The organism is Ottowia sp., from assembly GCF_046348305.1.
GTDB lineage: Bacteria > Pseudomonadota > Gammaproteobacteria > Burkholderiales > Burkholderiaceae_C > Ottowia.
This window is the reverse complement of sequence record NZ_JAXMEM010000007.1, coordinates 223,657-268,028: the sequence shown is the minus strand read 5'-3', so window position 1 is coordinate 268,028 and position 44,372 is coordinate 223,657. Positions and strand designations below refer to the sequence as shown.

Annotated in this window: 38 protein-coding genes, 1 tRNA gene and 1 riboswitch (1 of these 40 running past the window's edge); of the genes, 22 read left to right on the top strand and 17 right to left on the bottom strand. The window is 65.0% G+C overall.

All coding sequences use genetic code 11. From position 1 onward, the window contains the following. Positions 1-674 (top strand): 23S rRNA (adenine(2030)-N(6))-methyltransferase RlmJ (gene rlmJ / locus U1F38_RS10550; RefSeq protein ID WP_409987018.1); only part of this gene is annotated, 674 nt, incomplete at its 5' end. Here rlmJ and paaX read toward each other — a convergent pair. From paaX to U1F38_RS10535, 3 genes are all read right to left on the bottom strand, one after another. Beyond that, positions 653-1,639 carry a phenylacetic acid degradation operon negative regulatory protein PaaX gene (gene paaX, locus U1F38_RS10545; RefSeq protein ID WP_409987017.1) on the bottom strand — a complete coding sequence of 329 codons (987 nt, stop codon included), beginning with the start codon at positions 1,637-1,639 and terminating at the stop codon, positions 653-655. The two genes, rlmJ and paaX, sit on opposite strands and share 22 nt — an antisense overlap. A gap of 227 nt (positions 1,640-1,866) precedes the next feature. Beyond that, positions 1,867-2,913: a 2Fe-2S iron-sulfur cluster-binding protein gene (locus U1F38_RS10540; RefSeq protein WP_409987016.1), complete on the bottom strand. Its 1,047-nt coding sequence runs from the start codon at positions 2,911-2,913 to the stop codon at positions 1,867-1,869. A gap of 175 nt (positions 2,914-3,088) precedes the next feature. Next, positions 3,089-4,117, bottom strand: coding sequence for a hypothetical protein (locus tag U1F38_RS10535; protein ID WP_409987015.1), 1,029 nt, complete (start codon positions 4,115-4,117; stop codon positions 3,089-3,091). Between the two features lie 243 nt (positions 4,118-4,360). On the opposite strand from U1F38_RS10535, the gene paaA reads away from it, so the two are divergent. The 5 genes from paaA (at position 4,361) to paaE (ending at position 8,329) form a co-directional block, all read left to right on the top strand. After that, complete coding sequence (gene paaA, locus U1F38_RS10530; RefSeq protein WP_409987014.1) at positions 4,361-5,386, top strand: 1,2-phenylacetyl-CoA epoxidase subunit PaaA; 1,026 nt, start codon at positions 4,361-4,363, stop codon at positions 5,384-5,386. After that, positions 5,383-5,682 carry a 1,2-phenylacetyl-CoA epoxidase subunit PaaB gene (gene paaB, locus U1F38_RS10525; RefSeq protein WP_409987013.1) on the top strand — a complete coding sequence of 100 codons (300 nt, stop codon included), beginning with the start codon at positions 5,383-5,385 and terminating at the stop codon, positions 5,680-5,682. Before paaA ends, paaB begins: the two co-directional genes overlap by 4 nt. Further along, entirely contained in the window at positions 5,682-6,521 is an 840-nt protein-coding gene (gene paaC / locus U1F38_RS10520; protein WP_409987012.1) for a 1,2-phenylacetyl-CoA epoxidase subunit PaaC, read from the top strand. Before paaB ends, paaC begins: the two co-directional genes overlap by 1 nt. Before the next feature lie 105 nt (positions 6,522-6,626). Further along, on the top strand, positions 6,627-7,223 hold the full coding sequence (gene paaD, locus U1F38_RS10515; protein ID WP_409987011.1) for a 1,2-phenylacetyl-CoA epoxidase subunit PaaD: 597 nt from the start codon (positions 6,627-6,629) through the stop codon (positions 7,221-7,223). Between the two features lie 2 nt (positions 7,224-7,225). Then, positions 7,226-8,329, top strand: coding sequence for a 1,2-phenylacetyl-CoA epoxidase subunit PaaE (gene paaE, locus U1F38_RS10510; RefSeq protein WP_409987010.1), 1,104 nt, complete (start codon positions 7,226-7,228; stop codon positions 8,327-8,329). Positions 8,330-8,347: 18 nt separating this feature from the next. On the opposite strand, the gene U1F38_RS10505 is transcribed toward paaE, so the two are convergent. The 6 genes from U1F38_RS10505 to galE form a co-directional block, all read right to left on the bottom strand. Continuing rightward, positions 8,348-8,854 carry a septal ring lytic transglycosylase RlpA family protein gene (locus tag U1F38_RS10505; RefSeq protein WP_409987009.1) on the bottom strand — a complete coding sequence of 169 codons (507 nt, stop codon included), beginning with the start codon at positions 8,852-8,854 and terminating at the stop codon, positions 8,348-8,350. A gap of 327 nt (positions 8,855-9,181) precedes the next feature. After that, positions 9,182-10,018: a methylenetetrahydrofolate reductase [NAD(P)H] gene (gene metF, locus U1F38_RS10500; RefSeq protein WP_409987008.1), complete on the bottom strand. Its 837-nt coding sequence runs from the start codon at positions 10,016-10,018 to the stop codon at positions 9,182-9,184. A 194-nt stretch (positions 10,019-10,212) separates the two neighbouring features. Further along, the gene (locus U1F38_RS10495; protein WP_409987007.1) at positions 10,213-11,022 is read right to left on the bottom strand and encodes a TlyA family RNA methyltransferase; all 810 of its coding nucleotides are present in this window, start codon (positions 11,020-11,022) and stop codon (positions 10,213-10,215) included. 258 nt (positions 11,023-11,280) lie between these two features. Continuing rightward, positions 11,281-11,706, bottom strand: coding sequence for a hypothetical protein (locus U1F38_RS10490; protein ID WP_409987006.1), 426 nt, complete (start codon positions 11,704-11,706; stop codon positions 11,281-11,283). 24 nt (positions 11,707-11,730) lie between these two features. Then, positions 11,731-13,167, bottom strand: a complete 1,437-nt coding sequence (gene ahcY / locus U1F38_RS10485) for an adenosylhomocysteinase (RefSeq protein WP_409987005.1) — start codon at positions 13,165-13,167, stop codon at positions 11,731-11,733. 71 nt (positions 13,168-13,238) lie between these two features. Further along, a riboswitch (S-adenosyl-L-homocysteine riboswitch) is annotated at positions 13,239-13,327 on the bottom strand. 9 nt (positions 13,328-13,336) lie between these two features. Next, complete coding sequence (gene galE, locus U1F38_RS10480; RefSeq protein ID WP_409987026.1) at positions 13,337-14,374, bottom strand: UDP-glucose 4-epimerase GalE; 1,038 nt, start codon at positions 14,372-14,374, stop codon at positions 13,337-13,339. A 312-nt stretch (positions 14,375-14,686) separates the two neighbouring features. Between galE and U1F38_RS10475 the strand changes: the two genes are divergently transcribed. From U1F38_RS10475 to U1F38_RS10400, 16 genes are all read left to right on the top strand, one after another. After that, positions 14,687-16,384: a CotH kinase family protein gene (locus tag U1F38_RS10475; RefSeq protein WP_409987004.1), complete on the top strand. Its 1,698-nt coding sequence runs from the start codon at positions 14,687-14,689 to the stop codon at positions 16,382-16,384. A 125-nt stretch (positions 16,385-16,509) separates the two neighbouring features. Then, positions 16,510-19,329 (top strand): bifunctional glycoside hydrolase 114/ polysaccharide deacetylase family protein, encoded by a 2,820-nt coding sequence (locus U1F38_RS10470; protein WP_409987003.1) that lies wholly within the window; start codon positions 16,510-16,512, stop codon positions 19,327-19,329. A gap of 10 nt (positions 19,330-19,339) precedes the next feature. Then, positions 19,340-23,656 carry a tetratricopeptide repeat protein gene (locus U1F38_RS10465; protein ID WP_409987002.1) on the top strand — a complete coding sequence of 1,439 codons (4,317 nt, stop codon included), beginning with the start codon at positions 19,340-19,342 and terminating at the stop codon, positions 23,654-23,656. Positions 23,657-23,673: 17 nt separating this feature from the next. Then, positions 23,674-24,225, top strand: a complete 552-nt coding sequence (locus U1F38_RS10460) for a penicillin-binding protein activator LpoB (RefSeq protein ID WP_409987001.1) — start codon at positions 23,674-23,676, stop codon at positions 24,223-24,225. Between the two features lie 8 nt (positions 24,226-24,233). Beyond that, entirely contained in the window at positions 24,234-25,631 is a 1,398-nt protein-coding gene (locus U1F38_RS10455; protein WP_409987000.1) for a PelD GGDEF domain-containing protein, read from the top strand. Continuing rightward, positions 25,621-26,622, top strand: a complete 1,002-nt coding sequence (locus U1F38_RS10450; RefSeq protein WP_409986999.1) for a hypothetical protein — start codon at positions 25,621-25,623, stop codon at positions 26,620-26,622. Before U1F38_RS10455 ends, U1F38_RS10450 begins: the two co-directional genes overlap by 11 nt. Then, positions 26,619-28,151 carry a GT4 family glycosyltransferase PelF gene (pelF, locus tag U1F38_RS10445; protein ID WP_409987025.1) on the top strand — a complete coding sequence of 511 codons (1,533 nt, stop codon included), beginning with the start codon at positions 26,619-26,621 and terminating at the stop codon, positions 28,149-28,151. Before U1F38_RS10450 ends, pelF begins: the two co-directional genes overlap by 4 nt. Continuing rightward, a complete protein-coding gene (pelG, locus tag U1F38_RS10440) occupies positions 28,151-29,524 on the top strand; it encodes an exopolysaccharide Pel transporter PelG (RefSeq protein WP_409986998.1) in 1,374 nt (457 codons plus the stop codon). Before pelF ends, pelG begins: the two co-directional genes overlap by 1 nt. A 108-nt stretch (positions 29,525-29,632) precedes the next feature. After that, a complete protein-coding gene (locus U1F38_RS10435) occupies positions 29,633-30,832 on the top strand; it encodes a spherulation-specific family 4 protein (protein ID WP_409986997.1) in 1,200 nt (399 codons plus the stop codon). Positions 30,833-31,019: 187 nt separating this feature from the next. Further along, positions 31,020-32,645 carry a peptide chain release factor 3 gene (locus tag U1F38_RS10430; RefSeq protein ID WP_409986996.1) on the top strand — a complete coding sequence of 542 codons (1,626 nt, stop codon included), beginning with the start codon at positions 31,020-31,022 and terminating at the stop codon, positions 32,643-32,645. Positions 32,646-32,647: 2 nt separating this feature from the next. Further along, entirely contained in the window at positions 32,648-33,667 is a 1,020-nt protein-coding gene (locus U1F38_RS10425) for an acyltransferase family protein (RefSeq protein ID WP_409986995.1), read from the top strand. After that, a complete protein-coding gene (locus tag U1F38_RS10420; protein ID WP_409986994.1) occupies positions 33,664-35,025 on the top strand; it encodes a hypothetical protein in 1,362 nt (453 codons plus the stop codon). The genes U1F38_RS10425 and U1F38_RS10420 overlap by 4 nt, the downstream gene beginning before the upstream one ends. Continuing rightward, a complete protein-coding gene (locus U1F38_RS10415; RefSeq protein WP_409986993.1) occupies positions 35,018-35,368 on the top strand; it encodes a hypothetical protein in 351 nt (116 codons plus the stop codon). The genes U1F38_RS10420 and U1F38_RS10415 overlap by 8 nt, the downstream gene beginning before the upstream one ends. 5 nt (positions 35,369-35,373) lie before the next feature. Then, positions 35,374-36,333: a glycosyltransferase family 2 protein gene (locus U1F38_RS10410; protein ID WP_409987024.1), complete on the top strand. Its 960-nt coding sequence runs from the start codon at positions 35,374-35,376 to the stop codon at positions 36,331-36,333. Next, entirely contained in the window at positions 36,296-37,387 is a 1,092-nt protein-coding gene (locus tag U1F38_RS10405; RefSeq protein ID WP_409986992.1) for an acyltransferase family protein, read from the top strand. The genes U1F38_RS10410 and U1F38_RS10405 overlap by 38 nt, the downstream gene beginning before the upstream one ends. A gap of 23 nt (positions 37,388-37,410) precedes the next feature. Beyond that, positions 37,411-38,229, top strand: coding sequence for an HAD-IIB family hydrolase (locus U1F38_RS10400; RefSeq protein ID WP_409987023.1), 819 nt, complete (start codon positions 37,411-37,413; stop codon positions 38,227-38,229). Here U1F38_RS10400 and U1F38_RS10395 read toward each other — a convergent pair. The 8 genes from U1F38_RS10395 to U1F38_RS10360 all read right to left on the bottom strand — a co-directional run. After that, positions 38,212-38,820, bottom strand: coding sequence for a hypothetical protein (locus U1F38_RS10395; RefSeq protein WP_409986991.1), 609 nt, complete (start codon positions 38,818-38,820; stop codon positions 38,212-38,214). The two genes, U1F38_RS10400 and U1F38_RS10395, sit on opposite strands and share 18 nt — an antisense overlap. Then, positions 38,817-39,467 (bottom strand): SCO family protein, encoded by a 651-nt coding sequence (locus U1F38_RS10390; RefSeq protein ID WP_409986990.1) that lies wholly within the window; start codon positions 39,465-39,467, stop codon positions 38,817-38,819. Before U1F38_RS10390 ends, U1F38_RS10395 begins: the two co-directional genes overlap by 4 nt. Positions 39,468-39,486: 19 nt before the next feature. Continuing rightward, positions 39,487-40,104, bottom strand: a complete 618-nt coding sequence (locus U1F38_RS10385) for a c-type cytochrome (RefSeq protein ID WP_409986989.1) — start codon at positions 40,102-40,104, stop codon at positions 39,487-39,489. A 48-nt stretch (positions 40,105-40,152) separates the two neighbouring features. Beyond that, a complete protein-coding gene (locus U1F38_RS10380; RefSeq protein ID WP_409986988.1) occupies positions 40,153-40,740 on the bottom strand; it encodes a cbb3-type cytochrome c oxidase subunit II in 588 nt (195 codons plus the stop codon). Beyond that, positions 40,730-42,397 (bottom strand): cbb3-type cytochrome c oxidase subunit I, encoded by a 1,668-nt coding sequence (locus tag U1F38_RS10375; RefSeq protein ID WP_409986987.1) that lies wholly within the window; start codon positions 42,395-42,397, stop codon positions 40,730-40,732. The genes U1F38_RS10380 and U1F38_RS10375 overlap by 11 nt, the downstream gene beginning before the upstream one ends. A gap of 261 nt (positions 42,398-42,658) precedes the next feature. Then, positions 42,659-42,735: transfer RNA gene (locus U1F38_RS10370), tRNA-Met, on the bottom strand. Positions 42,736-42,760: 25 nt separating this feature from the next. After that, positions 42,761-43,147 carry a 50S ribosomal protein L17 gene (gene rplQ / locus U1F38_RS10365; protein WP_409986986.1) on the bottom strand — a complete coding sequence of 129 codons (387 nt, stop codon included), beginning with the start codon at positions 43,145-43,147 and terminating at the stop codon, positions 42,761-42,763. A 280-nt stretch (positions 43,148-43,427) separates the two neighbouring features. Next, a protein-coding gene (locus tag U1F38_RS10360; protein ID WP_409986985.1) for a DNA-directed RNA polymerase subunit alpha crosses the window boundary here: on the bottom strand, positions 43,428-44,372 show its 3' portion. 48 nt of this gene lie beyond the right edge of the window; only the last 945 of its 993 coding nucleotides appear in the window; the start codon falls outside the window, past its right edge — the gene reads right to left on this strand; it ends in the stop codon at positions 43,428-43,430.

Sequence of the window (44,372 nt, the reverse complement as noted above, 5' to 3'; positions counted from 1 at the left end):
CCGTCCTGCTGGACTACCTGCGCCTGATCGCCAGCTTCAACCGCGGCGTGGCCCCGGGCGCTGCCTGGAAGGTCTACCCCGGCTCGCCTTTCATCATGCATGCGCTGATGACCGAGCCCGAACGCGCCGCCGTGCACGACCGGCTGCGTCTGTTCGAGCTGCATCCCAGCGACTGGCTGGCGCTGCAGGCGCACGTGGCGCAGCTCGAGGCGGGGCGACAGGTCAGCATGGCGCGCGAGGACGGCTTTGCCGGCCTGAAGGCTTTGCTGCCCCCACCGGCGGGCGCCGGCGGCTCGCGCCGGGCGCTGGTACTGATCGACCCCAGCTACGAAATCAAGAGTGACTACGCCAAAGTGGCCGCCGCCGTGCAGGATGGCCTCAAGCGCTTCGTGACCGGGGCCTACCTGGTCTGGTACCCCATCATTGCCCGGCCCGAGGCACATGCGCTGCCGCGCCGCCTGAAGACGCTGGCGCAGCAGGCCGGGCGGGACTGGATGCACGCCACGCTGAACATCGGCGTGCCGCCGGACGGCGCGCCCGGCCTGAGCGCCAGCGGCATGTTCGTCATCAACCCGCCGCACACGCTGGCGGCCACGCTGCGCGGCGCCCTGCCGGCCGTCGTGCGGCTGCTCGGCCGCGGCCGCGGGCAGGGCTACACGGTGGACGCGGGCTGAGCGGCGACGCTCGGTCCGCCAAAGCGCTGCCCGCTGGCGGCATGAGGCGCCGGCAGCGCCTGCCCGTCGGCAAGCTGCAAGAGCGCGTCCAGATGCCGTTCGGATGGCTCCAGCAGGCGCCGGTACAGATCGCGCGTGAGCTCGCGCGCCGCGCGGCCGGGCCAGAGCGCCGGCAACAGCACATCGGGCAGCTCCGGGTCGCGCAGCAGCAGGCGCCGCCAGTCGTGGATCAGCAGGGTGCGCAGCAGGAAGGCGTCCTCGGGCGCGATGGGCTCGGCCGCGCCGTCGGCCTGCAGTGCCCGCGCGATGGGGCCGTAGCCGGCGTCGAATTGGGCATAGGCCTGGGCCAGCTCATCCAGGTTCCAGGCCCGGCGCACCAGATCGGCGTCGCTGCGGCCCAGGCCGTGGCGCGCATCGACGGCCAGCAGGGGCAGCAGTTGCGCCGGCGCTTCGGCCAGACCCTCGGTGGCCAGGGCCTGCAGCGCCTCGTCCAGATCGGCGCCGGGGTGGACGAAGCAGTCCGCGCCCAACTGGCCAAAGCCTTGCCAGGCCAGCGCCCGGCGCAGCGGCTCGCGCGCCTTGGCGTCCAGCTCGCGCACCAGCAGCAGCAGGCGCCAGCGGCCGTCCCAGGCGCGCGGCCGGGCGGCGTAGATGGTGCGCGATGCTTCCTCGAAACGGCGCTGGCCCGCTTCGGTCAGCAGGTAGTCGGCGCGCCGGCCGTGCGGCTCGATGCGCAGCCAGGCCTGCTTGGCCAGGCGCGATACCGCCGTGCGCACCAGGCGCTCGTCGATGCCCAGCGGCTGCAGCAAACGGATCAGGCTGCCCACCCACAGCCGCCCGCCGCGCGGCGCCACCGCGTCACCAAACACCGAGATGATGAGCGCGCCGGCATGCACGCGGCTTTGCTGGCGGTGCGCGTCGATGCGCGCGCGTGCCAGGGTGCTGGCCGAGGGGCTGCGCTTCATGGGTCGAGGTTTGGTTGTGAAGGTTGCAAGCTGAAAACAGCCGGACGCAGAGGACGCAAAAAAATCGCAAAGGACGCAAAAAAGACAAATTCAAATTGCTTTTAAAACGATAGCATATCGCGCCTTCCGCATGAGGACCAGCAACGCAATTCATTCGGATTTTGATTTCTTTTGCGTCCTTTGCGTGATCTTTGCGTCCTCTGCGTCCGGCTGTTTCACGCATCCACTCAAGGCAGCAGGTGCTCGCGGTCGGCCACGGTGGGTTGCTGCTGCGCAAAGAATCCTTCGGTGTAGATCATGTCGGCGCCGGCGCCCAGGGCCTTGGCCGTCTGCACGCAGGCGGCGGTGAACTCGGGGCTGCCGGCGGCGAACACCGTGTGCTTGCCCAGGTTGGGCAGCAAGGTGGGCAGCACGGCATCGACGCGGCTGTGCAAGAAGCCGTCAGCCTGCTCGCGCGTGAGCGTGATCTTGTAATCGAAGTTGCGGTGCTTGGTGCGCCACCAGGCCAGCAGGCCCTGGGCGTAGGCGTCTTCGCGCGTGCGCGCCGACAGCAGCAGCATGACCGGCTTGCGAAAGCCGCGGCGCAGGGCGGCCTCGGTCAGCGCCAGGATGGGCGCCAGGCCCGTGCCGGCGGCCAGGCACAGCACGGGCGTGTCCACCGCCGGGTCGCCGATGAAGGTGCCGTAGGGGCCGCTGATCTTGATGCTCTCGCCCACTTGCAGCTGGTCGTGAACCCACGCGCTGGTGACGCCGCCGTCGGCGCGTGCCACCTGCAGCACCAGCTCGCCATCGGGGCGCGGCGCGTTGCTGATGGAATACGCCCGTGCCGGCACGCCGGCGCGCGGGTCGCCCACCGTCACGTACTGGCCGGGCCAGTAGCGGATGGGCTGACCCACCGGGCGCAGGTGCAGCTCGATGGCGCGCGCGGCCACCGGGCGTTTGTCGGTGACGACGAACAGCGCGTTCTCGCGCGGCGGGAACAGCTTGGGCCGCGCGTCGGCCGTGCCCCACTCGATCACCAGCTCCTCGGTGGTGGGCTTGGCCATGCACATCAGGCCAAAGCCGTCGCGGCGCTCCTCTTGCGACAGCGCCATGTCCAGCACCATGCCCTGGTCGTATTCGCCTGAAAGCACCTTGACCTTGCATTCGCCGCAGGCGCCGGCGCGGCAGTTGTTGGGCAGGGCGTAGCCGGATTTCTCCAGCGCCATCAGCACGGTGTCGCCCGAAGCGACCTCGACGGTTTTGCCCGAGGGTTGGATGGTGACACGAGACATTCAAACTCCTGAGATGACGGGTCGTCACGGTCAATGACTCGGACGGATGGGTGGCCAATGGCCGCGGAGCAGGCCACGCCAGCGCACGCGCGGACGGGGTCTCCCCGTCCGCTGCGTGGCCCCCTCGCAGGGGGGAGGCGAAGCGGAACGCAGTCCGCGAAGCCTGGGGGTGGGCCTAAAACACCGGGATGATGTCGTCCATGTCGGCGTCGGACACCTCCTGGCCCGTGATGCCGACCTCGGGGATCGCCGGGAAGGGAATGTTGTAGCGGTCGAGCACGCCCTTCAGGTTGATGATGGCGTTGCGCCAGTTTTCCTTTTTCATCTCGTAGGTCGGGATGCCGAAGCCCGCGCCGCGCGCCACCTCTTCGGCCTCGCGCTGGTTGTCGATGAAGTCCTGGGGCAGGTCCCAGAACTCCATCGGCGGCTCGAACAGCACGGCCGACAGGAACAGGTAGCCGGCGCGGATCTGCTTGGTGACGATGGCCTTGTGCTCATCCTTGAGGCCGGGGTAGTCGCGCTCCATCACGGCCATGCAGATCGCCATGTGGCGGCCCTCGTCGCGGCCGATGTTCTTGAACGCTTCCTTGAACACCGGCTCGCGCGCGCTCTCGTACATCTGCTTGAAGATGGTGGCCGCCGCGATCTCGCCCATCAGGAAGGAGCTGAACAGCACCGCCAGGTCGTACTTGGGCACGGCCTGCTTGTAGCCCGTCCAGTAGCGCCCGCCGTTGAAGTACAGCCACTTCGCGTTCTTTTGCAGGCGCCGGCCCAGCTCGGTCTTGGGCTCATAGGTCAGCGGGTCGGGGTGGCCCAGCATGCGCGTGATGGCCTGGCCGCACATGATCTCGTGGTTCTGCTCGTCGCGCGTGACCGAGAAGAAGCACTTGCGCACCGGGTCTTCCTCGTGCACCTCGTAGGTCTTGATCAGCGCCTCGGCAAACACCGGCGGCGCCGAGGCGTCGAACACCGACAGCAGCGTCCACCAGTAGGCGATGGATTCGCGCTCTTCCCACGAATAGCTGTCCACGTCCAGCGTGTCCCAGGGCAGTTTCTCGGGCTCCCAGGCTTCGCGCAGCGAGGCTTCCCACACCTCTTGCAATTTCTTGGTCTTGCTGTTCCAGGACAGCGGGTAGATGTTGGGCTGCGGCGTTGCCGGCGGCAGCTCCATCTTGTCGGCAAAGCGTTCCTTGTGGCTGGACATGAAAGAGTCTCCTGGGTGCGGTTGGGGTTCAGGCCATTGCATGACGTTGCAATGCTGAAATGTGACTGTATTCGTCATATTACAAATTTTCAACGTAAAACATATTTTTTGTGGTGTAATTGCCCGTACGCACCTGCCGTGTTGGTCGCCAGCCCGTCGGCGGCATTTCTCGACCGACTGGTCGGTCAATTCATCTACACTTGACGAGCAACGCGACCGCACGCGCCTTATGGAGACCGCGCCATGTACACCCAGTCTTTTTCCGTCCCCGACGACAGCGATGCCAAGGGCGCAGCCAAGGCCCCGGCCCGCGCGCTGAGCGCAGACGAGGCCGAGCACCAGGCGCGCTTTGACGCCCGCATCGACCAGGACGCCCGCATCGAGCCGCGCGACTGGATGCCCGCCGCCTACCGCAAGACCCTGGTGCGCCAGATCAGCCAGCACGCGCACAGCGAGATCGTGGGCATGCTGCCCGAGGGCAACTGGATCAGCCGCGCCCCCAGCCTGAAGCGCAAGGCCATCCTGCTGGCCAAGGTGCAGGACGAAGGCGGCCACGGCCTGTACCTGTACAGCGCCGCCGAAACGCTGGGCACCAGCCGCGCCGAGATGCTGGACGGCCTGCACACGGGCCGCGCCAAGTACAGCAGCATCTTCAACTACCCCACGCTCAGCTGGGCCGACGTGGGCGTGATCGGCTGGCTGGTGGATGGCGCGGCCATCATGAACCAGATCCCGCTGTGCCGCTGCAGCTACGGGCCGTATGCGCGGGCCATGGTGCGCGTGTGCAAGGAAGAATCGTTTCACCAGCGCCAGGGCTACGAGTCGCTGCTGGTGCAAATGCAGGGCACGGCCGCGCAGCGCGAGATGGTGCAGGACGCCGTCAACCGCTACTGGTGGAAGTGCCTGGCCATGTTCGGCCCGCCCGACGCCGACAGCCCCAACAGCCAGCAGGGCATGCGCTGGGGCATCAAGCGCTTTTCCAACGACGATTTGCGGCAAAAATTTGTCGATGCCACCGTGCCGCAGGCCAAGGTGCTGGGCGTCACCCTGCCCGACCCCGACTTGAAATGGAACGAGGCGCGCGGCCACTACGACTACGGCGCCATCGACTGGGACGAGTTCTGGCAGGTGGTGAACGGCCACGGCCCGATGAACAAGGAGCGCTTGGCCTCCCGCGTGAAGGCGCACGAGGACGGCGCCTGGGTGCGCGACGCCGCCGCCGCGCACGCCACCAAGCAAGCACAACGCCAACTGAAGGAAGCCGCATGAGCACCCAACCCGCATTGAAGGACTGGCCGCTTTGGGAAGTCTTCGTTCGATCCAAGCAGGGCCTGGAGCACAAGCACTGCGGCAGCCTGCACGCCAGCGACAGCGAACACGCGCTGCAGATGGCGCGCGACGTGTACACCCGCCGCCAGGAAGGCGTGAGCATCTGGGTCGTGCCCTCGCACCTGATCGCCGCCAGCGACCCCGAGGACAAGGCGTTGATGTTCGACCCCGCCAGCGACAAGATTTACCGCCATCCAACGTTCTACGACATCCCCGACGAAGTGGGGCACATGTGATGGACGCGCGCGTCAAACCCGTGGCGGCATCAACCGACTACCTGCTGCACCTGGCCGACAACGCCCTGGTGCTGGGCCAGCGCAACGCCGAATGGTGCGGCCACGCCCCCATCCTGGAAGAAGACCTGGCCATGGCCAACCAGGCGCTCGATCTGATCGGCCAGGCGCGCCTGCTCTATCAATTGGCCGCCACGCGCCTGAACGCCGAAGGACGCACCCAGCGCCCCAGCGCGTGGCCCGCCGGCCCCGTGACCGAAGACACCCTGGCCTACTTCCGCGACGACCGCGACTTTCGCAACTACACCCTGCAGGAGCTGCCGCACAACCCGGGCCTGGTGCCCGCCGCCGGCGGCACGCGCGACTGGGGCGTGTCCATCGTGCGCAATTTTTTCTACGCCGTGCTGATGGAAATGGTGTGGGAGCGGCTGGCCGCTTCGCCCGATGCCGATCTGGCCGCCATCGCCGCCAAGAGCCTGAAGGAGGTGCGCTACCACGTGCGCCACGCGCGCGACTGGCTGCTGCGCCTGGGCGACGGCACCGACGAGTCGCACCGGCGCGTGCAGGCGGCGGTGGATTACCTGCTGCCCTTCACGGCCGAGTTCTGGGCCGCCAGCGCGCTGGATGCGCAGGCCGCGCAGGCCGGCGTCGATGTGCCCGCGCTGCGCGCCGACTGGGACCGCGCCGTCGATGCCGCGCTGCAGGAGGCCACGCTCGCGCGCCCACCCGCGGTCGACGGCTGGGTGCCGCAGGGCAAGCAGGGCGTGCATTCCGAGCACCTGAGCTATCTGCTGGGTGAGATGCAAAGCCTGGCGCGCGCGCACCCGGGGGCCACGTGGTGAGCCGGCCCGGTATTCACTCCCTCGCCCCTCTGGGGAGAGGGCGCGGGGCCCCCGCGAAGCTCTGCTTCGTGGGGTGCAGGTGGGGGTGAGGGGCGCAGCGCCACCATGCAAACCGCCCTGCCCTCACCCCAACCCTCTCCCGCGGCGCGGGAGAGGGAGCCAGACTTCGCGGCCCTGTGGCACGCGCTCGACGCCTTGACCGACCCCGAGATCCCCGTCGTCACCCTGCGCGAGATGGGCATCCTGCGCGCGCTGCGCCCAGGCGCCGATGGCGAGGTGGAAGTGGTCATCACCCCCACCTACAGCGGCTGTCCGGCGATGGAGCAGATCCACGCCGACATCCTCGCCGTGCTGGCGCGCGAAGGTGTGAAGGGCCGCGTGGTGACGCAACTGGCCCCCGCCTGGACGACGGACTGGATGAGCGATGAAGCGCGCGAGAAGCTGCGCGCCTACGGCATCGCGCCGCCGCACGCGCCGCGCGCCGATGGCCTGGCGGTCATTCATTTTGCTCCCAAAACAAGAGTTGCCGGCGCTTGTGTACCGGGTGTCAGCGGCCAAATTGACGCCAAACCCGCCGTGCCCTGCCCGCAATGCGGCTCGACCCACACCACCGAAATCTCGCACTTCGGCTCCACCGCATGCAAGGCGCTGTACCGCTGCCTGGACTGCATGGAGCCCTTCGATCATTTCAAAAACATCTGACCATGGCTGCACCGCGCTTTCACGACCTCACCGTTGCCCGCGTCACGCCCGAAGCGGCGGGCGCCGTGGCCCTCACCCTGGCCGTGCCGCCCGAGCTGGCGGACGCCTTCGCCTTCGAGCCCGGCCAGTTCCTCACCCTGCGCACCGAGCTGAATGGCGAGGACGTGCGGCGCAACTATTCGATCTGCTCGACGCGCAGCCACTACCAAAGCGCGCGCGAGCTGCAGGTGGGCATCCGCCCGATGGAGGGCGGCCTGTTCTCCAACTGGGCCGCCAGCCAGCTGAAAGCCGGCGACCGCCTGGCCGTGATGCCGCCCGACGGGCGCTTCACCATCAAAAAGCCGCGCGCGCTGCACCGCGTGGGCTTTGCCGCCGGCTCGGGCATCACGCCCATCCTCAGCCTGGTGGCCAGCACGCTCGAAGACAGCGAGCATGCCAAGTTCACCCTGGTCTACGGCAACCGCCGCATGGGCAGCGTGATGTTCAACGAGGCCTTGCAGGACCTGAAGGACAAGTACAAGGACCGCCTGACGCTGATCCACGTGCTGTCGCGCCAGGCGCAGGAGGTGCCGCTGCTGGAGGGCCGCATCGACGCCGCCAAGGTACGGCAACTGGTCGATACCCTGCTGCCGGCGGCCAGCATGGACGAGGTCTTCATCTGCGGGCCCGAGGCCATGATCGAGGCCACCCAGGCCGCGCTGGTCGAAGCGGGCGTGCCCTTTGATCGCATCCGCACCGAGCGCTTCACCTCGCCGCGCCTGGAGGGCATGAGCCCGGCCGCGCGCCAGGCCGCCATCCAGCACGCCGACCCCGAGGCGCCCGTGGGCCAGGTGCAGCTGACCCTGGTGATGGACGGCAAGAGCCACCAGCTGGCCATGCGCCGCGACCAGAAGGTGCTGGACGTGGCCCTGGCCGTGGGGCTGGACGCGCCCTTCTCGTGCCGCGAGGGCGTGTGCTGCACCTGCCGCGCCAAGGTGCTGGAGGGCCAAGTCAGCATGGACAAGAACTTCAGCCTGGAGCCCGATGAAATGGCCCAGGGCTTCGTGCTGAGCTGCCAGGCGCGGCCCACCACGGACCGGCTGACGGTGAGCTACGACGAGCGCTGAACGCGGCGCGCGTGCCGCTCAGGTGCCGGCGTCGGCCGTCAACTCGCCAGCCCCGACCCGCGGGGTGCCGGCGCCGGGCGCGGCGGTCTGCACGCGATCGACATCACCCGGGCCGAGGGGGCGCAGCACCACGGCGTCGGTGCCGTGCACGCCCACCGCCTGCGCGGCCGCCTTGCTCAGGTCGATCACCCGCCCATGCGCGTAGGGACCGCGGTCGTTGATGCGCACCACCACCTGGCGCCCGTTGCGCGGGTTGTGCACCAGCACCCGGGTGCCAAAGGGCAGGCTCTTGTGGGCGGCGGTGAGCTCGTGCATGTCGTAGCGCTCGCCGCTGGCGGTGCGCCGGCCATGAAAGCCCGGGCCATACCAGGACGCGATGCCGCGCTGCTCGCGCCCGGGCTTGAGGCCCAGGCCGCTGCCTTCCAGGCTCAAGGACTCGTCCGATGCAGCGCGACCCGGCAGGTCGGCCGCCGGGACGCGCCCGCCCAGCCGCGTCTTGAAGCCGGTGTAATTGGGGCAGCGCATGTCGTGCACGGCCTTGGCCGAGCTGCAGGGCTGCGCAAGCGATGGGGTGGAAGCGTTTGGCGACACCGTCTGGGCCGCGAGCGGCCCGCATGCCAACAGCAGAGCGCCGACCCACGACACGCGGCGCAAAATGCTTGAAGGCTGACGGCTTGCACTTCCCGAAACCGGCACGCCGCTGGGGCGGGCGCCGGGAGAGGTGTCCCGTAACATGCGGCGGATTCTATCGGCCGAACCCCGCCCCGGCCAGTCATTTATGTATCAAAACCCGGTTTTTAGATCAAAACATCCAATTACTTCAATGTTTTCAGATACAAATGTTTTAAATGATCAGCGCGCGATGCCCAGGCTTTGGCACAAGCCCAGCGTGGGGGTGGCCTGGTTGAGCGTGTAGAAGTGCAGCGCCGGCGCGCCGCCGTCGATCAGGCGCTGGCACAACCGGGTCATCACCTCGTGACCGAAGGACTTGATGGCCGCCGCGTCGTCGCCCAGGCTTTGCAGGCGCAGGCGAATCCAGCGCGGCACCTCGGCGCCGCAGTTGTCGGCAAAGCGCAGCAGGCCCGAGCTGTTGGTGATCGGCATGATGCCGGGCACGACGGGCACCTGAAGGCCCAGCGCGCGCACCTCGTCCACAAAGTGAAAGTAGGCGTCGGCGTTGAAGAACATCTGCGTGATCGCCACGTCGGCGCCGGCGCGCACCTTGGCCGCCAGCGCCTGCAAGTCGGCCTGGGGCGACCTGGCCTGCGGGTGCATCTCGGGGTAGCAGGCGACGCTGATGTGAAAGTGGGCGCCCGTCTCGGCGCGAATGAATTCGATCAGGTCGCTGGCGTACTGGAACTGCCCGCCCGCGCCATAGCCGCCGCTGGGCAGATCGCCGCGCAGGGCCACCAGGCGCGTCACGCCCATGGCCCTGAGCTCGGCCAGCTGCGCGCGCACCCCGTCGCGCGTGGCGCCGATGCACGAGAAATGGCAGGCCGCTTCCAGGCCCTCGGCCAGCATCTCGCGCACCACCGCAAACGTGCCGGTCTGCGTGGAGCCGCCCGCGCCGTAGGTGACCGAGCAGAACTCGGGCCGCAGCGCCGCCAGCTGCCCGCGCACGCCGCGCAGCTTGCTCACGCCCTCGGGCGTCTTGGGCGGGAAGAATTCGAAACTGATGGGCAGGGTCATGGTTTGAAGACAGGGAAAACAGCCGAACGCAGAGGACGCAAAGAATTCGCAGAGGGCGCAAAAAATACCTTTGAAATACTTTCAAAAAGATAGCTAATCACGCTTATTACGCAAGCGGTTTTAGCGATTTTCATTGAAATTTTTTGATTCTTCTGCGTCCTCTGCGAATCCTTTGCGCCCTCTGCGTTCGGCTGTTAAGGTTTTTGGGGTTGTTGGGATCGATCGCTCGGACAGCACGCATGCATGAAGAATTCGCGGTTGCCGTCGCCGCCGGCAATCGGGCTGGGCAGCCAATGCCGCACCGTCAAATGCAGCTCGGCGCAGGCCGCGCGCAGGCGCTGCTCGACTTGCGTGTACAGCGCCGCGTCGCGCACGATGCCTCCCTTGCCGATGTCGGCCGGTTGCAGCTCGAACTGCGGCTTGACCAGCAGCAGCAAATGTCCGTTTGGTGCCAGCAGCGGCGCCAGCCCGGGCAGCACCAGGGTGAGCGAGATGAAGGACAGGTCGCCGACGATCAAGTCAAAATTTGAATCAAATCGGCCTTCAGCGCCCGCTGGGCAAGCGCGGTCAGCTATCAATTGAGAAGCGTCGAGGTGCCGCGCGTTGACGCCCTCCAACACCCGCACGCGCACGTCCGCACGCAGGCGCGGGTGCAGCTGCCCGTGGCCGACATCGACACCCAGCACGCCGGCCGCGCCGTGCTGCAGCAGGCAGTCGGTGAAGCCGCCAGTGGACTGGCCGACGTCCAGGCAGTGCCAGCCGGTCACGTCAAGACCCGTCGCCGCCAGCGCACCTTCGAGCTTGAGGCCGCCGCGCGAGACGTAGCGCGCCTCGGCGGCGTCGAGCAGCTCCACCTGCGCATCGGGCGGCAACGCATCGCTTTTGACCAGCGCGCGCCACGCGCCGCCGGGCACGCGCCAGCGCGCGCCCGCCGCCAGCAGGCGCTGGGCCTGGCTGCGGCTGGCAGCCAGGCCGCGGTCGAGCAGCCATTGGTCGGCACGCATGGGCTCAGGCTTCACCGCTTCAACCTAGAAACGGCAGTTGGATGCGCTTGCCGGTGCCGCTATCGGCGTGCCAGGCAAGACTCGACAACGCAGCGGGCTACTGCCCGCAAGGCGGAGCAACGCCGCATGGCGCGTCGAGAGCGGTGCTTGCAAGTGCATAGCGCGCTCACCCAACAGGTGAACGGGATCGGAGCCCGTGAAGTCAAGCATGGCGCGGCTTCCAAGAAGATGACAAGCGGTCAACTGCCGTTTCCAGGTTCAATCGTCGGCGTCATGGCGCAGCCCCAGCCAACGCTCGGCGAGCGCGATGCTGGCCGTGGCCAGCCCATGCAGCAGAACGGCCGTCAGCATGGCCGCCGCAGAGCCCGGCCCGCGCTTGTCCCAGTGCGCAAGAAAGTTCAGCAGCGCCAAGATCAAACCGCTCATGCAGGTGCAGGCGAAAAAAGCACCCACGGCGCTCCCATCCCAGCGCACGCTCCAGGCACCCATCCCATCGTCCTCCTGCGCACGCCACGCCAGCAGCGGCAGATAAATCAGGGGCATGAGCACCACGCCCATCACGGCGGCCAGCACCACGTCGATGCGATGCGCGAGGATGGCGCGCTCCAGAATGATCAGCCAGAGCACCACCCACGCCCACGCGTGCACGATGCGCACCAAGCCGATGGCGAGCAAGCGCCCCATGTTCAGCTCCCTGAAGGACGGCGCTCAATAACGGTAGCTGTCTGGCTTGTACGGCCCTTGCACCGGCACGCCGATGTAGGCGGCCTGCGCCTTGGTCAGCTGCGTGAGCTGCACGCCCAGCTTGGACAGTTGCAGGCGCGCGACCTTCTCGTCCAGGTGCTTGGGCAGCACGTAGACCTTGCCGGCCTGATAGTCCTTGGGCTTGGTGAACAGCTCGATCTGCGCCAGCGTCTGGTTGGCAAAACTGCTGCTCATCACGTAGCTGGGGTGGCCGGTGGCGCAGCCCAGGTTGACCAGACGCCCCTTGGCCAGCAGGATGATGCGCTTGGCCGGCTTCTTGCCCTCGCGCGGGAAGATCACGTGGTCCACCTGCGGCTTGATCTCTTCCCAGGTGCAGTTTTTCTCCAGCGACGCGACGTCGATCTCGTTGTCGAAGTGGCCGATGTTGCAGACGATGGCCTGGTCCTTCATGGCCGCCATGTGCTCGTAGCGGATCACGTCGCGGTTGCCGGTGGTCGTCACGAAGATGTCGGCCTTGTCGGCGGCGTATTCCATGGTCACGACCTTGAAGCCCTCCATGGCGGCCTGCAGCGCGTTGATGGGGTCGATCTCGGTCACCCACACCTGGGCGCTCAGCGCGCGCAGCGCCTGGGCCGAGCCCTTGCCCACGTCGCCATAGCCAGCCACGCAGGCCACCTTGCCGGCGATCATCACGTCGGTGGCACGCTTGATGCCGTCCACCAGCGACTCGCGGCAGCCGTACAGGTTGTCGAACTTGGATTTCGTCACCGAGTCGTTGACGTTGATGGCGCGCATCTGCAGCGTGCCCTTGGCCGACATCTCCTGCAGGCGGTGCACGCCAGTCGTCGTCTCTTCGGTCACGCCCAGAATGTTTTTCAGGCGGCGGCTGTACCAGGTGGGGTCTTGCTTCAGCTTGGCCTTGATGGCGGCGTGCAGGATTTTTTCTTCTTCGCTGCCGGCCTTGCCCAGCGCCTTGATGTCCTTCTCGGCGCGCGCGCCCAGGTGCATCAGCAGCGTGGCGTCACCACCATCGTCCAGGATCATGTTGGGGCCTTCGTGCTTGCCCGTGAACTCGAAGATCCGATGCGTGTAGTCCCAGTAGTCGGTGAGCGACTCGCCCTTGATGGCAAACACCGGCGTGCCGCTGGCGGCAATGGCGGCAGCGGCGTGGTCTTGCGTAGAGAAGATATTGCACGAGGCCCAGCGCACCTCGGCGCCCAGCGCCTGCAGCGTCTCGATCAGCACGGCGGTCTGGATCGTCATGTGCAGGCTGCCGGCGATGCGCGCGCCCTTCAGGGGTTGGGCCCGAGCGTATTCGGCGCGGATCGCCATCAGGCCGGGCATCTCGGTCTCGGCAATCGCAATCTCCTTGCGGCCCCAGGCGGCCAGGGACAAATCGGCAATGGCCGCATCCGCGGTGGGTTTGAGAACTGCGCTCATGGTCTTCTCCAATCGAAGGTCTCTTAAACAAAACCACGCTTTGGAGGGAAAGTCACTCACCGCACTGCCAGCGTGGGTGAGCGTCGTTGCCTTGATATGTCCGAGCCTCGCACCCCGCGCACCTTGCTTTCAGGTGGGGGCGCTGCAACGCTCCTCGGAAGCGGCGATTTTAAGGCAATGGCGCGGCGGCGCGCGTCAGGCGAGTTTGGTGCATCGGCCCGTTCTGCCAGCGCCATGCGTCGGCGCACATGTCCTCTATGCTGCGCCGGGCACGCCAGCCCAGCAGCCGTTCCGCCAAGCTCGGGTCGGCCCAGCAGGCCGCCACGTCGCCCTGACGACGCGGTGCAACGCGATAAGGTACCGCCCGGCCGCTGACGTGCTCAAATCCGTGCACCATCTCCAGCACCGACACCGGCCGGCCGGTTCCCAGATTCACCGTCAGCAAGCCAGGGTGCTCACGCAAGTAATGCAACGCGGCGATGTGGCCATCAGCCAGATCGCAAACGTGGATGTAATCGCGCAAGCCCGTGCCGTCGGGCGTCGGGTAGTCGTCGCCGAAGATGCTCAACTGCTCGCGCAGACCCGCCGCCACTTGCGCAACGTAGGGCATCAGGTTGTTCGGAATGCCTTGTGGATCCTCGCCGATCAGGCCGCTCTCGTGCGCACCGACCGGATTGAAATAGCGCAGCCGGGCAATGCGCCAGACGCCGGGTTCGCTGGCGTTCAGGTCGGCCAGCACCTGCTCCATCATAAGCTTGGTCCAGCCGTATGGGTTGGTGGCCGAGAGCGCGAAGTCCTCCCGGATCGGAAGCGCTGCTGGCTCGCCATACACGGTGGCAGAAGAAGAAAACACCAACGTGCGCACGTTTGCGGCCTGCATGGCCCGCAGCAGCGTGACCGTGCCGGCGACGTTGTTGTCGTAGTAGGCCAGCGGCTCGCGCACCGACGCGCCAACCGCCTTGAGCGCGGCGAAGTGGATCACGGCATTGATGCGCCGGCGCGCGAACAGCTCTTTCAGCAAAGCTGCGTCTCGCACGTCGCCCGTCACGCACTCGGGCACATGCCCGGTGATGCGCCCTATGCGCTCCAGCACCGCGCGTCGGCTGTTGCTGAAATTGTCAAGCACCAGATACGGCTCACCCACCTGCGCCAGAGCCACCCCCATATGCGAGCCGATATAGCCCGCGCCACCCGTCACCAGAATCACTGCCGTCCCCTTCGCCGCGGTACCGCCCGGTCGAGCGCCGCTACCACCATCCACCGAGCGCCGGAAATTGTGGTCGGCGCGCGCATACGCCGCCTTGCCGCGTTGCCGCATCAAGTCGATCTACATGTAAACAGTATTGCAGATCGCTTCCATTCATGATACTCTCTGAAAAAAATGTTATCAGAGAGGAAGCCTTCCGTGTTTATGCGCATCAGACAAATCCGTTGGCGTCCCGCTTCCACTCTTGGTCTGTGTCTGGCGCTAGCGGGATGCGGCGGCGGGGGGTATGAGCCGGCCCCCGGGAGTTCGCCAGTGACGCCGCCGCCGGTCGGCCCCCAAGTGCCTTTCACGGCCGGGCCCGATGATCTGCAACATCCCGCCGATCTCTACCCTTACGCCACCCCGTCGCTGCTCACCCTGGATCTGAGCTACCAACCGACCCCGGCCAAGGCGCCCGGATGGTTTCTGGTCAACACCTCAACCTGCGCCATGCTCGACAGTCCGCCGCCCAGCTACCCGGGCGGCATGGTCACGCTCGACACCGTCAACCTGGACGAGAACAAGCAAGACCAATGCACGCCCGAGATCAACGTGCTCACCTCCACCAGCGACGGCCAGATCAAGAGCGCCGCCGCCAAGATGCGCCTGCGCGGCAGCAGCACGCGCTTTGCCAAGCTCAAGTCCTACCGGGTCAAGTTCAGTGACAAGGCCGTGACCTGGTGGGGCGAAGACACCCTGAACCTCAACAAGCACCCCTACGACCTGACCCGCGTGCGCAACAAGCTGGCCTTCGACCTTATGCGCTCGGTGCCCTACCACGAGAGCCTGCGCACCCAGTTCACCGAGATTCGCTACGACGCTGGCGCCGGCGCCGGCCTGCAATCCATGGGCTTGTTCACTCACGTGGAGAGCCTAGGGAAAAAAGACTTCCTGCAGCGACGGGGCTGGATCGCCGGCTCCAACGTCTACAAGGTGGCGGAATTCAACTTCAACGAGGACCCGCGGTTGCAGGTGCTTGCCAATGGCAATGCCGGACCCGACTTTGAACAGGCACTGGAAATCGAGTCGGACTCCGGCAATCACCAAGCCATCATCGACGCCGTGAACGCCTTGAACAACGAGGACACGCCGTTCCAGTCCACCTTCAACCGCTACTTCGACCGCAACAACTATCTTGCCTGGCTGGCCACCACCACTCTGCTGGGCAATTGGGACACCACCGACCAGAACTTCTGCTTGTACCAACCTTTGGGCACCGTGAAGTTTTACTTCCTGCCTTGGGATTACGACGGCGCGCTGGGATATCCACAACAACCCGGAGCAGCAATCTATCCCCCGTGGGACCGCGGCATCAGCACTTGGTGGGACAGCGCCCTGCACCGGCGCTTTCTGTCCGCGCCCGGCAACTTGGCCCTGCTCAAGGCGGCAGTGGACGAGATCCGCACCAAATATCTGACCGACGCTGCGGTCAAACAGTTGCTCGACAGCTACCGTCCGATCGTCGAGCCCATCGTCGGCCGCGAGCCCGATCTCAGCAACCTCGACGCCAAAGGGACCGGCACCCGGATGGATCAATGGGCGACCGAATATCAGCGCTTGCAGACGGTGATCGGTGACAACTATGGCTTCTTTCTGCAAAGCCTTGAGCGCCCAATGCCGTTCTGGCTGTCGAGTAGCGACGTGGCGGGCCACCTGCATCTGAGCTGGGGCTGGCCGGCGCCGTTTCACCCTCAAGGCAAGCCAATCGGCTATCGGGTGGAACTTGCGCGAGCTCAGGTGGGAACCCTGGCGTTCGATCCGGCGACGGTGGTGGCCACGCCAACTCCGGCGGTCGGCGCCACATCACTTGATATGGGCGCGCTGCCGGCCGGCTCCTATCTGGTGCGCGTGACCGCCAGCGACCCGGACGGCCATTCGACAGTGTCGTTTGACGACACCACCTTTGATGGCCAGCGCCTGTTCGGCACCCTCTGCCTGACCATGCCGGGAGCAACCCCATGCACACCCTAGGAGCTTGGGTAGCCAAGCCATCGCCTTCAACTGCAATGTTTCATACATCGGATACAATTAATTTCGTTTTCTTGGATTAGATAACTATTAGATAACAATTAGAGAACACTCAGGGATGGTATCGGATGGTGTCGGGGCTTCTCTTACAACTGTGCAAGCGTCTGATCTGCGCACTGGGCGGTTTGCTGCTGGTCTGCGTGGCGCAGGCCGCCACGCCTGCAGTGGCGCTTTATTACGGCAGCGGGATTCCGCTGAGCGAATTCCGCGCGTTTGACCTGGTGGTCGTCGACCCCGATCATGGCGCCGGCAAGCCCGACGTCTTGCAGCCCGGCACGCGGATCTATGCCTACGCGTCGGTGGGTGAAGTGTTGCCCTCGCGCGCCTACGAGCGCGACATTCCGCCCGAATGGAAATTTGCGCACAACCCCGACTGGAAGTCCGACGTCATCGACCTCAGCACCCCCGGTTGGGCCGATTTTTTCGCCAGCCGCGTCGTGCAGCCGCTGTGGCAACAGGGCTATCGCGGCTTTTTTCTCGACACGCTGGACTCCTACCGTCTGGCCAAGGGCTTTGATGAGCAAGCCCAACAGCAAGGTTTGGTGCGAGTGATCGAAACGCTGCACCAGCGCTTTCCGGGCATCAAGCTCATTGTCAATCGTGGCTTCGAGATCGTCCCGCAGGTGCGCGACAAGGTCGAGATGGTGGCGGCCGAATCGCTGTATCGACAATGGAACGCCCAGGCACGACGCTACGAGGAAGTCCCGGCCGAACACCGTCAGTGGCTGCTGCAGCAGCTGCACACCGTGCAGCAGCGGGACGGCTTGCCAGTGCTCGTGATCGACTATGTCGCGCCGCAGGACCGCGCGCTGACCCGCGCTACCGCCGACAAAATCCGGCAGGACGGCTTCATCCCCTGGGTGACCGATGCCAATCTGTCAACTCTCGGTATTGGCAGCATCGAAGCCGTGCCGCGTCGCGTGCTGGTGCTCTACAACGCGGACGAATCGCCTGCGCTTGACGAGAGTTCGGCACACCGATTCTTGCAGATGCCGCTCAACCACATGGGCTACGTGACGGACTACGCAGACGTGCGCAAGGCGTTGCCTGAATCGGTGCTGCGCGATCGCTACGCGGGCATCGTAAGCTGGTTCTCGGGCTACGTCCCGGCGCAGCGGCGCCCCGCCTTGAGCCAATGGTTGCAAGCACGCGTTCGGGATGGCATGCCATTGCTCGTGGTGGGGGACTGGGGTATGGAGCCAGACCGTCACCTCGCCCGCAGCCTGGGGTTGGCCGCAGATGCGCCGAGCCCCAAGGGCGCACTGCGCCAGACTCAGCAGGCGTCGATCATGGGTTTCGAAACACCACCGCCGCTGCCGGGACGGCAAGCCAGCGCTGTGCAGCTTGCACCCGACATGGCGCGTCAGGCCCAGCCCCTGATCGAGTTGCGCGACACCGGGGGCCGCGTCTTTGTGGGCGGCGCTATCACGCCCTGGGGCGGCTTCATTCTCGACCCCAATGTCGTCTACGAAGTCCCCGGAACCGAGAACACGCGTTGGATCGTCGATCCGTTCTCGCTGTTGCAGCAGGCGCTGCGCCTGCCGGCCATCCCGGTGCCTGACACCACCACCGAAAACGGCCGTCGTCTTCTGGAGGTGCACGTGGACGGCGACGGCTTTCCCTCTCTGGCCGAGTTTCCCGGCAGCCCCTTGGCGGCGCAGGTGCTGCTCAAGGACGTGTTCGAGAAGTACCGCATTCCACAGGCCATGTCCGTCATCGAGGCGGAAGTGGCGCCCGATGGTCTGTACCCCGCCGAAAGCGCGCGCATGGAGGACGTGGCGCGCAAGATGTTTCGCTTACCCTACATCGAAGTCGCCAGTCACACTTATTCGCACCCCTTCGCGTGGGACACCAGCAACCTGCGCAAGCAGTTCAAGGACTATCCGGATGCCGCCCTGAGTCTGGCTGTGCCCGGCTACACCATGAACTTCGACCGCGAGATCGTGGGTTCCAGCCGCTACATCAACGAACGCTTGGCGCCAAAAGACAAACCCGTCAAGATCCTGCAATGGTCGGGTGACGCCGCGCCCCCGGCGCCAGCGCTGGAAGTGGCCTACCGCGCCGGTCTGCTGAACATCAACGGCGGGGACACCTTCATCACCCGCGCTCACCCATCGCTCACCGCCGTCGGGGCCTTCGGTGTCCGCAAAGGGGGGTACTTGCAGGTCTACGCCCCGATCACCAATGAAAACATCTACACCAATCTGTGGACTGGGCCGTTCTATGGCTTTGAGCGTGTCATCGAGACCTTCGAGATGACTGGCGCACCCCGGCGCATCAAGCCCGTGAGCATCTATTACCACGTCTATTCAGCGTCCAAGCCCGCATCGCTCAGGGCCCTGCACAAAGTCTACGACTGGGCGCTCGCACAACCGCTGCACCCCGTCTACACCTCCGAGTTCATCCGCAAGGTCGAGGATTTCTTCGACTACGCCATCGCGCGCGACGGCACTGGTTGGCGTCTGCGCAGCAGCAATGGCGCGCTGCGCACTGTGCGCCTGCCCGCCACCCTGGGGCAACCACAGTTGGCCGGCAGCTTGGCCGTCGCTGGCGCGCGCACCGGCAGTGAAGGCCTGTACGTTCACCTCAGCGGGCCGGTGGCCTATTTGCAAACCAGCGACCAGCCCATGACGGGGCCGTTTCTGTACGAGGCCAACGCGCGCCTCCAGGACTGGCAGGTGGGCAGCGACGGTCGGCAGGTGCAGTTCAAGCTCGTCGGACACGTCCCCCTGGAGTTTGCATTGGCCAACACGGGGCGCTGTCAGGTGCGCGCCGATCAACACCCCCTTATCGCCCTGCGCCCCACCGCGCAGACCCCCGCTTCAGTGCAACAGTTCAAGCTGCCCGATGTCGCCGCTCAGATCCAGATCCTCTGCCCAGAGCGTTGAGTCTGGCGCCGTGCGCCCGGTTCTCGCGCCGCCGTGGCTCATCGGTGTGCTATCGGCCGCAGTCTGCGGGGCCTTGTGGTTGTTGTACCCGCGCCAAGACATCGAGCGTCGGCTGGCCAGTGCCGGCGAAACCGAGCTGTCGAACAACTACCTGCTCAACCTGCTGCGCAGCGACCCCGACAACCCCCACCTGCGCCTGCTGCTGGCAAAGCATCAGATTGCGCGCGACGATACCGTCGGTGCTCACGCCACCTTGCAACCGGCGCTGGACTCAACCGATCCGGCGCTGCGCAAGGAGGCGCTGTGGACTCAGGGTGAACTGCTGTATCGTGAATACCAAGACACGCCGGAGACCAACGCAGCCCGGCGCGTGGCACTCGTGGGTGCCCTGCGCCAGAACATCCACTTGCTGGCACAGCAATCGTGGCCGATCGAGCGGCAAAGCCGTCTCGCCGTGATGGCCAACGAGTTCAACGCTCCCGAAATCGTCCTGAAGATCACCCGCGACGAGACCCCAACCGATCCGCGCGCAGCCGCCCGATACTACGAGGACGCCGCCAAGCAGGCGCTGGGCCAAGGCGACTACGAAGGCTGCGCGCAACTTTACTTGGAAGCGCGCAAACACGCGCCCGACGCCAGCGAAGCCAAGCGCTACTACTTCGCGGCGGTGGCGGCATTGCGCTCGGGCGACAAGCCCAAGGCCGCGTTGGAGCTGGCCGAACGCGAACTGGGCTCGTTGGCAAACGACCCGCAGGCACTGACCTTGCTCGTCGAACTGGCACGGGCCGCGGGTCAGCCTGACGTGGCCGAACGTTACGTTCGCCGCCTCTTGCACGTCAGTCTGGAGCCCTACTGGCGCGCCATTCAGCAAGCCAGCGCAACCCAGGTCGCCACACTGCGATCCGTCGCTTGGCATCCTGCGGCAAGCGGCCTTGCCGAATCATCCGCAGTGCGCGAGTCTTCCAGATTCGACGATGGTGCCAGCCTGCTGATGCATCCGGGTCAACGCCTGATGCTGGCGGTGGCCGACAAGGCGCCGCCCCCGCCCAACCTGCCCTCCCTGCCGTTTGACGACAAGACCTACACCCTGGGCTATCAAGTGTTCTTGGAGAACCACAAGCTCGAGGATGCTTGGGCCGTGGCCAGCGCCGCGGTGCGCCAAAACCCCGGTGACATGGTGTGGCGCGAGCGGCTGGCCCAGGTGTCTGAATGGACGCAGCGCCCTGGCGTGGCGCTCGACAACTGGCTACATGTTGCCCACGCCACCCAAAGCAAGGCGGCCTGGCAAAGCGTCCAGCGGCTCGCATCCGCGCCGTTCGACGACACGGCCGTGATGCAGACCTTGCGCGACTGGCTGCGCGACGAGCCAGACAACATGCGGCTGCGCCGCCTGCTGATGCAGCGCCAGATCCAGCACGGCGACATCGCCGGCGCCAGCGCCACCTTGAAACCGATGCTCGAATCGCCCGATCCGGCGCTGCGCAAACAGGCGCAGCAGGCCCAGACCGAATTGTTGCAGGACGAATACGTCACCCTGCTGGGCCAGCGCAAACTCCAGGATGCCTGGAAGGTCGCTGACAACGCCGTGCGCAAGAACCCGACGGACATGATGTGGCGCGAGCGCCTGGCGCAGGTGTCGGAATGGACCGATCGCCCCGCCATCGCGTTGCAAAACTGGTTGGAGATTGCCCGCACCACGCAAAAGGAAGCCGCTTGGCAAGCCGTGTTGCGGTTGGCACCCGGCCTATTCGACGATGCCGCCCTGGTGCAGGCGTTGCACCGTCAGTTGGCAGCCCGGCCCGACGACCTGTCGCTGATGCGCGAACTGGTTGACGCCCAGGAGCGCCTGGGCGAGCCACAGCCGGCGCTGGATTACTTGCGTCAGCATGCCAAATCTCCTGCGGGGCTCGAGTTGCTGGCCGGGCTGGCCGAGCGAGCGGGGCAGAGAGACTTGGCACTCGACACTTGGAAAAAGCTGTTCATCGATCCGGCCCAAATCACACCGGAGCGTGCCATGCACGCGGCCGTGCTGGCGCTGCGCGCCGGCCAGCCGGATCGTGGCCTGTCTTGGCTTGAGGCGGTGCAGAATCAAACGCCCGCACCCGCTATCGCCAGCGATTTGTGGCGCATGACGGGCGAGTTGGCAGCCGACCGCGAGCGCAGCGAGCTGGCCATTGCCGCCTACCGCAAGCTTATTGCCACCTCCTCCGCCGACGTCAGCGACTACGACGCACTGATTCGCCTTTTGCAGCCAGAGCAACCCGGCGACGCCGCACAAGTAGCGGTGATGGCGTGGCGTCAGCACGGCATGCCGCGTCATCTGATCGAAGCACTGACGCTGTTTGCCTCCCGCAACCAGTGGGATGACTTCGCCCGTACCCTGGCACAACTCGACGAGGCACCCAGCGCAGCCCGGTCGTCTTTGGCCGAGTTGCGACGTTCACCCCACTTCCTGACGCTCGTGGGCGACTACCACAAGAACGCCGGACGGCTGGCACTGGCGCGGCAGTATTTCGAGGAAGCACTGAAGGTCGATCCGCAGTCGCTGGACACGCGCGAGGCCTTTCTGTGGTTGTTGATCGACAGCAACGATGCAGCAGCCATCCGCCAGCTCTTGGCGGAGCATGAGCCGCAATGGAGCACCAGCCAAGAGTTGCACGACGTGTTGGCGGCCGCCTACCAAGCGTTGTCTCTGCCACAGATCGCGCTTGATCGTTACCTCACGCCAGATCTGCCCAGGCACGAGAACGATTTTCTTTGGCTGATGAACTACGCTGACGCGCTGGACGAGAACCAGGAGATCGACCGCGCTTGGCGCTTGCGTCGCCACCTTCTTTCGCAGCAATGGCAAGAGGCGCGGCAGGCGCCGGACGGCAAGATCCTCAGCCGCGCCCAGGCCCGCAAGCAATGGCTCACCGAAGAGGGTCTTGACGCCACACGCCGCATCGCGCGTGCCCGTTTGGTGCAAACACAACAGCCCGGCGATCCGGCTCGTAAGGTGCTGGCCGAGCTGATGCGAATGGACCAAGACGCGCAAGGCCAGTATTCGGATGCCGCCGCGGAACTGGCGATCAGTTGGCTCCAGGACGCGGGTCACTACAACGCCGAGCGCGGCTTCCTTTGGCAGCAGTACGCTCGCAGCTACGCCAAGCACGCCCATGCTCCGTTGTGGGCCGAGATCAGCGTAGCCCTTGGTCAGTACGACAAGGCTGCCGCCGGGCAACTGCTGGAGCAAAGCGACGCGCGCCTACCGCGCTACGACCGCATCAACGCCGCGGCCGAAGTCGGCGACACGCGCTTGGCCCAAAGCGCCGCCTTTGAAGCACAAGCGGAGCAACCCAACGATGACACGCTGCACCAGCAACTGACCGAAAACCTGCTGAGCTTCGGCAATGACGCCAGCACGAAAGTTCAACACAACTATCTGGGCGCGGCGAGCGAAAACCAGACCGACGTCGGCCTGCACTTCGCTCTCAGCCCCCGCATCTCGCTGGACTTTCAATGGAGCACCATCCGTCGCCACGTCACCGCACCCGATGTGCTGGCCAGCGCGCCCAACGAGAACATCGCTGGCCTGCTGCTGAAATGGCGTCACCACGGCGGCCTGACCCAGCTGCGTGCCGCCAGTCGTCACGGCTTCAGCAACACCACGCCCTTGTGGATTGAGCACGAACAACGCCTGAACAACCGCATTACGCTACGGGGCGAGTTAGGTTGGCAAATGCCCAGCGATGAAAGCTTGGCCCTGCGCCTGGGTGGCATGAAGACACGCGCCGCCGCCCAGTTGGAATATCAGGCTACGCGCCAGGACCGCTTCGTGCTGTCGCAGGCGGCCGAGCGATATCGTCTGCAAACCGGTGCCGAGGTCGGCCGCGCACGCCACACCACCATTGACTTTTCGCATGCCCTGCGCCAGGACAATCCAACTTGGGAAGTGGGAGCCTTCTGGTCCAGCCACCGCTTTGAGCGCCGCTACCCCTTCTACTTGGGCGATCAAGGCGCTAGGTTCCAGCAGCGCTTCGTTCCCCCCGGCGGCGGCGACATGGGCATCGACTACTTCCTGCCCGGCAATTTCCGCTTCTACGGTGTGCGCCTGTCGACCAACATGGCCTACGAGCAGGACTACACGCGCGCGATCCGGCCCTACGCCAGCGTCAGCCGCACCTGGCACAGCGAGCTGGGAGTGGGCTATGACCTGCGCCTGGGTGTGGCTGGCAGCGTGCTGGGTGGCGATCACCTGAGCCTCACCTGGGGCATTGCCAAGTCCGGCATTCAGTCCCTGGGCTTCACCCGCAATGTGCAACTGACCTATCAACTTCGTTTCTAGTCCCGAGGAGAAACCCCATGCGCCTTTACCACTCGATCGCACGCCGCCTGTCCATGCTGGTCACCGCCGGCGCTGTCATGCTGCTGGCTGCGTGCTCCACCATTGACCGTGGAGCCTCGCCCAGCTTGGAGCGCCAGGCATCCTGGGTGGTGTTGCCCTTCGTCAACCACACCGAGACTCCGATGGCCGGCAGCCGAGCCGAGTCCATTGCCCAGGCACTGCTGCAGGCGCAGGGCGTGGGCACCGTGCGTCGTGCTCCAACCGGAACGCAGAAAGATGCGCTGTTTGGCGCCCAGGACAACGCTCGCATGGACGACGCGTTGACTTGGGCGCGCGAACAGAAAGTCCGCTATGCCCTGGCGGGCTCGGTAGACGAATGGCGCTACAAGGTAGGTGTCGATGGCGAACCCGCCGCCGGGGTCACACTCAGCATTCTGGACGTAGCCACGGGCGACACGCTGTGGAGCGGTACCGGTGGGAGGAGCGGATGGAGCCGTCAGGCGTTGTCGGCTGTGGCACAGCAGCTGATCCGCGACCTTCTGCAATCCGGTCTCGCCGACGCTCGCTGAACTTGGCCATGGTCACCTCTGCCCAGACCGTCAGCACTCCGCGCCAGATCGACGGCGACGGTGTCCCATCCGGGACCGGTGTCGGATTGCATCCGCCCCCCCACCTGCTGGGCAAACTGACCGCGCCGGCCAGCCACCCCGTGGCGATGGTGGCCGAAATCATCGCGCTACCACTGCTGGCGGTGGCCTTGGGCTACATCTGGGCCCCGCAAGATCCGCTGCAGGTCAACGGCGAGTTCCCATGGGCTTGGCTGGCACCCCTCCTGCTCGCCCTGCGCTATGGCCCGTTGGCCGGGTTGGGTGCCGCCGGGGTGCTGCTGGTTGCATGGTGGACGCTCAATCCGGGGCGTATAGGACTCTTTCCCCAGATGTACTTCCTGGGCGGGCTAATCTTGGTGTTCGTCGCGGGTGAGTTTTCCAGTTTCTGGCGCACGCGCACGCGCCGCGCCGAAGCGGTGCAACTTTATCTTGACCAACGCTTGGATCATGTGGTTCGTCAGCACTATCTACTGCGTCTGTCGCACGACCGACTGGGGCGCGAACTGATCGGTCGTCCCATGTCCATGCACGACGCGTTGGTGGCACTGCGCGACACCGAGCGCGACGACGTCGGCAGCAAACAAGGCGCGCAGGCCCTGTTAAGGCTGCTGGCGCAATTCTGCCAACTCGATTGCGCTGCCTTGCATTCGGTGGCCCATGGGCAGATAGCCGCCGACCCGGCTGCCGTGCTGGGGGTCTACCAAGGTATGAATCTTGCCGACCCGCTGGTGCGCCAAGCGCTGGAAACGCGCAAGCTGTGTCACATCAGCCAGGCAGTCGCGGCGCAGCAGGATTCGCAGTACTTGGTGGCTGCGCCACTGCTCGATCTGGCGGGCGAGATGTACGGGCTGCTGCTTGTACAAAACATGTCGTTTTTCGCCTTGCACACCGAAAATCTGCAGACCCTGCAATTGCTGCTGGGCTACTACACTGACGGCTTGTCAATGAATGCACTGGCGCAGCCCATCGTGCAGCGGGTTCCAGACTGTCCATACCGGTTTGCCTTCGAAGTCCAGCGCCTGGCCCACCTCAAGACGAGTGCTGACGTGTCCAGCATCGTCGTGGCGCTTGAGTTGACGTCAACTGCGCGATCGCAAGATCTGATGCAGCAGATTTTGCGCCTGAGACGCGAATTGGACGAAACTTGGCTGATCGAAACCCCCGCGCGCCAGGTACTGGCGGTGTTGATGCCCTTGGGTGACGGCGCGTCTGCCGAAGGATACATCGCTCGACTGGAGGACTGGTTGCAGCAAAAGAGCAACCAGTCACTGGCGGAGGCAGGCGTGTTCTCGCATGTGTTGCCGCTGGACGGCACCGACCCTGCGCAGACCGTGGAGCGCATCCACGCCTTGGCTTATGCTGCTTGACCTCAAGTTCGGGCTGGCGGCGCTGGCGTTGGAGGTCGGCGCGTGGAGCAGCGCAAGCCTGCTGGCCGAGCACAGTGACGCGGCACTGGCCAGCTATCTGGTGGTGCATGCCCTGGCCAGCGTGTTGCTATCACTGGCGCTGTTGCCGCTCATCCCTCGCCGTTTGGCGCAGCCGCGGTTGGCCACGCTGGCGCTCATGGCAGGGTTCAGCTACGCGATTCCGGTGGCGGGCTTTCTGGGCGTGCTGGCAGCGTTTCCGGTCTTGGCCCGCTACCACGGCCGCGGCCAAGTGGCTGATTTCGAATCCCTGCAATTGCCCGAGTTCGACCAAACGCAGCGCCGCAAAAGCCAGTTCCGCCAAGCCGGTCTCCGTTCGTTCCTGGGCAAGACGGAGGTTCCCGTGCCGGTGCGCATGCGCGCGATAGCGGCGCTGCAGCATGTTGCCGGCCGCACGGCTGCACCGCTGCTGCGCGGAGTACTCAGCGACCCCAACGACGAATTGCGCCTGCTGGCCTACGGCATGCTCGATAGCCTCGAGAAGCGCATCAACCGTGCCATCGGCGTCGAGCTCAACGCCTTGGACAGTGCCGCTGAAGGCAGCGAGCAGGCGCTGCACAGTGCGCATCATCTGTCCGACCTCTATTGGGAGTTGGTCTATGAGGATTTGGTTCAGGGCGACCTGCGCGCGCATGCGATCCGGGAGTCTTTGCGCTACTGCAACCTAGTGCTGCAGCAGCGGTCGGACAACGCCGCGCTGCACTTGCGTCGGGGCCGCCTGTTGGACGAGTCGGGCCACGCCGACGAAGCCGAACAGGCCTATGTGCAGGCGCGTGCACTGGGCTTGCCGGCTACACGGGTGATGCCTTACCAGGCACAACTGTGTTTCGGTCGGCGCGACTTCGCTCAAACGCGCGCGCTGATGCAGCGCCTCGATCAATGGAGCGCTCTGCCGCGTCTGCGCCCGGTGATCGACTACTGGAACCTGACATGACCCACCCCACGGCCCAATCGGCCGATATCGCGCTGGTGCTGGAGGGCACCTTTCCGTATATTCGAGGCGGCGTTTCGGGCTGGGTCAACCAGATCATCCACGCCTACCCCGAACATCGATTCGCCATCATATTTCTGGGCAGTCGGCGCGAGGACTACGGCGACTTCAAATATCCACTTCCCGCGAACGTGGTGCATTTCGAAGAGCACTTTCTGTATGCGAAGGGAAGCAGCAACGAAGAGCCGTTGGCCCGCGCCGGCGACCCTGTCGGACACGCGCTGGTGCAACGCCTGCTTGACGCGCTCGCCGAGGGTCCGGCCAACGCCCAGGCGATGCGCGCGTTCGAAGCCGTCGTCGAGCAAATGCAGCCGGGTGGAACTGTGCAGTTGACGGATTTTTTGTACAGCCGGCGTGCCTGGGAACTGATTTGCGACAACTATCGCCGCCACTGCGCCGACCCCTCATTCGTCGATTTTTTCTGGACCGTGCGTATCATGTTCCAACCCCTTTGGGTACTGGCACGCGTCGCGCAGCAGTTCATCGACGTGCGCGCGGTGCATTGCGCATCAACAGGCTACGCAGGATTTCTGGGCGGGCTGCTGGCGCAGACGCGCGGCGTACCGCTCATTCTTTCAGAGCACGGCATCTACACCAAGGAACGCAAGATCGACCTGTTCAAGAGCGAGTGGATCCGCGACAACCGCAACATCTTCCAGCGCGACCCCACCGAGCTGTCGTACCTGCGCCAGATGTGGATCCAGTTCTTCGAATGGATCGGCCGCTACTGCTATCAGCGCGCCGACCCGATCATTGCCCTGTACGAAGCCAATCGCCAGCGCCAAGTGGCCGACGGCGCGCCGGCCGAGCGCACCAGCAGCATCCCCAACGGCATCCGGGTGGAGCGGTTTTCGCCCCTGCGTGCAGATCGGCCCGCTGGGCCGCCGCCGGTGCTGTGCCTGATTGGCCGGGTGGTGCCCATCAAGGACATCAAGACTTTCATCCGCGCCATGCGCCGCGTGGTCAATCAACGCCCCGACGCTGAAGGCTGGATCGCCGGCCCTGTGGACGAAGACCCGACTTACGTGGAGGAGTGCCGCAACCTGGTGCGCAGCCTGGGCCTGCAGCAGAACATCCAGTTCCTGGGCATGCAGCGCGTGGAAGATCTGATGCCGCAGATTGGCTTGGTTGTACTGTCGTCCATCAGCGAGGCGCTGCCGCTGGTGCTGCTCGAAGGCTACGCTGCGGGCGTTCCGACGGTGGCCACCGATGTTGGCTCGTGTCGTCAGTTGGTTGAAGGACTGGATGCCGAAGACCGCGCGCTTGGCCCTTCGGGCACTGTGGTGCCGATCGCACAGCCGCAGCAACTGGCCGACGCCGCGCTGGCGCTGCTGGGAGACCCCGTCGCCTGGCATGCGGCCAGCCGGGCTGCCGTTGCGCGCGTGGAGCGCTATTACACGGATACCCTGATGTTCGATCGCTACCGCCAAGTGTACGAACGTGCCCTGACTTACGCTCCGGGAGTTGCCTGATGGCTGGCATCGGATTCGAACTGCGCCACCTGCTGCGCCGCAACACCTTGCTGGGCCTGGTGCAGGCCTATGCCTACGCCGGCGTCATCGGGTCGGGCCCTTGGGTGCTGTCGATCGTCGGCATCCTGCTGATCGGCATCCTGAGCGCCAGCGTGGTCGAGCCAGCCACGCTGGTAACGCAGTTCCAGACCTCGGTGACCTATCTGGTCGCGTGCAGCCTGATCTACACCGGTCTGGCGCAACTGACTTTCACGCGCTTCGTCTCCGACCGCTTGTTCGAAAAGCAAGGGCGGCAGGTCTTGCCCAACCTACATGGCCTGATGGTGCTGGTGCTGCTGGGAGCGGCGGTGCTGGCCACTCTGGCGCTGTTCGTGGTGTTGCCCGGCTTGGGACTGCTTTACCGTCTGCTGATGCTGGCCGGCTTTGCCTTGCTCAGCGCCGTGTGGATGCTGACCATCCTGCTGTCGGGCATGAAGCGCTACAAGGCCATCGTCGTTCTGTTCGGCTCGGCCTACGCGCTGATCGTGGTGTGCTCACTGCTGCTGCGCCCTTGGGGGCTGGAAGGCCTGCTGGGCGGATTCGTGCTTGGCCACTTCGTGCTGCTGGTGGGCATGTGGCTTTTGGTGGTGCGCGAGTTTCCGGCCGCGCCGCGCCTGGTCGCCTTCGACTTCTTGCAGCCCGGCAAGCTGTACCCATCGCTGGTGGCGATCGGCCTGCTCTACAACGCGGGCATCTGGGCCGACAAGTTCATGTTCTGGTTCTTTCCGCCCACCTCGCAGCCCATCATCGGCCACCTGCGCGCCTCGCTGATCTACGACCTGCCGGTGTTCCTGGCCTACTTGTCCATCATCCCCGGAATGGCGGTGTTCCTTATGCGCATTGAGACCGACTTCGTCGAGTACTACGACAAGTTCTACGACGCCGTGCGCGGTGGAGGTTCTCTGCAATTCATCGAATCCATGCGCGACGAGATGGTTTACTCCATCCAGCAAGGCCTGGGTCAGATCGCCAAGATCCAGACCTTGGCTGTGCTGGTGACCATGGTGGCCGGCCCTTGGCTGCTTGACGTGTTGGGCATCTCCCGCCTCTATTTGCCGCTGCTGCACGTGCAAGTGATCGGTGCCGGCCTGCAGGTCGGCGTGATGGCGGTGCTGAACGTGTTCTTCTACCTCGACCAGCGCCGCACCGTGCTGCTGCTGTGCGTGCTGTTCGTGGTGTTGAACGTGGTGCTTACCGGTTTGACACTGTGGTGGGGCGCGCCGCTGTACGGCTACGGTTTCGCGGTGGCGCAACTCGTGACACTGGCTGCCGGGCTGCAACTCCTCACGCGCCGCCTCAACCGGCTCGAATACCACACTTTCATGCTGCAATAGCACGCCCGGCCGGCTCGGCAGATCCGGATAGGCACACGACGGGATACAGCCGCGCGACCCAAAGGGTGCACAATTAGCCACTTTTTCCTGTGGCCACCGGATATCCCCATGCCTACCCCCTCGCGCTGCCGTCTGACCACTCTCGCCTGTCTGCTCGCGCTGAGCGCGACCCTGACTGCTTGCGGCGGTGGTGCCGATACGTCGGGCGAGGCAACGGCACCACCCTCGCCACCGCCCAGCGGAACGTTCCAGTTGGTATTCGCCAGTCCAACATCAGCCGACAACGTGCGCGAAGTGAACACTCCGGTGCCGCTGGATCTGCGGATGACGCTGAACGGCGCGCCGGCGCCCGACAACGTCAATGTGGATCTAAGTGCCACCTCAGCTTCCGTCACTCCCGCGCGCACTACCACCGGCGTCGGCGGACACGCGGTTGCGTCGCTGGTCGGGAGCAGCGCAGGCACCGTCGCCATCAACGCGGCGGTGAGCGGACGGCCGGAAGTCAAGACCGCGCTCACCCTGTACCTGCGTCCGGCACCCAGGCAATTGGAGGTACTGGTGCCTGCCTATTTCTCGACAGGCAGGGCCAACTCGCCTTGGATCGCACTAAGCGCCGGCCAGCAGAGTTTTCCGGATGTCCGGATCACGGCCATCCTGAACCCGAGCGATGGCCTGTTCGACAGGCCCGATCCAAGCCTCGTGAGCGCCGCAGCCGACTTCATCAGCAAAGGTGGCAAGCTCATCGGTTATGTGCTGACCGGCTATGGCAACGGTGGACGTTCGCTGGCCGACATCCAGGCCAACGTCGACGCCTACGTGACCCACTATGGCACTGCCGTCAGCGGCATCTTTCTCGACGAGGTCGACAACACGCCCAAGAAAATTGCTTTCTACCAGTCCGTCTCGACCGATATCCGCCGCCGCCGCCCCAGCTTCCGCATCGTCAGCAACCCCGGCACCTATCCGGATGCGGGCTACGCCGCACTGGCCGACACTGTGACAACTTTCGAAGGTCAGGCGGTGACCTACTTCAAGACGGACCCGCAGCCGGACAACACCTGGGTCTATCAGCACGACAATGGCGCGCAGGCGATGCTGGTGCATGACGCGTCCTGTGCGGACATGCAGAAGGCGCTGCGCGCCGCCGCCTCGGCGCGCAACAACACCGGCGTGGTCTACGTCACAGACCTGCACTACAACCCTGCCACCGGGAGCGGCAACCCCTGGGCCAACCTGCCAAGCTACTGGATGACCTTCCTCGCCACGGTCGACGCCATCAACAAGAGCCAAGCGTTGCCAGCCTGTTGAGTCGGGCCGGGCGCCGCGTAGCGGCCAGCCGGTCTCGGGTTCGACCATTGGGGCGTCCGCATGCAGCCCCTCGTCCACTCCACGGGCGGAACGTAAAATCGCGGCTGAACTCATCCGGTCGCGCACGATTGAGGCCGTCCCGCCTCGCTCAGTTGTGCGCTGCGCAGCCCCTTGCCCCATATCACCCGTGTCTTTCGCCCATGAAACCCGCCGCCGCCGCACCTTTGCCATCATCAGCCACCCCGACGCCGGCAAGACCACGTTGACCGAGAAGCTGCTGCTGTTCTCGGGCGCGATCCAGATCGCCGGCGCCGTCAAGGGCCGCAAGGCATCGCGCCACGCCACCAGCGACTGGATGGAGATCGAGAAGCAGCGCGGCATCTCCGTCGCATCGAGCGTGATGCAGATGAGCTACCGCGATCACGTCATCAACCTGCTGGACACGCCCGGCCACAAGGACTTCAGTGAAGACACCTACCGCGTGCTCACCGCCGTCGATTCGGCGCTGATGGTGATCGACGCCGCCAACGGCGTGGAGGCGCAGACGCGCCGCCTGATCGAGGTCTGCCGCCAGCGCGACACGCCCATCATCACCTTCGTCAACAAGATGGACCGCGAGGTGCGCGACCCGCTGGACATCCTGGACGAAGTCGAGCGCGAGCTGGGCATGCCCTGCTGCCCCATCACCTGGCCGGTGGGCCAGGGCAAGACCTTTGGCGGCATCATCGACCTGCGCACGCGCAGCATGACCGTGTTTCAGCCCGGCAGCGACAAGCGCCCGCAGGAGTTCGAGACCATCCCGCTGCACGAGGCCGACACGCTGCGCAGGCGCTTTGGCGCCGCCTTCGACCACGCGATGGAGAGCTTGGAACTGGCCGTCGGCGCGTCCGAGCCGTGGAACCACGAGGCCTTTCTGGCCGCCAGGCTGACCCCCGTGTTCTTTGGCTCCGGCGTCAACAACTTCGGCGTGATGGAAGTGCTCAACGCCGTGGTCGACATGTCGCCCCCGCCCCGCCCGCGCATCGCTTACACCGAGGTCAACCGCCAGCGCGAGCAAGTCACCGTGCGCCCCGAGAGCGAGGGTTTTTCGGGCGTGGTCTTCAAGGTGCAGGCCAACATGGACGCCAACCACCGCGACCGCATCGCCTTCGTGCGCGTGGCCTCGGGCAGGTACCAACCGGGCATGAAGATGAAGGTGCAGCGCAACGGCAAGGAGCTGCGCCCCACCAGCGTGGTCACCTTCATGAGCCAGCGGCGCGAGGCTGTGGAAGAAGCCTATGCCGGCGACATCATCGGCTTCACGACCCACGGCGGCGTGCAGCTGGGCGACAGCATCACCGACGGGCCCAACCTCCAATTCACCGGCCTGCCCTTCTTCGCGCCCGAGATGTTCATGACCGTGGTGTTGAAGAATCCGCTGCGCACCAAGCAACTGCAGCAGGGCCTGATGCAACTGGGCGAAGAAGGTGCCATCCAGGTCTTCAAGCCCGACGCCGGCGGCAACATGCTGCTGGGCGCCGTCGGACAGCTGCAGTTCGAGGTGGTGCAGCATCGCCTGAAGACCGAGTACGACTGCGACGTGCGGCTGGAGGGCTGCCCGTACACCGGCGCGCGCTGGATCAGCGCCGACACGCCCACCGAACTGAGCGCCTTCGAGAACGCCTACCCCCTGCGCATGGCGCATGACGCCGCCGACGCGCTGGCCTATCTGTGCACCAGCCCGTATGACGTGCGGCTGGCGCAGGAGCGCTTTCCGAAGATCCATTTCCATCCGCTGCGCGAGCATGCGGGGATGGAATTGCAAGCTAGCTAAACATGGCGAATGCGGCTCCTCTCGATCGGCAGCATGGCAACAACTTCGACGCGATCCGCATGATGGCAGCGTTGACAGTGCTCTACAGCCACCACTTTGCACTGACGAGTCAGGCCGAACCTTCCTTCTTGGGTCTGTATAGCTGGGGTGGAGCGGCGGTCATCGTATTTTTTGTCATCAGCGGATATCTGGTGACAAGCAGCTGGTACAACGATCCAAATGTTCTGCGCTTTTGCCTGCGTCGGTTCCTGAGAATCTGGCCGGCTCTCACTGTCGTGGTCATCTGTACCGCCTACGTTCTGGGCGCCTACGTGACCACCCTGCCGTTGCACACTTACTGGACTCACGGGGCCACTGCCGCCTACCTGCGCACGCTCGCCATGCAGGTTCACTTCGTGTTGCCGGGAGTGTTTGAGGAAAACCCTTATGCACGTGGCGTCAATGGCTCGTTGTGGACGATCCCCTTGGAAGTTCGCTGCTACGTGGTCATGGCACTGGCCGGGTTGCTCAGTGTGATGCGTGTGCGATTCATGTGGCTATGCTTCGTGGCGCTATATGCAATCTGGTTCTTGTCCAAAACCAGCGCCGACGTCTCCGGAACCGTTCACTACGGCAGTGAGCTGAGCGCATTTTTCCTCGCTGGATCAGCCCTTTTTCTGCTCCAAGCCCACTGGGAGCGACGCCCGGTCGCTTGGATACTGGCCGCAAGCATCGGGGCGGCGCTAACCTGGTCGGCTGGTTGGCACTACACCGCCGTATTGATCGTCCTGCCGCTCGTGCTGGTCTACGTCGGAACGCGTGCCACTCCGGTGTTGCGGCGCGCCGGACGCTGGGGCGATCCGTCATATGGCACCTACCTGATTGCGTTTCCAGTTCAGCAGACCGTGATCCTTTTCGGTTGGCCGCACCTGGGCTTTTTTGGCACGTTGGCTATTTCGACAGGAATCGTGTTGGTACTGGCCTACGCGTCATGGCACGGCATTGAAAAGCAGGCACTGAAATTCAAACCCCGGAAGCGATGAACACCGCTCGACACCGCGATTCACGGCTACCACCCGGCTTGCTGTTCTGTGCACTTGCACTGATCTATAGCCTATGGTTGGTAGCATGCTGGCCTGGAATCCTGGGCCAAGACAGCTTGGCGATCATTCTCGAAGTCGAATCCAATCGCGACTTCCAATCAAACAAACCGCCACTCTGGTATCTCTTTAACCTCGCGCTCTATGGTCCCTGGCGCTTGGTGGAAATCCCGATCGCTTGTCAAATGTTGATTTGCACACTGGTGTGTACCCGCATCTTGAGTTGGATGTGGACAAATCGGCTTTACAAGAGCTTTCTTTACGGCCTGCTGGGGGTGGCACTCGCGCCCAGTGTGCTGTATTACGCGAGCAGCCTGTATTCTGACGGTATTTACGCCATCGCGTTGGCTGGAATGCTGTTTGAAGTGTGGCGTTGCTGGCGCCAGCGTCGGCTCGATATGACCGCATGCTGGATGCTGACAATTACCGTGCCATTCGCACTTTTCTCTCGCCCCAATGGAATTCTGAATGTCATTGCCATTCTTGCTCTCGCGATTGCATTGCCCCGTGGGCATCGGTGGCGACTTGCTGCAGTGGTCCTGCCGTGGTGCGTGTTGGCAGCATTCGCACACTTTGAATTCAAGCAACGCAATCCAATTGGCTCCGTCTTTCCATTGGCACTATACGAAACCGTCGGATTTCTGGAACATCGACCCATGGGCCTGTGGGAGCGCGGTGAGCCCAGAGTTACCGCAGCAACCGTTGACGCGTTGACGTCATCGGGCAACAGTCTAGAGAAAATTCTTCAATTTCATGACCACTACTATTGGGATCCGCTCATTTTTTTTCCTCAAGGGCCTGCATTGCTGGGCCTGTCCAATGACGCCAAAAACACTATTTTGCGCGAATTTTTTACATATAACCTTTGGCATAATTTCCCTGCGTTTGCAGCGAGCCGCATCAACATTTTTCTTTATTCGTCCTTAGCGGACGGCGGATTCGCAGGATCAACAAACGCAGAGCACATCCTGCCCCAGACTCACTCAAATTCTGAAATCCGGTTTCGTCACGGCGTCATTCACCGTTGGCAGGTGGATTGGCTGGACTTCACGTTCAAATATCGTGCGATACTGTGGACACCGTGGGTCGGCCTGATACTGATGATGTTGGCAGGCGCACGCACATGGCGGTACCGCGACCGTCCTGGCATGGTCGTTTGCGCGATATTTTGGTTTCAACTTCTTGCCGTCTTCACGCTCTCGATCGCGGGGGAATATCGCTATTTGTTGGCGTTTTTCGTCGCACCTTTGGTGTTGCTTCCAATATTCGCCGCATCTGATTCTTCATCGTCCAATGTCTAGTCTCGTCATTGCTCTAACGCTCGTGTGTGTGCTGGCCATCAGTACCGGGCAACTCCTGTTCAAAAAGGCCGCGCAAGCGATGCCTGACGTGCTGTCGCTCTCGGCCCTGCTGCACAACGGCTGGCTTATCGCCTCGCTCGTGCTCTACGGCGTCACCACCCTCGGCTGGGTCTGGATCCTGCGTCACGCGCCGCTGCATTTGGCCTACCCTTTCATGGGCCTGGCCTTCCTCATCGTGCCGACGCTGGCCTGGGCCTTCCTCGGCGAGCCGCTGGGCTGGCGCACGCTGGCCGGCGGCGCGCTGATCATGGCCGGCGTTGCACTCGCCTCGACCACCGCATGACGGCCATGCGCATTGCCATCGCCATCCCTTGCTACAAGGTTACGCGCCACGTGATGAACGTGATTGCCGCCATCGGCCCCGAGGTCGAGGTGATCTACGCGGTGGATGACGCCTGCCCCGAGCACAGCGGCAAGTTCATCGAAGAACATACGCACGATCCTCGGGTGCGCGTGATCTACCACGCCGAGAACCAGGGCGTCGGCGGTGCCGTCGTCAGCGCGTACCGGGCGGCCATTGCCGACGGCATGGATGTCGTCGTCAAGATCGATGGCGACGGGCAAATGAACCCGGCACTGATGCGACACTTCGTGCGGCCGATCGCGCGCGGCAAGGCTGACTACACCAAGGGCAACCGCTTTTATCGGCCCGAATCGCTGCGCGGCATGCCGGCCGTGCGACTCATCGGCAATGCGGCACTGTCGTTCATCAACAAGCTCAGCACGGGCTATTGGCCGATCATGGATCCGACCAACGGCTACACGGCGATCCACTCGGCGGTGCTGCGCCAGTTGCCACTGGACAAACTGGAGCGCCGCTATTTTTTCGAGAGCGACATGCTCTATCGATTGAACGTGCTGCGTGCCGTGGTGCAGGATGTGCCGATGGATGCCGTATACGCGGATGAAGAGTCGAGCCTGCGCGTCTCCAAGGTGCTGCCCGAGTTCCTGGGCAAGCACATCGCGCGCTTTTTCAAGCGCTACGTCTATCAATACCTGGTGCGCGACTTCAACATCGGCAGCCTCTACAGCGTGCTGGGCACGCTGCTGTGCCTGGCGGGCCTGCTGTTTGGCAGCGCGCGCTGGCTGCACAGCATCGCCACGGGGCTGCCGGCGTCGAGCGGCACGGTGATGGCAGCGGCGCTGCCCATCTTCATCGGCATCCAGTTTCTGATCGCTTTTTTGCACCATGACGTCAGCAGCGTGCCGCGTGAGCCCCTGTGCACCGAGGTGGTCGATGACGCCTGACGTTGCGCCCAAGGCCAACCTGCAGTGGATTCAGGCACTGCGGGGTCTGGCAGCGCTGATGGTGCTGTTTTTTCACATGCGCCCGCATTGGGACCTGGCGCCGCTGCTCGCAGTGACGGGTGCGGCCACGCGCTGGGGTTTTTCGGGTGTGGACATCTTCTTTGCTCTCAGCGGTTTCGTGGTGTACCGCTCGGCGCAGCGCACCATTCCGACCAAGGGCATCTGGCCCTTTGCCCGCAAGCGCTTGGCACGCATCTACCTGGGCTACTGGCCGGTGCTGGTGTTGATCGTGCTGCTCACGATATTCGTGTATCACAGCAGCTTGCCAACGGGCAAGAAAATGCTCTTCAGCACCTTGCTCCTGTATCCCAACATCTGGGACAACTGGTTGGCACCGGCTTGGTCGCTGACGATGGAGGTTTATTTCTACGTTTGGATTGCACTCATCACGCTGATGCCTGCGCGCCACCAACTCGCGGCAATTTGCTGCGCGATGGCGGTGCTGCTCGTCTGGGGCGTTGGCTGGCTGGTGGGCGACCCAGCGCGCGTCTTTCAGGGGCAGCAGCCGCTGCGCTATGCGTTAACGGGGCTGGGACTCGAGTTTCTCGCAGGCGCGTTGATTGCACGCGCCTACGATCACCGCGCGTGGGTGTTCCAAAACCAAAACGCTCGAACAACGGCGCCCTTGTGCGCGGTGTTGATTGCCGCCGGTTTGGCGCTGGGCACTACGTCGCCCTACTTCGATCGCGTCGAAGTGATGCGCGCGGCAAGCTTTGGGGTCGTTGGCGTGTCGGCCCTGATGCTGGCGCTCATGCTGGAGCAAACGCGCTTTGCGCCGCCCGCATGGTTGGTGGCAGTGGGCGACGCCTCATACAGCCCGTATCTTCTGCACACGGTGTTGCTCGACTTCAGCGGGCGACTGCGCGGGAAATGGGGGCTAACGTCACCTGATGCGCTGCTGGCGTTCCTGCTGGCACTGCCGGTGGTCATCGTGCTGCTCAGCCTGCTGTGGTACCGGTGGGTTGAAAAGTCCACTCTGAAGCTGGCATCGTGAAAGCCCTTGGCGACTGGCCCGTGATGGCCCGCCGGGCTCTGGTCGGGCTGTTCACCGACATCGACGACACGCTCACCACCGACGGCGCAATCACCGCAGACGCTCTGCAGGCGCTCGAAGCGTTGAGAGCTGCCGGGCTGCGCGTGATCCCGATCACCGGGCGGCCCGTGGGCTGGAGCGAACCGTTTGCCGCCACTTGGCCGGTGGATGCCATCGTGGCAGAAAACGGTGCGGTTGCGCTGGTACCACAAAATATTGGTCAGATCGGCCTCCAGCGCTCACCCATCAAGCGCGAGCAGCTATCAAAAATATACCAACAGGATGCTGCGACACGCGCAGCGCAATACGCGCGCATGCAGCAGGTTCTGGCCCACATCGAAGCCACCGTGCCCGGTGCGCGCCGCGCGCAGGATTCGGCCGGACGCGAGTGCGACATCGCCGTCGATCACAGCGAGTTCACGCAGCTGCCGCAAGCCACCATCGACCAGTGCGTGGCCCTGATGCGCGCGGCCGGCATGAACGCCACGGTCAGCAGCATCCACGTCAATGGCTGGTACGGCGCGCACGACAAGTGGCAAGGCGCGCAGTGGATCGTGCGCGAGTTGCTGGGGCGCGATCTGGCGGCCGAGATCGACCAATGGGTTTACGTGGGCGACTCGACCAACGACCAGCGGATGTTCGAGCATTTCCCGCACAGCGTGGGCGTGGCCAACATCGCGCGCTTCGTGCCCCAGCTCACGCACCTGCCCCGCTACGTTACCCCCAGCGAGCGCGGCGCCGGTTTTGCCGAGCTGGCGCGCTGCCTGCTGGCGGCGCGCGCCGGATCAACGCGGCGCGCGTGACGGCGCCCCCAGCTGCGCACGGGCCTCGCGCCGCACCATCACCCACGCCACCCAGGCCAGCCACAGCGCGGCCACGCCGGCGGCGGTGCCGATCAGCCATTCGCCCAGGCGCGCCTGGTCGTCCAGCAGGTAGGCGTTGCACAGGCGCAGCGGCGACTCGATGTACAGCGAGCCGACCACCGCCATCATGGGCAGCACGTTGCCCAGAAAGAAGAATTGCAGCACCAGCCCGGCCGGCCGCCAGGACAGGCGCAGCGCTGCGCCGGCCGCCACCAGTGCGGCCAGCTTGGCCCATTCCACCTCCGGGCGCAGCAGCGCCAGGTCCAGCACGCGCGGCACCATGCCGACGGCCAGCACCAGCACCACCAGCAACAGGCCGCAGATGCCCTGGGCGTTGCAGCGCGCCACGGCGGTGCGCGCGCGCGCGGGCAAACCCGCCGCCAGCAAGGCGCCGGCACCCATCAGCAGCGGAAATTGCACGATCATGTGGCGCCACATGCTGGCTTCCAGCGCGTGGCGCACCCAGGGCAGGCACAGCAAAGCAAGCCCGACCACACCGGCCAGCGCCTGGTGGCGCGCGGTGACGGTCATGACAGTCCCTCGGGCGCCGGCTGGCGCGCCAAATGGCGGGCATAGTTCAATGCCAGTTGCTGCTCGGCCAGGTCGAACACGCGCACCATGCGGCCGTGGCGGTCAAACACCAGCAGGGCGGCGTTGTGCTCGAAGTCGCCGCGGCCGTCGGGCACCACCACCACGCCCAGGCGGCGCAGCAAGGCCTGCTGCTGGGCGGCGTCGGGCACGCGCACGAACTGCCACAGTGCGGGCTGCGCGTGCAGGCCCCCGGCATAGGCCGTCAACGCCGCTGGGTCGTCGTGGGCGCCGTCGACGCTGATGGACACGAGGCGCACGCCACTGGGCTGGCCGGCGGCGGCGTCGGCTTGCAGCGCGGCCTGCAATTGCTGAAAGCTGCCGCCCAGGGTGCGGCACACCGTCAGGCAGCGCGTGTAGAAAAAATCGACGATGTGCACGTCCCCGCCTTCGGCCAGCAGGGCGGGCAGCGTGGCCGCGGTGACCCCGGGTCCTTGCACGGCCACGGCGGGCGCGGGCACCGGGTGCAGGGCCACGTCGTGGCGGCGCGCGCCCTCGTCGGTCCACACCTGGAAGTCGCGCGTGAGCCAGGCCGCGGCGCTGTAGCCGCACAGCAGCAACAGCACGCTGACGATCGCGGTGCGCCACATCACCGGCTCCCGCTGCCGCTCAATTGCCCGTGGCGGCCAGGGCCTTGAGCGCGGCCCCGCCCTCGAAGGGCGTGGTGCGCGCTGCGCCGGCCTTGCGCTCGGCGGCGAACACGGCCGCGTCGATGGGCTCGGACTTGTTGCTCCAACTGCTGCGGATGTAGCTGGCCACGCCGGCCAGCTCGGCGTCGCTCAGCTGCGCGAAGGAGGGCATCTGGCCATTGAATTTCTGGCCCTCCACCTCGATCTCGCCGGTGATGCCGTGCAGCAGGATGTTGGCCAGCACGCGCGGCTCGCCATGCACCCAGTCGGAGCCGTCCAGCGGTGGAAAGACGCCCGGCAAGCCCTTGCCGGTGGCCTGGTGGCAGGCCACGCAATTGGCGGCAAAGATGGCGCCGCCGTCCACCGCGCCGCCGCCCGCGCCCCCGCCAGCCGCCTGGGGCCGCAGGTCGGCCAGCGTGCGGTGGTCGCCCAGAGCCGGATTGGTGTAGGGCCCGGAGTTGATGATGTAGATGATGCCGAACAACACCATGCCGACAGCAATCACGGCGGGCAGGATCGGCATGGGGCGAATGCGCTCTTCCGGATCGACGCGCTCGCGGTCCTGGGCATGCACGGCTGGCTGGTCGGATTCAGACATGGGAAGACCTCACTGGATTGGGTGGCACGATCGCGCAGGCGGCGCGGCTCACTTGGGCTCGGGCGGCAGGACCGGGTAGTTGCGCTTGAGTGCCTGCAGGTACTTCACCAGGTCCAGCACCTCCGGCTTGGCCACCACCACCTTGCCCTGGGGCTGCACGTCGGGCGGCAGGTGCACCACGACCTCGTCCTTGTCGGCCTTGTCCTTCACCTCGAACAGGAAGGGGAACGAGGGCATGGTCGACTCCTTGACGTAGCCACGCGGCTGGAACAGGTGTCCGAGCTGCCAGTCGGCGCTGGGCTGGCGCACCCCGATGTTGAACAGGTCGGGCCCGGTGCGCATGCTGCCCAGCAGGTGCGGCCGGTCGTAGACGTAGTCGCCCGCCACGGCCGCGCGCCCCCAGCCGCGCTTGGCGTCGGGGCCGAAGCTGGGGTCGCGCGGCTGCTGCGTGTGGCAGTACACGCAGCCGTTGGCAATGTAGACCTCGCGGCCGCGCAGCTCGGCGCTGGTGTAGGGCTTGAGGCCCTCGGGCGCCGGCACGTCGCGGATCTGGAAATAGGGAATCAGCACCAGCGCCACGACGGCGATGCTGAAGGTCACCATGGCGCCGGTGACGAGTTTCGGTTCATTTTCCATGAGCGGGCTCCAGGGGGCTGGATTGAGGATGGAACAAGGCGGCGCCGACCCGATTGGGACCAAAGCGCAGCACCATCACCAGCACGTGGAAGGCAAAGATCAGGTGGCTGGCCAGCATGAGCGAGCCGCCCACGCTGCGCCACTCCAGGTAGGGAATGGTCAGCTGCACCGATTCGATGAAGGGCTTGCTGGCGTCCAGCATGGCCAGGCCTTGCAACCAGCCGCCGTAGGTCAGCGGCCCGAAGTAGATCAGGATACCGATGGCCGCCAGCCAGAAGTGCGCCGAGATGAGCCGCGGGAAGGGCCATTCCCAGTTGAGCACGCGCGGCAGCATGAAGTAGATGGCGCCAAACAGCACCATGGTGACGAAGCCGTAGGCGCCCAAGTGGGCATGCGCCACGGTGAAATGGGTGAAGTGCGTCACCTGGTTGATCGAGCGCAGCGCCTCGAACGAACCCTGGACGGACGACAGCATGTACATGAAGCCGCCGAACATCATGAAACGCAGCGTGGGCGAATAGCGCGCCAGCCGCATGCGCCCCCACATGGTGCCGGCCATGTTCACCGAGAAAGCAACCACCGGCACGATCATCATCATGCTCTGCACGATCGACAGGGTGATCATCCACTCGGGCACGGGCCCGCCGATCAGATGGTGGCCGCCGACCTGGGCGTAGAAGAAGGCCAGCGTCCAGAACCCCAGGATCGACAGGTTGTAGGAGCTCACGCGCCGCCCGATCACCTTGGGCAGGAAGTAATAGATCGCGCCCAGCGCCGCCGGCGTGAACCACAGGCCCAGCACGTTGTGGCCGTACCACCAGTTCATGGTGGCCTGCTCCACGCCGAAGTGCGCACCCGGGATCTTGGCGACCGTGAAGAGCATGGCAATCCACAGGACGGATGCCACGTGATACCAGGCGCTGACGTAGATCTCGTGCGACTTGCGAAAGGCCACCGTGGCCAGCACCGGCGGGATGATGCACAGAAAACCCGCGACGACGAAGATGCCGATCTGCCACGGGATCTCCAGGTACTCCATGCCGGCCGTCCAGCCCATGCCGAAGCCGCCGATGGCGCTGGCGATTCCGACGTTGATCAGCGCGCCACCCATCATGACCCACAGCGGGCCGCGCAGCGGCGTGCGCATCATGCGCGGCAGCAGCCAGACGATGATGCCCAGCTCGGCGTTGGTGATCCAGCCGTAGAGCACGGCCGTGAGGTGGTAGGTGCGCATGCGCCCGAAGGTTTCCCACCCTTCGCTCACCAGAAAATCGGGCCAGTGCAACTTGAGCGACGCGGTCAGCCCGGCAATGGAGCCAAAGACCAGCCACATGACGGCGAACCCGATGAACATGAACACCGGAAACGCCGTCGATCGGTCGGCGTCGTAGCGGTCGTCCAGGCCCTCGGGGTCCTCGGCCTGCTGCAAGTCGCGCCCCTTGTCGTTGGTCTCGGTGATGGCCTGTTGCAAGCGCGCCTGGTCGTGGCCCGTGAGCGAGGGGTCATCCGCCTTGCCGACCTCGCCCGCGGCAAAGATGCTGCCCGCGGCCTTGGGGTTTTCGACGAACAGGCCCTTGCGCATCGACCACATGAAGGCAAACAGCCCGATGAGGGAAAGCACAAAGGCCGACAACAGGCTGACGACGGCGCTGTCCATGATGGGTTCCTTTGGATGGTGACAAAACTGCAAGCCCTGTCCAAGCCTGCCCCCGGCGCGGCGCCGACCCGCCCGCGCACGCGCAGCAACACGGCTCGCGTGCCGCGCGGGGCTCGTTTATGCTCCACCCGCGCCGACTTGTCACCTTGACCTGTGACAAATCGGGGACGTCAGCATGGGTTTGCACCGGGGACTTGACTTGCCACCCGTTCGAGCGCCCAACAAAAAGCCCGCCAAGAGGCGGGCTTTTTGCGAGGCATTTGGTTGCGCGAGAAGGATTTGAACCTCCGACCTTTGGGTTATGAGCCCAACGAGCTACCAGACTGCTCCATCGCGCGGTAAGCCGGAAATTATACTCTATTTTTATTCAGCCTGCGCGCCATCGGCCGCTTCCGGGCGATCGAGCAGCTCGACAAAGGCCATGGGGGCGTTGTCGCCCACGCGGAAACCCATCTTCAGGATGCGCGTGTAGCCACCCGGACGCGCCTTGAAGCGCGGGCCCAGGTCGGCAAACAGCTTGGCCACGCTGGCGTCGTCGCGCAGGCGGGCAAAGGCCAGGCGACGATTGGCCACGCTGTCGGCCTTGGCCAGGGTGATCATGGGCTCGATCACGCGGCGCAGTTCCTTGGCCTTGGGCAGCGTGGTCTTGATCGCCTCGTGCGCGATCAGCGAATTCATCATGTTGCGCAGCATCGCCTGGCGATGGGCGCTGGTGCGGTTGAGTTTGCGCAGGCCGTTACCGTGTCGCATGGTGCTTTTCCTTTCTTTCCTTGTTGTGCAGGCCGCCGGATCAGGTACGGCCTGGTGCACGAAATGCCGCATCCGAAGATGCGACGACTAAAAATCAATCAATTATCCGTGACCCTGCTCACCACCCGAAACGCATGAACCGCTTGGAGCCCGAAGGCCGCGGAGCAGGCCATATCAGCAATCGCCGTGGCCGGGGTTTCCCCGGTCACTTGCGATACCCCCGGCAAGGGGGGAAGGCGAAACAACGTGCAGCGTGTGGAGACTGGGGGTGTGCTTGATCTCAGCGTTTATCCAGACCGGACGGCGGCCAGTTTTCGAGCTTCATGCCCAGCGTCAGACCGCGCGAAGCGAGCACTTCCTTGATTTCGTTGAGCGACTTGCGACCCAGGTTGGGGGTCTTGAGCAACTCGTTTTCGGTGCGCTGGATCAGGTCGCCGATGTAGTAGATGTTCTCGGCCTTCAGGCAGTTGGCCGAGCGCACGGTCAGCTCCAGCTCGTCGACCGGGCGCAGCAGGATCGGGTCGAACTGGTGAGGGACGCGCTGCTGGGTCGGCTCGAACAGGCCGTCCACGGCCGTGCCTTCCAACTGGGCGAACACCGCCAGCTGCTCCACCAGGATCTTGGCCGAGGCGCGCACGGCCTCCTCGGCGGTGATGGCTCCGTTGGTCTCGATCTCCATCACCAACTTGTCCAGATCGGTGCGCTGCTCGACGCGTGCGTTCTCCACCGCGTAGCTCACGCGCTTGACCGGGGAGAACGAAGCGTCCAGCACGATGCGGCCGATCGACTTGGTGGGCTCGTCGCCATAGCGGCGCACGGTGCCGGGCACATACCCGCGGCCTTTTTCCACCTTGATCTGCATGTCCAGCTTGCCGCCTTGCGACAGGTTGGCGATCACGTGGCCGGGGTTGACGATCTCGACGTCGTGCGGCGTCTGGATGTCGGCCGCAGTCACGATGCCTTCGCCGTCCTTGCGCAGGCTGAGCGTGACCTCGTCGCGGTTGTGCAGCTTGAACACGACGCCCTTGAGGTTCAGCAGCAGATTGACCACGTCTTCCTGCACGCCGTCGATGCTGGAGTATTCATGCACCACGCCGGCAATGGTCACCTCGGTGGGCGCGTAGCCAACCATGGAAGACAGCAGCACGCGGCGCAGGGCGTTGCCCAAGGTATGCCCGTAGCCGCGCTCGAAGGGTTCGAGCGTGACCTTGGCCTTGTGCTCGCC

What these genes read in the sequence shown, in the direction of transcription:
- paaX (WP_409987017.1), bottom strand. Translation starts at nt 1,639, where the DNA reads ATGAAGCGCAGCCCCTCGGCCAGCACCCTGGCACGCGCGCGCATCGAC.
- U1F38_RS10540 (WP_409987016.1), bottom strand. Translation starts at nt 2,913, where the DNA reads ATGTCTCGTGTCACCATCCAACCCTCGGGCAAAACCGTCGAGGTCGCT.
- U1F38_RS10535 (WP_409987015.1), bottom strand. Translation starts at nt 4,117, where the DNA reads ATGTCCAGCCACAAGGAACGCTTTGCCGACAAGATGGAGCTGCCGCCG.
- paaA (WP_409987014.1), top strand. Translation starts at nt 4,361, where the DNA reads ATGTACACCCAGTCTTTTTCCGTCCCCGACGACAGCGATGCCAAGGGC.
- paaB (WP_409987013.1), top strand. Translation starts at nt 5,383, where the DNA reads ATGAGCACCCAACCCGCATTGAAGGACTGGCCGCTTTGGGAAGTCTTC.
- paaC (WP_409987012.1), top strand. Translation starts at nt 5,682, where the DNA reads ATGGACGCGCGCGTCAAACCCGTGGCGGCATCAACCGACTACCTGCTG.
- paaD (WP_409987011.1), top strand. Translation starts at nt 6,627, where the DNA reads ATGCAAACCGCCCTGCCCTCACCCCAACCCTCTCCCGCGGCGCGGGAG.
- paaE (WP_409987010.1), top strand. Translation starts at nt 7,226, where the DNA reads ATGGCTGCACCGCGCTTTCACGACCTCACCGTTGCCCGCGTCACGCCC.
- U1F38_RS10505 (WP_409987009.1), bottom strand. Translation starts at nt 8,854, where the DNA reads ATGCGCTGCCCCAATTACACCGGCTTCAAGACGCGGCTGGGCGGGCGC.
- metF (WP_409987008.1), bottom strand. Translation starts at nt 10,018, where the DNA reads ATGACCCTGCCCATCAGTTTCGAATTCTTCCCGCCCAAGACGCCCGAG.
- U1F38_RS10495 (WP_409987007.1), bottom strand. Translation starts at nt 11,022, where the DNA reads ATGCGTGCCGACCAATGGCTGCTCGACCGCGGCCTGGCTGCCAGCCGC.
- U1F38_RS10490 (WP_409987006.1), bottom strand. Translation starts at nt 11,706, where the DNA reads ATGGGGCGCTTGCTCGCCATCGGCTTGGTGCGCATCGTGCACGCGTGG.
- ahcY (WP_409987005.1), bottom strand. Translation starts at nt 13,167, where the DNA reads ATGAGCGCAGTTCTCAAACCCACCGCGGATGCGGCCATTGCCGATTTG.
- U1F38_RS10470 (WP_409987003.1), top strand. Translation starts at nt 16,510, where the DNA reads ATGGTGTCGGGGCTTCTCTTACAACTGTGCAAGCGTCTGATCTGCGCA.
- U1F38_RS10460 (WP_409987001.1), top strand. Translation starts at nt 23,674, where the DNA reads ATGCGCCTTTACCACTCGATCGCACGCCGCCTGTCCATGCTGGTCACC.
- U1F38_RS10455 (WP_409987000.1), top strand. Translation starts at nt 24,234, where the DNA reads ATGGTCACCTCTGCCCAGACCGTCAGCACTCCGCGCCAGATCGACGGC.
- U1F38_RS10450 (WP_409986999.1), top strand. Translation starts at nt 25,621, where the DNA reads ATGCTGCTTGACCTCAAGTTCGGGCTGGCGGCGCTGGCGTTGGAGGTC.
- pelF (WP_409987025.1), top strand. Translation starts at nt 26,619, where the DNA reads ATGACCCACCCCACGGCCCAATCGGCCGATATCGCGCTGGTGCTGGAG.
- pelG (WP_409986998.1), top strand. Translation starts at nt 28,151, where the DNA reads ATGGCTGGCATCGGATTCGAACTGCGCCACCTGCTGCGCCGCAACACC.
- U1F38_RS10435 (WP_409986997.1), top strand. Translation starts at nt 29,633, where the DNA reads ATGCCTACCCCCTCGCGCTGCCGTCTGACCACTCTCGCCTGTCTGCTC.
- U1F38_RS10425 (WP_409986995.1), top strand. Translation starts at nt 32,648, where the DNA reads ATGGCGAATGCGGCTCCTCTCGATCGGCAGCATGGCAACAACTTCGAC.
- U1F38_RS10420 (WP_409986994.1), top strand. Translation starts at nt 33,664, where the DNA reads ATGAACACCGCTCGACACCGCGATTCACGGCTACCACCCGGCTTGCTG.
- U1F38_RS10415 (WP_409986993.1), top strand. Translation starts at nt 35,018, where the DNA reads ATGTCTAGTCTCGTCATTGCTCTAACGCTCGTGTGTGTGCTGGCCATC.
- U1F38_RS10410 (WP_409987024.1), top strand. Translation starts at nt 35,374, where the DNA reads ATGCGCATTGCCATCGCCATCCCTTGCTACAAGGTTACGCGCCACGTG.
- U1F38_RS10400 (WP_409987023.1), top strand. Translation starts at nt 37,411, where the DNA reads ATGGCCCGCCGGGCTCTGGTCGGGCTGTTCACCGACATCGACGACACG.
- U1F38_RS10395 (WP_409986991.1), bottom strand. Translation starts at nt 38,820, where the DNA reads ATGACCGTCACCGCGCGCCACCAGGCGCTGGCCGGTGTGGTCGGGCTT.
- U1F38_RS10390 (WP_409986990.1), bottom strand. Translation starts at nt 39,467, where the DNA reads ATGTGGCGCACCGCGATCGTCAGCGTGCTGTTGCTGCTGTGCGGCTAC.
- U1F38_RS10385 (WP_409986989.1), bottom strand. Translation starts at nt 40,104, where the DNA reads ATGTCTGAATCCGACCAGCCAGCCGTGCATGCCCAGGACCGCGAGCGC.
- U1F38_RS10380 (WP_409986988.1), bottom strand. Translation starts at nt 40,740, where the DNA reads ATGGAAAATGAACCGAAACTCGTCACCGGCGCCATGGTGACCTTCAGC.
- U1F38_RS10375 (WP_409986987.1), bottom strand. Translation starts at nt 42,397, where the DNA reads ATGGACAGCGCCGTCGTCAGCCTGTTGTCGGCCTTTGTGCTTTCCCTC.
- rplQ (WP_409986986.1), bottom strand. Translation starts at nt 43,147, where the DNA reads ATGCGACACGGTAACGGCCTGCGCAAACTCAACCGCACCAGCGCCCAT.